Raw genomic sequence first — 49,033 nt, 5'->3', positions numbered from 1 at the left:
ACTGAAAGCTATGGCAAAATACAAATGGTACTTATCAAATCTGGTCGCTTTTATAAGACTCAACCTTTTTGTTAAGGTAGACCTCCAAAAATGGCTCGACCACCCTTTTCAAGACCATCCGCCGCCTAAACAAAATATCGTACAGGGGGTTCTATTCTGAAAAAAACCAAAACGGTAGCTTTAGGTCAATGAAAACAGTAAAGTTATTCATTCTTGAAAACGTTTAGGACAGGATTGGTTATAAATAAAGCATAGCACGTAACCGATTGCAGTTATAGAACCGGTAGATAAGTTAGTAAACCTTTTAACCGGACAGTATTTACACTAATAATGAATTAAAATCTAAAATTACACTCGGAACAACCCCGTTTACTATATTTATTTATCACCATTTCTCTTGTCGTGTGATGTTGCTAACGCTATCACTCTACCTTCCGAACCCACAGCATTATAAAAGTGATAAACAACTCCATCCCACTTTATTACCCAAGGTTTGTGAGCATAAGTTTTATCATACTCTTCTGAAGGAGCCACAAGGTCCTCTCCTGTCCAATCTGTCCAGTTTATTAAATCATAAGAAGTAGCAAATCGTTCAAAACCGCCTGGTTTCCAAAATGCACCAAAATAAAACATAACATAAACATCACCAATCTTTGTGATTTGTGCATCTCCGCAAATACCGTTCTCTCTAGTAATAACAGGGTTTTTTCCGTAACGTTTCCAAACTTTCATATCGTTGGAGACGGCCATTCCAATACTTTCGTAATCACCTTCCCCTTTCGCATTATAGTACATAATAAATGGATATCCAGTATGTTTTTCGGTATCACGAAAAACCAAACTTTTGTATATTGTTTTATTTTCAAAGCTTCTTACATCTTTATCTTCTGGAGATAAGAGAGGTGTATTCTTTGTATTCCATTCATGTACTTTAGTTAAAGTAGTGGTATTGGCCAAACCTATTTTTAAAGTCCCGGCCTCATATCCTATTGTGCTTCCACCTAGATAGGTCATCCAATAGTTACCTTGGTATTTCTCTACTGAATAATCACCTCCCCAATCTATGTCTACGAGTGCAACATATCCTGCTTTTTGATTAGCGTCCCACGTGTTTTCTGTGAACGACAATATTTTACCTTTTGATTCCCAATTAAGCAGGTCTGCACTTAGAGCTAGCCAAGTTTCATACCCTTGGCCATCATAGATAATGTAAGTCATAAACCAAGTATCATTCTCTCGAAAAATGGTTGGCGAGTCTATCATTTTAGTAGTGTCCGGGTGCTGAAATACAATACCATATTTATATGGTGTTTTAATCTCTTCATAAATTTTCTGCATTACCTCATCAGAAACAGTTTTGTCTAATTTTTCCTTTGTAACCCCGCAAGACATTAATGATAGCATTAGAACTGTAATGAAGAAAAAACCCTTGAGCATCGTGTGAATATTTAAATAATGTTTCATTTTAAAATAATTTTAATCATTTATTTAAATTTTTGAATATTTACTTCAATGATGAAGCCTTCCTTTTCCAACACAATGGAAACAACAAACAAAACGGGGAAACCAAAATCTTGAATTTTCTCAACAGATGACTGTCACGAACTAATCAATCATATAGTACCCTTCAAGAACAAAAAGAAATTCATTAAACCGCGCTTTAATTTTCATTATAAACCTCAAAATCAAGCAAGCCCTTTGAAAAAATAGAACGGTACAAGAATTCCACTAGTTTGATTAAATTTTTAATTTAATCAACTCAATCCCATTTGAGGTATGAATCTGCTTACCGTTGTAAATAATCTGAAAACCAATACCCCTATTGTATTTTGTTCCATTCTTATCCCATATAATTGTCAGCTCTTTTCCATGATAATTTATCCTATCTAAACAAAACCAATCCCAGCTATCTGGTACTAAGGGTTTGATTACAATACTTCCGTCCATTTGGGGTTTGAAGCCAATTAAGTCGTTTATGACTAAATCACAAAAGCCCGAATGATTATAGTCCTTACCCCTTTCTTCTCCACCTTTTTCTTCAGACCATGTGCCATTTTCCCATGTTTTTAAACGGGTGCGCGAAATCCAATCGCCTGAAAACGGATTTATATTCTCATCAATCCACATTTGCGTATCGCCGTTCTCCCAAGTTATTTGATGCGCTGCAGCATACTGTTTCAGTAGTTGGAAATAATCGTTTTTTGAAAGACTGCCATTGAACTTATAGTTGTTCAAAAAGTTGGAAAAACTTTTTAAGGTCTGAGTAGTTGCAAAAGGCCATGACGGACCGTTCCATTGGCATTCATGCCCTTCATACTTTATTTGAAAATACGGATGTGACCGCTCAACCGTTGTAAGGCCATAAGGGGCTGCAAATGCATTAGTATCCAACACTTTTTCCCATGCTTTGACATATTTGGAATCATCTTCCGGTAAATTAAAATACCAAGGAGTGTATCCAATCAGTTCGCGTATATTTATAGGCTTATCCTTATCGGAGTAATCTCGGGGAAGAATGGTAAAAAAATTCAACGAATCGTTCCAAAGCCTGTTTTCTACTAGTTCCTTAATTTGCTTCGCCTTGTCCTGATATGTCTGAGTCAAACTTGAATAATCAAAAAAAGTGGCTAACTCTGCAATAGCCTTAGCATCAGCATACATATAACTGTTGATTGTGGGCCTTGCCGCCAAGGAAGAAAATTTTTCTTCACCATTATTAATAATCCTACCTCCAGAGCTTAGTTCCATCCCGTCCATATTATCATTTTGCCAAAATAAACGATTAGAGCCATCGCGGCGTTCTTTCTCCCAAGCACTGTAGTTATCAATAAGTAAGGGAAATTGTTTTTTTAAAAAAGCAGTATCATTATGCACCTTGCCAAACGCCCAAGTGGCATTGGAGACCCAAAAACTATATTTACGCACATTATCAGCCTCATTGAGCCAATAATTGATATAGTCTTTTATATAAATATCATCTCTTAACCAACGGCCTTCAAAAATATGATATGCTGCGGGGCAATTGATGGTATTGTACTTTCCAGACCAAGGCACCTCAGGAAGAAACTCCGTAATCACAAACCCGTTCGGGGTCTGTTTAATGTGCTTTCTGAAGGTCCACCACCTGAAATAATAGGTTTTTTGGATGATGCTATCGGGAATATCCAATAAAGGAATGTTCTTTTCCAAAAATGGAATAACTTCGGCGTTTGTTACGTACTGTTTGTAAAGCTCATCATCCTTTTCATTGAATTGTGAAAAATAATGGGCATAATCTTGAAAAGATAGAACCGGTGATTCCACCTCATCTCTATCATCACATGCAATTATACTCAACGTTATACACATTATAGCGACTGCTTTGGGATATTTCAACATTACTTTTAAATTTTTATTTGAACTTTTGTAAAGACATTAGATTGGTAAATTAACTCATCTCCATAAAGGATTTGAAATCCTCTCCCTCATTTATATTTTAAATCTACTGTGTCCCATAATCAAGTTAATTCTTTGTCATGATACTTTATCTTTTCCAAGTAAAACCAAAACCAAACATCGGAGACCAATGGCACTAACTTTACACTTCAATAGAATTAAGGTTTAAAATCAATGGGACCATTGATCACTAAATCTATAAATGTGAATGGTTATATGCTTTTATGGTTTTTTTATGTCTTTTGGAAACCAAACAATCATTGATGAATCACCGCGATTGTTCCACGCATAATAGGGAATCAAGGTCATTTTTTCTTCCATCACCATATTTCCTTCATTTGACTTTACGGGCAAGGATATTTCAGTGATATTATTCATTAATCCATCGGACATGGTCTCAGTCTGCATGCTTTGGGAGGTTGGTAGTTGATCAATAAAAAAACGTTGTACACTTCCTGAGTTATCAACCCCTTCGGCACAATACACCAAAGGTCCCCTTGTGACCGCTATTCGATTTCGGTCGGCTTGGACCTGCTCTATGGCCTGGTTGAACTTTACAGGCATGGGAAGTTTAAGTTCTACCAAATCCTTTGGTGCCCACGTTCTATTAATAGTAGCAAAGCCCTTCTCCATGATTATGGGTTCGGATTTCCCATTTACCTTAAGGGAAAATCCCTGTTTGTTCGGTTCGGTATAGCTGTATAGCAATCCAGGAACAAATTTGTCTTGGGCCCAAGTTGGAATTCGTAACCTCAGCGTGAATTCTTGCTTCTTTTCTGGGTTCAATTCCAGCGTGACATTACCCTCAAAGGGATAATTTGATGTTTGATGCAAGTTGACCTTACCATCCTTTAACGCAATTTCCGTATGATTGCTAGCATACAAGGTCACATAAATATCATCGTCAGTGTGGGCATACATCATACCACTGACCTGTGGTAATAATCTAGCGAGATTAGATGGACAGCAGGCCGTGCCGAACCATGGGGCGCGTCCTGCTTTTCCTTGGTTAAAAGGAGTTGTACCATCGGATTCCAAGGGATTTACATAAAAGAAACGATTGCCGTTCAGGTTCATTCCTGCCAAGGAATTATTGAACAGGGCCACCTCCGCCACATCCATATATTTGGCATCTCTATGTTCCAAGAACATTCTATGATTGAAAAGTACGTTACCCACAGCGGCGCATGTTTCATTATAGGCTTCCTTGTTGGGCAGCTCATATTCCGCACCAAAACCTTCGATACCATGAATGGCGCCCAAACCTCCTGTAATATGCATTCTGGTATCCACAATGTTCTGCCATATACTATTTAGTGCGTGGTCATACTCCTTATTATTGGTCAAAGCCCCTACATCAGCCATTGCTGCGTACATATATGCGGCCCTTACGGCATGCCCGACCGCTGTTGTCTGCTCAGATACCGGTAAATGCTGTTGGGCGTAGGTCGGTGCCATTACACCTTCGCCTTCCGGAATAAAGGTTTTGCCACGAATATCCAAAAACTTTTTTGCCATGTCCAAATACAACTGTTTACCTGTAGCATGATTAAGTTTTACTAAGGCAATTTCTAATTCTTGGTGCCCTGGTGCTTGATTAACAGGTTTACCATCATTATAGTTGGAATCTCCTAAGAAAAAAACCTTGTTGATATGCTGTGCATTTTTCTCGGCAATTTTTAACCACGTATCTTTTCCAGTTGACCGGTAATATGCAATTGCCGCTTCGTACATGTGCCCCATATTGTAAAGTTCGTGACTGTGAAGCACATAGGAGTACGGTTTGTCCCCCATCCCGCCTCCGCCCCAATGGTCATGGTCTTTTGAAACCCCGGTAATGTGGGCCTCGTATAAGTAGCCATCTTCTTGCTGCGCATTCCCTATGATATCTATAATCCCATCCAGACGTTTTTCCAATTCTTTATTTGGATTTTCCATTAAGGATAGTGCGGCCCCTTCCATCACTTTATAAAGGTCCGAAGCAATATAACGATGTGGAAAAGGTAAATCCGTAGTATCTCCTTTTAAAAATTTAGCTGTCTTTTCTAAATTTTCAACGGCTGGCATTGTCTTGTCCAATGCAAAAGGTACCAGGGTATCCGCCTGAATCTTTAACCTTGGTTTCCAAAATTTATCCTCCAAGCTTACCTCATTGAACAGTACCGCCTCAAGATGTTCTTCCGTAACTTGGTGCAGTACTTCTGCAGATTTGGAAGATTTCTCGCCACAGTTGAGAAAAAATAGACAAAATGCCAATAATCCCGCAGTCTTCCTCCTTTTTCTAAAATCCATATTTATGGTTAATTAATTGATAGTATACGTTGGAAACTGGGAAATCCTTAATGTGGTGCAACCATAAGGAACCAAGCTGATTTCTTGAATGTTGCCCGTGGTATCTCCTGAATATTTGCCCCAAAAACTCGGGAAATAAGGAATTCCGCTCACCGCTTTCCATTCGGGCACTTTCAAACCTTTCATTTTTAAGGTAATGGGGGCATTTTCTAGATTCCAAGGATAGCTGCCATCCCATGAATTTTCCACAACCTCTACAGAATTCGGAATATTATCCAATTCCTTTTGTATCAATCCAAAATTCCAAGGCTCTTTTGGGAACACCTCTGTAAATTCTTTATACCCATCGCCTCTATCCTTTGATTTTTCCTCAGCTACAACTTTTAGGGCATATACTAATGGTCCTCTTTCTACGGCCGTCGATAACTCATACCATTTTGAAGTAATAATTTCCATAGGAAGGTTTAAAACGATGTTATCACCATTTTCCCATTCTCTATACAATATGGCCACTTGGTCTTTGATATTAGTTTCCGCTTTTTCTCCGTTGATGGTAATGAACGCTCCTTTTGCCCAAGATGGAATACGTAAATGAAATGGAAAACTTGTGTTTTCTTTTAGTCCAAACTCAAAATTCACGGTTTCCCTAAATGGAAACCCAGTGGTTTCCTTAATTTGTAATTCGATGTTATCCGCAACCTTCAGTGTAACAGAGCTTGGAGCATATTGCAGAGCAGCCACACCACCATCGGGAGTAGCATAAAACAAGTTCTGAACAAACTTTGGCCATGATTGGTGCATATTGGTAGTGCAACAAGGATAGCCCGAGACCGTGCCGAAGACGAAATCAGTGCCTTTATGCCCATTGCTCTGAAAAGAGACATCCATACGGTCACTAATCTCTATTTGATTTGCTGCCTGGAAATACTGTCTAGAACTATAATCATCGGACGCCTGCGTCGGCAATGCGTTATAGGTAATCTTCTCCAATAAATCAGCAAACTCCATGTCCCCCGTAATTTTTATCATGGTCTCCAAGGAAAACATCTCTTCAGATATTGAACAAAACTCCACTCCCTGTATCGGGTTCGCCCCGTGAAGAGGTTCGTCTCCACCATACATTCCTTGCGCTTGACCGTGATACTTTTTAATATCTTTAAGCGCTTTTTTAACAGCAACTAAATGTTTTGGATCTTGATCTTTTTGGTAAGCCACTATTGGTTCTTTAAGACCTTGTGCGAAATTAACAGTATGAAGACCACCAATTTTTGAGACTGTAAGATTATTTATTTCGGTAGAATCAAAGGGATAGCTCTTCAATTTATCATAATACCATACCTCGGTTGGATCATAATAATTTTCTTCATTAGAAAAAATAGTGGTCCATGGAAATGTCTGCTCTTGAATTATATCCCCCAAATCTAACAGGAACTCATCGCCTGTAATATTATACAGCCAATATACCACTTGCAAGTTGTCTCCGCCCCTTCTATTTGCCCAGAGGGTCAATTTATCCAAGGGTGTGGTTGGAAGTTCCTGTAATTGATATTTAAAATATTTGGTCAGTGTTTCAATTACACGTTGGTCACCTGTAGCGTTATAATATTGCTTTAATATTTTCAACATGACCATTTTGGGCCACCAATCAGTTCGCTGGCCCCTCTGAAGCCCTTGTTCATAGTCTGGTTCCTCTTCGAAAGGAATTGGTCCAATATAACCGTCTTCGGTTTGATTGTTTATAGTCCAGTTTACCCACATTTGTGCTTTTGCCTTTAATTCGGAATCATCCAATATATAGGCAAGTGGCAAAAGTCCATCAATCCAATAGGGTCCCCGCTCCCAACCGTCACCATCGCCGCCAAGCCAACCATTACGAGGTCCTACCACCTCCGGATAAATTTCATCCAAATTACCCGTCATTCCGTCGGCCATCCTCCGTAATTGCTCTTTTAACCATCCGTCTGGTTTGATAGTGCCCAAAGGCAATTCCAAATAAGATGATTCTTTTAACGGAGCCTTACTTGTTACATAATTAGAAGTTATCTTACTAGACTCGCTATCTGCTATATTATCGCCTGTTTCTTGTTGTTTACAGGAAAATAATATACCGCAAACCATAAATAAAATTTGAAATTTTCTCATGTGACATTTATTAAACTTATTTACCGATATTTTGATCCATTTACTATTTTGAATTTATCCAAACGGCCATTTCTCCCATTTTACGATGTGCCCAAGCGAAATAAGGAATGGCAGTAAAGCTCCCTTTAATATTACCTTTCAAGGTTTCACCTTTAATCTCTCCAATTCCGTTTAGTAAGGATTGATTGAATGTGTAATCCAAAGTGGTTTCTTTCGGAACCAAAAGGGAAAGTACCCCGCTAGGATTGTCCACCTCTTCTGCACAATATACCAATGGACCCCTTTCAAAGGCTATTTTACCGGTATTGGCCTCTACTTTTTCATTGCTTACCACTTTTCTTGCTTCCATGTCAAAATGGATCTCAATAGAATCTCCCTTTTTCCATAGTCTTTTGTTCAAATCAATGTAGCCGTTAGAAATGGCTATGTTTTGTTCCTTTCCGTTCACCGTCAGTTTTACACCGAGTTCCTTTTTGTCTAAATAGCTATATAAATCTCCTGGCAATACTTCTCCCCGAACCCAACCTGGTACTCTTATTTTAAATTGTGCATCAACCCCCTTGTTATTATTAAAGGAAAATGCAACATCCCCGTCCCAAGGGTAATTTGTCTTTTGATTGATCAACAATTTTTTTCCGTTTACATCCAATTCGGCCTCATTTCCGATAAATAGGTTAATATATACTTCCTCTCCCTTGGCTGCATAAATATAACCTGGTAAAGATGGTAATAATCGCACTACATTAACAGGACAGCAAGACGTGTTAAACCATGGTGAACGGCCACATACCCCTTGATTAAATTTATAAATGCCATCTGATTCTAATGGATTGGGGTAAAAGAATGTATCTCCCTGAAAAGATACCCCAGCGAGAAAACCGTTATATAAGGTTCTTTCAAATACATCCATGTACTTCACATCTCCTTCCAAAAGAAAAAGTCTATGGTTCCAAAACATCATGGAGATAGCAGCACAAGTTTCTGTGTAAGCGGTGGCATTGGGTAGTTCATAATCAGGTCCAAAACCTTCATGTTGTCGTTCTGCACCAATACCTCCTGTTAAATAGGTTTTGGTGTGAACAATATTATCCCATATATCATGTAATGGCTCTTTGTACTCATCAGTACCTAAAATAGCAGCAATATCAGTAGCTCCGGCATAAAAATAGCCCGCTCTTACGGAATGCCCTACGGCCTTATTCTGTTCTACAAAGGGTGCATGGTCCTGAGAATAGGTGCCAAATAACTCATGACTTTCTTTATTTCCGCGTTGGTCAATAAAAAATTTCGCTAAATCTAGGTATTTATTGTCTTTGGTAACACGGTACAGTTTAATTAATCCTATTTCAATTTCCTGATGTCCCGGAACTCCCATATTTTTTCCTGAACCGAAAACACTTGCTACTAAATCGGCATTCTTTATTGCAACATCTAATAAATTGCGTTTCCCAGTTGCTTCATAGTGTGCAACAGCACCTTCGTACAAATGACCAACATTATACAGTTCATGATAAGTTTCCAGGTTGGTCCATCGCTCTTTTCCTCCTTCATCGGCTGCTTTCGTAGGATCAATAGTTCTGTTCGTATACAAATAGCCATCATCTTCTTGCGCAGCCGCAATTTTAAAAATTAAATCATCCAAAAACTGTTCTAGCTTTTCATCAGGATTAGCTTGTAATGAATAACTGGCCCCTTCAATAATTTTGAATACATCAGAATCGTTAAAAAAAGTACCTTCAAATTCTCCTTCTGTAATTCCACCTGCCTTCTCAAAATTACTTATTCTCCCCGTTTCCTCGCTTTTTTTAAATGTGAACGGAACGGTAACTTCCCGATTCGTTTCCAAACGCTGCTGCCAAAAGTTATCGACTATTTTAACACTTGTAAAGGGTATCGGTTTAATGGGGTAATCCTGTTTAGTATTCTGTGCATGTGTTTGAAATGAAAGAAACATTACAATAATTAATCCCGACAAAAGATTATATGATTGGTAGATTTGCCTAGAATTTTTTTGAGCTAACGCACCGTATTCTTTATATAACATATATATCTTCCATTTAATAACAACACTTTTAAAATTTATACTTTTCATAATACTAGGTTTAAATTTACACTTCTTTTAGTTACTACTTAAATTACCGTCTTTCCAGTGAAAAAATAAGATTAATTCTTTCAATCAATAGAAAAATTCATTAGTCCTAATTCTTAGTTTTCTGTGAAATAAGTAAATAGTTTTACCCCTTCATTATTTCTGCTCACCAGAATAAAATTTTCTCCTTTTGGGCCCTTAATTACTTTTATATCCCTTACTTCACCTTGTATATAAAACCCTGAATCTCTTGGTTCTTTGTTTTTGAATTGAAGCTTTCCGTTTCCGGAAAGAAAATGTCCAAAAGAAGCGTCTAGCTTTCCAATATTAACCTGATTACTATAAAAATTTCCACCTGTCAGTATATCCATTGCTCCATCTTCGTTAAAATCACCTGTAGCAAAACTGTATAGTGGTGCCACTTGAAGTTGCCATGGTAATTCCTTTGCAATAAATCTACCTGCATTATTATTCTCAAAATAGTAGGATGCAAATGTAAACGCTTGTAGACGTCCCGCTCCTTTTAGTTCGTCTTTAGGAAATAAGTCTGAGAAACTGCTATTGGCATATAGCTCATAAGAAGGATAGACCTTCTTCATGGCAATTAATTGCTTGGACATTTCTTCCAAACCATAAAAAGGGTATTCAATACCGTTCTTATAGTAGCTCATTATTGGGTCAATGCTTTGATTATTATCGAAGTCTTTTATGTATAAATTCACAGGATAATCAACAGATGCACTTAAATTTGTGTTATGTCCCAAGTTACCCAAAACCAGATCTAAATCCCCGTCGTTGTCCAAGTCGGCGGCATGAATAGTATTCCACCAACCCGAGCTGTTTTCTATTTTATTTTCTTCCAACGGAAGATTTTTGAAATCAAGAATGGTCACCGGCATCCAATCTCCAACTATAATTAATTCCCGACTTTTTGGTAACCAAGCAGCATCTGTGACCATCCCCAGATTAATATATTTTCCAAAAATACGTGCCGTTAAATCAATAAGGTTTCCTTTGCCATCCCCAAGAAGTATTCTGCTTCTGGTATAAGTACCATAGGAACCGGGGATAGAACGTGCACCAATGAAAATATCTGCGAAACCGTCCTCATTGAAATCACCACTTACTGCACATGATCCGTTAAAGGCCAATTGTGGGTGGGTAGTTGTTTTTGTGAAATTACCCTTTCCATCGTTTAAATAAAGTCTATCGACTTTTGTGAAATCCTGAAAGGGTTCTCCGCCTCCACTTACGACATATAAATCTAAATCCCCATCATTATCGACATCTAAAAAAACCGAACCTACATCCTCACTTGCCCTGTCTTTAAAAAAATCATTCGATCTGATTTTTTTAAAGAATTTTTCATTATTGTCTTGTTGTATATATAATTCGCCTTCCTGATTCTTTGCCCCGCCAATATAAAAATCGTCTAAACCATCATTGTTCAAATCGCCAATAGCAATTTTGGGTCCTTCTCTGGAAACCATTCTGGGAATTAAAGTTTCATATTTAAAATCATTAAAATTATTTTCTGCATGTTTAAAGTCAATACCACTTTTATTACTTACATCATAAAAAACTTTATTCCTTTTTGCTATTGGAGCTTTCGTTTCTGGAACAACTGCTTCCGCATAATCTAAAGTAATTGTTTGATTGGATTTCAAGTTATCTATAATTTGTTCTTTACCATCATTCCAGAATACCTTTAGTTTTACACCCGTTTTGTACTCCCCCAAACCAAAAATTAAATTATAGTCCATAGAAGATAGCCAGCCTCTAGTTGGATTTAATTCTTGCATCTGCAAGATTCCTGCAACCTCTAGGGTTACTTTGGCGCCAATACCTTTGGTGTTTTTAGATGGTCCCCTAAATTCTATTTTTAAATAATTATAAGGCTGTCTCTCGGAAATTGTATTTTCATAAAGGTTTGCGACTTCATTTAAGTTATTGACCACCAAATCCAAATCGCCATCGTTATCAAGATCGGCGTAGGCAACTCCATTAGAAAACCCTTCCTGATTCAATCCCCAATCTTCTGAAACATCCTCAAACTTGACACCCAAATTTTTAAAGGCTACATTCCTTGCTTTTCCATGAGGAATAGAGGAAATAAGGTCCAAAGAACTAAGCTCTTTTTGATTCGTATTGGAAGTATAATTTATAAAGTCTAAATCATTGGGTCTGTGGGGAATTCCATTGGAAACAAATAAGTCCTTTTTTCCGTCCAAATCAAAGTCAGCAAACAACGCAGACCAACTCCAATCTGTACTTGTTACACCGCTGTATTCACCGATTTCACTAAAACTGGTAATCGTATCATACAAATTACCATTATTTAACTGAAGCATATTTCTGGGGTATTGAAAGTGATACCCGTAGTTAAGTTTTAATTGATAGATATCATAGGGATCAACAGATACCAACGTTTTAAGAATTTTTTCATCATTAGGTTTCATATCCAAGGTAATTACATCCTGCCAACCATCATTATTGAAGTCACCAATATCATTTCCCATTGCAAAAGTGGAGTTATGGCCCATGGAAAGGGTATTGGCCTCTATAAATGTTCCATCACCCTGATTGTAGTACAAATAATCATTTTCATGAAAGTCATTTGATATATATATATCCGAATAGCCGTCATTGTTAATGTCTGAAATCCCCACAGCCAAACCATAGCCCATAGAGCCTCCAAAAATTCCTGCTTCATCGCTCACATCAACAAATTCACCCTCTCTATTTTGATATAAACGATCGCCCGTCATTGTGTCCCTAACCTTTCTAAGTGCTGCATTCTTATAAGAATCAGGCGTGTGAACAGCAAGATTAAGCAGGTACATATCCAAATCTCCATCATTATCATAGTCAAGAAATGCAGCATGCTGGGCATAACTATTAGCCTGTAATCCGTAGACAGCAGCACTTTCGGTAAAGGTTCCATTTTGATTGTTGATGTAGAGTTTATTATTTCCGGTAAGCCCTTTATAGCCATATATCTGACATACATAAATATCTAGCCAACCATCATTATTGACATCTACCATAACCGTTCCTGTAGTCCAATTTTGATTTCCAGATTTTCCACCTACTCCTGCTTTTTCTGTAATTTCTTCAAATTTAAAATTTCCTTTGTTAAGGTATAATCGATTTATCTGCTGATTTGCAGTTAAATATATATCGGGAAGTCCGTCATTATTTATGTCACCAATTGAAACCCCACCTCCGTTATACATATACAGGTATTCCAGAATATTAAACTCTTTTGTTTCAACAATATCATTCCTAAACGAAATTCCTGTTTGGTTTGGAGTGCGCATTTTGAATAACTTTGTGTTATCCAAATTACCATCACAAGACAATTGAAATACTAATCCAATTGCTAGAAAAGCTATTTTTATTATGTAATGAACTCTTTTCATATCATCGACTCTCTACTTAAAATTTAAAAAACTGCATCGCCCTATTGTTTCTGGCTACCAATAGTATTTTTTGCCCGACAATTTCGATTAATTGAAAATCCCTTATTTCGCCCTCCAAGAACAATCCGCTTTCCTTTGTAGGTATAACTTTAAACTTGCCTTTCCCAAGACCTTTTAAAACTGTTCCGTGGCTTGCATCATACCTACCAACCTCTGGTTTTACGTTGTATAAATTTCCACCCAACACCATATCTTTGAGTCCATCATTGTCTATATCCTCAATCAAAAGAGCATATACGGGTGAAAGTTGAGCCTCATTGGGCAAAGCCTCTATTTTAAACGCCCCATTGCCCATGTTCCATAAAATCACACTTTCAAGCATTGTAACTTCCTCAATAAGAGCATCTTCCAGCTCTTCTTTTGTGAAAATGTCGTCAATAGTCTGGCCTTTGTACGATTCATATTTTAAATACTTCTTTTTAAGGCTCGGCAATTGCATAACCAAATCATGCCTTAAGACTAAAGGGTATGATTTGTCCCCATTATAACTTGATATAATCTGTTCTACAGATCCATTTTGATCAAAATCATTAGTGTAACGGGTTAATGGTTTTTCTAAACTGGCCCTAAATCGAGAATTCAATCCATGATTTCCCGCCACGTAGTCCATATCACCATCACCATCTAAATCCGCCGCTTCGATGCGGTTCCACCACCCATGCGTATCAGTAAGGCCCACGTTCGATGTCACTTCTTTGAACATACCATTAGCATTATTGAATACCCTAATTGCCATCCATTCTCCTACAATAATCAAATCATCATCCCCATCGGAATCATAATCACTCCAAACGGCATCGGTTATCATGCCTATATTCATTAGCTCTGGAGCTATGGTCCCAGTACTATTGGTGAAATTTCCATTACCGTCATTTTTCAGGATATACCCATTTTGAGGAACACCTAACTCGCCAGATTTTAAACGGATGCCTACAAAAAGATCTAGATGTCCATCCGAATCAATATCGGCACTAATAACTGTTGAGGAACTTTCAGGAGTGCCGCCCGGCAAGAGCTGACCCGATTTGGAGAAATTTCCAAAACCATCATTTAAATAGAGTCGGTCTACTAAAGCAAAAGCTCCTGAGGAAAACTCATTACCACCGCTGGTAACATATAAATCCTGATCCCCGTCCCCATCTGCATCAAAAAATAAACATTGTAAATCTTCACTTCCTTTATCTTTTTCTAATAGACTTTCATTAGTACTTTTAAAGCTTCCTTCATGAGTTTGAATAAAAAGCGCTCCCGGACTATCTTTTGCGCCTCCAATATAAAAATCTTCCAAACCATCACCATTTACATCAGTGATGCTCATTCTTGGTCCCTCTGTAGATTTCATATGATAGAGGAGTCTATCCCGATCGAAATCGCTGTATACATTTTCTTTATGAGCGTACCCAATACCTTGTAATTGAGACACTTCATTAAAAATTCTATTTACTGTATTATTTTTGCACCCCGTGGGTGCGGTGGTGGCTTCGATTTCTCGAAGTACAAGAGTCTGATTAGCTGCCACATCGGTAAGAATGGTTTGCTTGCCGTAATACCAGTCAACAATTAAGCTGTCAATAATCTCCAAACCTCCTAATCCGAAATTAAGCCTATTGTCTACTGAAGATTGAAATCCACGGTTGGGACTCTGTTCTTGATAAAATAACTTACCTTCATCCTTAAGGGTCACTTTGGCTCCTATAGCAGTTGTATTGCCATCATTTCCCTTCAGAACTACTTTTAAAAAATTATTCTTACTACTTGCTATATCGGTTTGATTCTGGTAAACAAAAAGAGGCATATTGACATTATTTACCACCAAATCAAGGTCGCCATCGTTATCAAGATCACCATATGCGGCCCCATTGGAATGACTTGGAGTGTCAAGACCCCATTCTTTGGTCTTATCATTAAAGATTAAATCAGGGGTCCCCGAGTACACGTAATTTGGAATTCTATTGGTGGGGATAATATCAATTAATTGCTTAAAATCTACTCCTCTGTCTCTTGTGACTGCACGTACAACTTCTTCATTGGCCACATAATTCAGATAATCTTGATTTAAAATATCTTGGGCAATTCCATTGGTAATATATATATCCTTAAATCCATCATTGTCCAAATCGGTTAATAAGGCACCCCAACTCCAATCGGTAGCCTCCACCTTCGCCAACCTGCCTACTTCACTAAACGTAACCCCCTTATCGGGAATAGGGCCATTGTGTATGTGTAGCATATTACGGGTAAACTGATGATAATACCCGTTCTCTAAATTGTATTGGTATTTGTCCCAATTCTCAAAAGTCATTGTGGTTTTGAACCGCTCGTCTCCTTCCGGAAGCATTTCTGTAACAAACACGTCTGGATAGCCATCACCTGAAATATCAGCAATGTCAGATCCCATGGAAGCTACACTTATCGAACGCATCTGCTTTTCCAATTCCTCACGAAAAGTACCATCCCCGTTATTCATATAAATATAATCACGTTCAAAAAAATCATTGGATATATACAAATCCATCCATCCATCCTTATCCAAATCACTCACAGAAACACCAAGACCAAAACCTATAACACTGCCATAAATACCTGCCTGTTCACTTACATCAATGAACCGGCCTCCATCATTACGTAATAACTTATCTCCTCCAAGCTTATCTCTAATCGGTCGTTCATTTTTTCTTAAGTTAAAACTACCTATTGATTGATACGAGTTATTTAAAAGATACACATCCAAATCACCATCTTTGTCATAATCAAAAAAGGCTGCATGCGTAGAGAACCCACGATTTGCAAGTCCCATTTCTTCTGCCTTTTCACTAAAAGTACCATCACCATTATTAATAAAAAATTCATTTTGTTTATTGTCCCCTTTAACATCACCTGAGTTGCACACATAAATATCCAACCAACTATCTCCATTGATATCTACCATAGACACTCCGGTAGACCAAGCTCTCTTTCCTGCAATTTGTGCCTGATTTGTGATATCGTCAAACACAAAATCACCCTTATTAAGGTAGAGCTTATTTGGCACCATATTGCCCGTTAGATATATATCTAAAAGGCCGTCATTGTTTATGTCTCCCAAACCAACTCCCCCCCCGTTATAAAAATTTCTATATTTATAAATATTGAACTCGTTGGTCGATGTCAAAGTATTCTGAAAATCAATGTGGGTCTGGTCTGGTCCCAAAGCAATAAACAAGGGTTCCTTTTCATTTTTTTCGGAAAAAGTACATGAGGATATTATGGAGAAAGCCAAAGTCAACAATACTAATATTTGACATCTCAAATAGACAATGTTACAACTTCTAATTTCCTTATACTTTATCATGTTTTTATATTCAAAAATATCATTCCTTTATACTATCCTTACCATTACTTAAGTCTTCAAATTCTATTTCTAATTCTTGCCCTTCAAAAGTTGGCTTAAGAAGTATTTTTCGATTACCGTCAATCTTTACATACATGAATTTTAATAATTTATTTTCATGTGGAATACTAAAAAATCTGTTGCCGCCGTATCCCTCTTCAAAATAGGTAATAGCTTGATTAACCAGAATTTCTATTTTATGTTTTTCCTCGTAATAGGAAAATTTTTTATATTTCAAAGAGGCATTTACCTTTCTTATAGGGCTTTTCCCTATTAAAACTGGAAAAAAGTTTAAATATACTGGGGTGCCGAACCCATTAGAAATCTCCAATCTGACATTTGTGCCACTTGGATTTGGCATAAATATTTTTTTTTGGTTCATTCCTGTACAATACCTTTGAAATTCTTCGCCGGTCATACCAAAATGCACACCATAAATTAAACTATCCTGCCGAATGTTTTTTTCCAATTCTTTCGTAACATACTCATCCAATGTGATTTTTCTGGAACAAGAAGAGAAAAACACTATTGATAATAGTGTACCTAAAAACAAAAATATTTTAAAAATTTTAATGGGTTTTGACTTCATATAATCTCAATTTATCGTTATTCACTGCTATTAAAAGATACTTTTTTCCCTTAATAGATATTGATTTAATATCCCTTATCTGTCCCTGAATATTAATTCCTGATTCCAAGCTGTTTAATGTTTCAAATTCCCTGTTTCCAACTGACATCAAAACAGTTCCAAAATTTGCTGCATAAATACCTGTCTGAGGTTTAGCATTAAACTGATTACCCCCTAGTAATAAATCTACTAGGCCATCATTGTCAAAATCATCCGCATAAATAGAGTAAACTGGAGCAAGTTGAGCAGATAGAGGTAATGGCTTTAAATCAAATACGCCGTTATTATTCCACAACACTACGGTCCGATTTTCATAAACATTGTAAAGAAGGGCGTTTTGTAGTTCTTCTTTTGAAAATATATCTTCTACCGTTTGCTCCTTATAATCTTCATGTTTCAAATACTTTTTAAGCAAATAGGGCATTTGAGCTGTTATTCCTTTTTTCATGGCAAAAGGATATGCCTTATCTTCCATATATCTAGTTATGACCTGTTCAATACTTCCATTTTGATCAAAATCATTTACATACATTTGAACAGGTCTAGAAGGTGAAGCCTTAAAAAATGTATTTTGACCTATATTTCCAATGACAAGATCATCCCAACCATTTCCATCTAAATCCTTTTTTTGAATTGAATTCCAAAAGCCATGGGTATTCTCCAAGCCAACTTCTGCGGTAACTTCTGCGAATTTCCCCTGATTGTTTCTAAAGACACGTATAGGCATATATTCGCCGACTAGCACCAAATCTTCGTCCATATCATTATCATAGTCAATCCAGACAGCATCTGTCACCATACCACTGTCCAATAACTCCTTTGCATACTGTTCTGTAACATCACGAAAAACACCACTGCCCTCATTCCTCATCAATTTACTGGAGACCGGTAACCCGTACTTCAAAGGAACTACCCTGCCCCCAAAAAACAAATCCTGATATCCATCCCCATCAAAATCGGAATGGACAATCACAGAAGTGCTGGATAGACTTCCGCTAAAAAAGGTTTGAGGTGAACGGGAAAAATTCCCCGAGCCATCATTCAAATACAGTCTATCTGTAAGAGCGTAGGCGCTCGCAGAAAATTCATATCCTCCGCTGCTTACCATCAAATCCAGATCATTATCATTATCGACATCCACAAAAATGCTTCTGATATCTTCCGACGACCCTTCCTGCTTAAAAACAGTACTATTGGTAGATTTAAATCCCTGATTAGTTTGCACATACAAGGTGCCAGGTTGATTTTTTGATCCCCCAATATAAAAGTCATCTTTTCTATCTCCATTGATATCGCCAACAGCTATTTTGGGACCCTCATTGGAAATCATTTGGTAGAGCAGTCTATCTTTATCAAAATCTACAAAATCGTTTTCCTGATGCGCATGATGTATGTTGAATACATCTGTGGCTTCTGAAAAAAGGGGTTTATGTGCTTGAATCTCATCAACAAGTGATGGGTTATGGACTTCCTGCTGTTTGAAAGTTAAAAAGGTATCAACAGGGATATTTCTTTCCAGCAAGCGACTCCCATCAGGCCATATTAACTCTAAAGAATCTATTTTGGTGTTAGTCCCCAAACCAAAATTCATACGCTCATCAACTACCGACATGACCCCTCTCATAGGAAAGAGTTCCTGATAATAATGGTTACCATTAACACTAAGAGTGGCTTTTGCACCAATGGCGGTATTACCTTGTTTATTCTTTACATGAAGTGTGACAAAATGATTGTCTTTATTTTTTGCGGTATTTTTATAAATAAATGGAGACCCATTAATATTACTTACCACCAAATCCAAATCCCCGTCATTATCAATATCGCCGTAAGCTGCACCACTTGAAAAACCATCCTGGTCTATACCCCATTGGGAAGCAACATTGCCAAAGATTAAATTATTATCCTGCTTAAACATAAAATTGGCTATAGGTTCTGATGGTATCAGATCTATTAATTCTTTAATAACTACCCCTTTTTCCTTTAAAATACTGCTAATTCTGGATGGATTTGCATAGAAGTCGATATAATCCTGATCTAATAAATCCTTCACAATTCCATTAGTGACAAATATCTCTTTGGTACCATCTAAATCAAAATCTACTATTTGAACTCCCCAACTCCAATCCGTTGCCGCTACTCCTGAATATCTTGAAATTTCGCTGAAAGAAATATTCCCATGTTCATTTACGGGACCGTTATTCAGCTGTAGCGTATTTCTAGGAAATTGCCTGTGATAACCATTTTTGACTTTTAATGAGTATTTATCCCATGTATCGAACAGGGTCTTGGTCTTTAATCTTGACTCATTGGCCGGAAGCATTTCAGTAACAAATATCTCCGGATAACCATCATTATTCAAATCGGCGATATCTACACCCATGGATCCCAAACTAAGTTCAGAGGTAAAACTATCTATAGATTCTGTAAACGTTCCATCCTTGTTATTCAAATAGAAATAATCTTTCTCAAAAAAATCGTTGGCTACATAGATATCGGGCCATCCGTCAAGGTTTACATCACCAACGGCAATACCCAAACCAAACCCTATTTCACTACTGTATATTCCGGCTTCATCGGTAACATCAATAAAAAAATTATCATCATTTCTAAACAATTTATCCCCTCCACCAGGATCTTTTAAATTACGAATTCCATTTTTGGCATCCATTATCAAATCTGTAGGATTAATTGAATTATTAGATATATACATATCTAAGTCGCCGTCCTTGTCATAATCAAAAAAAACAGCATGAATGGAAAAAGCAAGAACATCAATTCCATACGCCGCAGCAGATTCCTTAAATAAAGGTACCCCGTTCGCATCGGTGCCCATATTTATAAACAGTTCATTTCGTCTATTTAAATCATTTGGATTTCCGCTTTTACAAATATAAATATCCAGCCAGCCATCTTGATTTATGTCAACTATACTTACTCCAGTAGACCAGGCATTCGGACTTCCCACACCTGCTATTTGAGTAACATCCTTAAAATTAAAAGCACCGTCACCAAGATACATAGCGTTGTCTTCCATATTACCGCAAAAAAACAAATCCAGAAAGCCGTCATTATTTAAATCGGCCAATGCCGTTCCTGCTCCATTATAAAAACCTCGGTATAGATAGATATTGAATTCTTCCGTGTACAAAAGGTTGTTTTCAAAACGAACCCCTAAAGACTTAGCATCTAGATTAACAAATAATGCTCCGGCCTCCGTCATATAGTTATCCTTACAAGAAAAAACTAAAAGCAGGGTAAAGCAAAGCAAACTATACTTTATATCAATCATAAATTCTATTCTACAGCATTATATTTAAAGTATATTGTATTCTTCACCTCAAAACATCCTCCTCAATAGCCAGTGTCTTATCCAAATAGAAACCTTACGTATATAATTTTAAAACAGAAGGAGGGTTTAAATGAAATACTAAAATAGTCCACTTAAACCCTCCCAACTAAACTAACTAAACAAACTAATATCCAGGGTTCTGCTGCAAATTAGAATTGGCTTGAAGTTGGCTTTGAGGTAAAGGGTAAATCCTCCTAAACTCTTCTTTATTTCCATCCCTAAGAAACCAATTGTCTTCCCAATGACCAAATCTTATGGTAATTTCTCTGGCATGGTTTTCCATTGCTAATTCTTTTTTAGCTTCCCAGTAAATATCATCTTCCAAAAGAGTGATTAACGGATCTACATCGGCTCTCTCCCTTACAAGGTTTACTAGCATCAATGCTTCACTATTCCCATTGTCAAGGCGCCAAAGGGCCTCTGCTCGCATTAGCATTACACCAGCATATCTATAAATTGGGAAATCAGTGCTGATGTCAAATGCCTCCCCTATCTGATACTCGTACTTGCCATATCTGGCTCCATTTCTGTATAAATAGCGCCCACCTACTTCCTGATAATCTGGGGTTATCAATATATTACAGCCTTCTTCAAGTTGTGCCTGTAAAGAAGGGTCTGTTCCGTAGTTATCCCAGTCTTCTATACAATTGGTCAATTTTAATTCTTCGCTTGGATTAGTATAGAAAAATCCTAGTTCATCAGAATATGAGGGTCCCGCGGCTACAGTATACTGTTGTCCAACAATGAACATTCCTTTCCGCTTATCATTATCTTCAAATGAATTATAAAAATCCTCCTGTATACTAAATCCGCCCCAAGGTGTTGGAGAAAAATCGAATGTTCCAGCAGCCGACTGATGTAATGACGACATTTTTACCCCAAAACCTCCTGCAATATTTCTTTCATAGGGTACCACAAATATATTTTCTCTTGAACCTTCATTTTTAGTTTTAAAATTTGCGAAGTAGCCCGATTCCAAATCATATGCACCACTATTGATTACAACATTTGCTGCATCGGATGCTTCCTCCCAATGGGGAAGGCCGGTTATCCGCTCTGCATTTAAATATAATTGTGTTAAAATGGTATAACCCACCCACTTATTTACTTTGGCATAGGTGTTATTTTTGTCTTCACTCAATTGATTAATTGAGGCCAAAAGTTCGGCCTCAATAAAATCAAAAGCTACTTGAGGTTCAACCTGTGATGGAGAAGGATTAGCTTCAGCAAAACTCGTTTCAATAGGAATATTGCCAAAATTACTCAGTAAAATATAAAAATAAAATGCCCTAAGTGTTCTTAACTCGTAAACTACAGGAGATTCAGGTCCAACACTTTCTGTGAAAATTTCAATCAAGCGGTTACACGCACTTATGCCTCCTGATGACAAATTCCAGGGACCATCTACAAAATCATTCTGGTTAAAATCATGTTCTATGAGCCTTGGCCACAATCCGCCATCATCCCAACCATTATTAGAACGAACAGGAACCGTTGACTGGTCTGTAGGAAGGTCAGATAGCTCATGAAGACCCCAATACCCGTATAAAGGAGTATAAGCCGCTGATGCTGCAGATGCTATTTGTAGGTCATTTTGAAAAAATTCATCTGGCGTAATTTCCGAAAACACCTCTGCCTCTACATCACAGGATTGGATTAGTGAAAAACCAAGTAAAATAAAGACCCAAACAAAAATTATATTATATTTTCTCATAACAAGTAAGTTTATAGTTTAAAGTTTACACCTAAAAGTAGCGTGCGTGTGGGAAAATAGGTAACCCTACGATCAATACCGGGAACTAAAATATCCCCTCCGAACGCAGCACCAGTATTTCCTTCAGTAATGGGTCCAGGGTCAGAAAAACGTACTTCAGGATCAGACCCTGTATACTTTGTAATCGTAAATAGGTTGTTTCCAGATATATAAAACCTAATATCTTTCAGAACATTGTTATCCGGCATTTTTAAAGTGTACCCAAGCGTAGCATTATCCAATCGTAGAAAATCTGCCTTTTCAACATAACCAGAGTGATAGGCATCCTGTTCCAAATCATTTGGATTAAAATTTTCAGTTATTACAATATTTTGTCTTCCTGCTACACCAGGATGCTCCCAATACGCTCGAGGAATATTAACCAAAGAATGACCAAATGCCCCACGTAACAAGAAATTTAAATCAAAATCCTTGTACCGAAAACTATTGTTTATTCCCAAAGTAAAATCCGGCAATCCATTCCCGACAACGACCCCATCCCTATCTAAATTTCTTTCAGTGGTAGGGTTTCCATTTTCATCCAGAACTAGAGTAAGACCCTCGTCATTATAACCAGCAAAAACAGCTGCGCGAATCTGGCCAATAGGTTCTCCTTCTGCCACTCGTACTACTAATGTGTTGTTTAATCCTGGAGCTCCTAAGTTGCCTCTAAATTGCACTGAATTCTCCGTATTATTTAATTTCACTAATACAGATTCGAATGTAGAAATATTACCTCCAAAATCCCATTGAAAATTCTCATTTTTCACAACAGAGTAATTGATTTGAGCTTCGAATCCTTTTGTTTCCAATTCTCCAAGGTTCAACAAAGTTTGGTTAAAAAGATTTGGTGGACTTGGAACGGGTACAACGTTTAACAAATCTGAAGTATTCCTTATAAAATAATCAATAGAACCGGAAAGCCGAGAATCAAAAAAGGCAAAATCCAGACCAATATTAAGTTCTGCTTTTTCTTCCCACTTTAAATCAGGATTAGGGTTTGAAACAGGAGCAATAGACGGAATAAATTCTCCATTAACAAAACCGGAACCCACCCTTCCTAATCGCTCGAGAAATGAATATCGTTGACCCGGTTCATTCCCGGTAACACCATATCCAACACGGAACTTTAATTGATTTACTTTTGGCAATTCAAACATGGATGCTAAATTAAATCCACCACTAACTGCCCAAAAAGTACCCCACCTATTATTAGCCCCAAATCTGGAAGAAGCCTCTCTCCGTATGCTAGTTGACAAAAATGTATTATTATTGAAATTCAGGTTAAGTCTACCAAAATAAGCTTCCAAATTAGCTTCTTCCCGGAAGGAAGAAAGACCTGCTTGGTTATTTAGAATCCCCAAACCGAGTCCCAAATTATCAAAACCTACGCCGTTTGTAATGAAATCAGTATTAAAGGCAGAAAAACCTTCAAAGCCAAAAGACTGAGATGAGTACCCTCCGAGTACATTATATTTAATATTATTCCATTCCCCATTATAGGTAGTTGTAAATTCAAAAAGTCCAGAGGTATTTGCGGCATTGGTACGACTGGCGCTTCCACCTAAACCAATTCCTCCCAAAAGAGCATCATTTGCGAGAAATACCCCGCTATTTGTGTTATCTACTTGCGAGGAATAATTTATCCCCAATTTCAAACCCTTAAGCACCTCCCATTCAGCACTAAAATTAGCCAAAAAATTATAGTCTTTAGCAAGGTTTGAATTTTGAGCGTTTGTGGCAACTGGATTGAAAACATCCTGCACCCCCGTTTCAAAATAGCCTCCATATAAATTTGGACTTCTTCCTAATTCTCCTGCCGATCTATTCTCAAAAACAGGAGCAGTAGGATTAAAAGTAAGCGCATATCGTAACGATTGCGCAAAACCAATATTGGATTCTCGATTCGTAATCGAAGCAATACCGGTAAGTTTTAATTTATCATTTAGTAAGCGCTGTGTAACATTTATTCTAGCATTTGTTTGTTTAAATCCTGTACCATCAATAACTCCATCAACATCTCTGTAATTTAAAGAGGCTCTGTAACTAAGACCTCCCGGCGCAGAATTAGTAAATGCAAAATTGTGAACAGTACTTATGGCATCCCGAGACGCTTCATCTATCCAGTTGGTATCGGAGCCGTAATCTATACCGCCGTATTGCAAAAACTCATCGCGAGAAGCTACGCTGATAGTATTGGAAATACTTTCTACCGCGGCATACCCTGAATATTCGAAAGATGGAATACTTTCACCAGTTCCGGATTTCGTCGTTACGATAATCACACCAGTACTACCCCTAGTACCATAAATAGCACCAGCAGCGGCATCCTTTAACACATCTATACTTTGAATATCATTGGGGTCAATGTTGTTAAGAGAACCGCCAATAACCCCATCTATAATTACCAAGGGTTCAGAATTTGCTCCGAAAGTAGAAAGCCCGCGTAATCGTACTGAAAATGGTTGATTAGGATTTCCTCCTGCCTTCGCAATAGTTAAACCGGCAACCTTTCCTTGTAAAAGCTGTTGCGGATCATTTATAAAGCCCTTATTAAAATCCTCAACAGATACACGGGTAATAGAACTTGTGATTTCTTCTTTAGATTGGGTCCCATAACCTACCACCACAACTTCATCCAATTGAGATACATCTTCCTCCAGAGTAACATTAATTGTTCTCTGTGTGCCTATTACAACTTCCTTTTTAAGAAAGCCAATATAGGAATATACCAAAACGCTTGAAGGAGAGGCGTTGATTGTGAAGTTGCCATCAAAATCCGTAGCCACTCCAGTGGAGGTTCCTTTAATCACGACGCTAACCCCGGGTATAGGTTGTCCCTGAGAATCACTTACGGCACCTGTAACCGATACGTTCTGCCCAAATGCATTTATAGCACCTAAACACGTAAGAGCCAATAGAATAACTTTCTTGGAAGACCAACAAAAAGAAATTTTCAATAAATTCTTCATAAATAAATAGTTTTGATTAGTTAGTCAATTGATTTTAAATGTATGAATAATAAATGTTGTTTATACATTTATTAAACGAATGTAATTAATTTTTACGGAATATCAATTTTTATATTAAAAAAATTGATATTCCGTAAAATAAAGTGTTAAATACTAATAAACGCTTAATAAACAAGTCTACAATAGAGTTCAGGATTATATCATAGGAAAGCCAACAAAATTGAACTTAGAACCCTAAATAAGTGATGATCTTGGTTTAGATTTATACTGTAAGCCTATGAATAATTATTCATAATTAGATTTACTCATGGAACTAACTGTTCAGATAATAAGAAACTTACTAAAAAAAACTAAAACTTATAATAATTCTATATTTGCAAAAAAATCATGCTTAAAATTGCTAATCACCCATAAATTTTAACACCTACAACAAAACTGATAAAGATTTACTTGCAGTTGACTCTATCATTTTTAGATTTGATAATGGGGACCTGAAAGTCTTACTAGTTTAAAGAAGCTAATAGTATTAGTGGCTGCAATTTATAATAATCTAGAAATCAAATATTACTAAATTGGATATCAATACTTTAAAACCCCATCTTGGATTTAAATTACTCGATTTTTTTTACGTAGGAATCATGGTATACTTTACCCCATTGATTTCCAGTTCTCTCCAAAGCCAAAATTTCTTTATCCTTTAAACGAACCACTAGGTATTCCCCTTTACCCGTCTCGTATTGCGTTGTGCCTACACACCATACCGGTATGTTTCGCTATTTATAATAATCAAACCCATAAGTATGGCCGTGAAAAATTGCGGTAATATTATATTCTTCTATCACTTCGTAGAAGGCCTCTTGTTCTCGAAGCGACCACCATTTATTTCCCCAGTCATCAAAACCATAATGAAAGAATAGAATAACAGGACGGCCACTAGTTCCAACAGATTTCTCTAAATCCTCTTCTAAAAAGTCTAAACTATTTGAGGGCTCACGAAAACCATCCTCAAAATAATGACACCACTCACAAGATGAATCCCAATCATTTCCAGGATAACTATTTAAATTAACAAAATGGAATCCGTTCAAATCCCATGAATAATGCAGGCTGTCAGCAGATATTCGGGTAAGGCCATCTCGTTTCATGTTTCTAAACTTAATTCCTTCTCTTACCGGACTTCTTTTGGATTCCTTAATTGGTCCATCATGGTTGCCAAAACCCTCATAAACCGGAATAGCAAAATTACCTATACCATTTATTCCATACATAGATTCAAAGTCCTTCCATTGGTTCAGTTTTCCGCTATCGGTAAGATCCCCGGTAAACACAACGAATTCTGGTTTAATAATATCTTTAACAAAGGAATCTGGAAATTGTGCGCCTATTATAGAAGCCATATCCTTAGCAGTAGCTCTATTTCGAACAACAGTGCTATCACTATGGCCAAAATGAAGGTCTGAGCCCACAATAAATGTAAGTCCTTGCTCTATTTTTTTTTATCTGGAGATTTTGGTATTCTACAACCAATACACAAAACTAGTAAGAGTGAGATTCCTAATAAAGATAATAAAGTTTGTTTGCTAGTCGATAAAACCGATTGTCGTTTTGACTCTAATAATTGCTTCATTTAATCCTGATTTAGATTTCATTTCAATCCTTCCCGAGTAAGGTTCACTTTAAAATCACAATGAATTTTAAGTCTCTATGTGACCGTTTTTGGATGCCAATAGGATGTCTTCCGCTTTACTTTAATTATCTTAGAATTTATATCAATTAGTAAAATAACAACCGATAAGCAATTCTATATTATCCCACATTAGAATATTTCTTCTTAAAATTGTTAAATAATGGTCACTTGACAATTAAATTTTTCCAAACCTAAATACTGCAATACGATCTATTAATTAAACATTTTTAATCCTAAACTGAAGTAAAACTCTAATGAAAAGAGTTTCTCGCGTCACGGCTTAGAATACATTTCATTTTTCCAACAGGGAACAGCCAAAGAAGTTTCTAACAGGAAAACGGATTTTTCACTTCTTAAATATCTTTTAAAAGTTGGAGTGTTAATTTATTCGATTTTTAGTATCCCAAATCATTACTTCTGACAATCCCGTAAATGCAGGTAAACTATGTTCAAAAACTATTCTTATTTTATCCGTCATAACCGGCTTAATTAGAACTGTGTTAACCGCCATTCCGGTTGGAGTCTTAGGGTTTATAGAGTCAATCTCAGTTTTCACCCATTTACCATTTAACCAATATTCAATTTCGTATGATTTGGGAGTTTTTATACCGCGACCATCGTCATATAAATATAAGTCTAACTTGTCTATATTCATTTTCGTGCCAAAATCTATTACTACCCAATCTTCATTATTGGGTGAGTTATATGTTGTCCAACGATTGTTGGAACGGGTGACTAATTCACATTTCATATCGTTGAGTTCTGCGAGTTGATCGTACTCAGACGTATAGGATGCCGATAATTTAGGGTACTCTGCACCATCCTCATTATAAGCGAGATTGGGCGATTTGGACGTAGCTTTCTTGAGCGGCAAATCTTCATTTCCCCAAGCTTCAATTTCAGTGATTCCCACATAGGCGTTTGGTTTAGACTGCATGCCAACTTTTATTTTCGTAGTAGTCAACGAACTGAACTCAATTACATTTTGGCGGTTTCCATTTGGGAAGTTAAAGTTTCGTTTTTGATTTGGTATTTCCTTCCATTGGCCATTCTCCCAATAATTTACGACATAATCCATCGGTGGTTCAACGCCACTACCATCATTTAGAAAGTACAACGATACTTTATTAATAGTTCTTTCTATACCAAAATCAAGTTGTAAAGACACTTCTTCGCTCGTATCCCCCTCATTTGTCCATCTATTTCCGGGGGTTTTATGATACCAATAATTACCATCCTGTGCGTAAAATTCTGGATATTTTGGATTCGCAAACGATGCGGTTAATCGCGGAAAATAGTCAGTACTGTTATTAACGGCAAAATTATGTTCATTTACAATATCTTCGTCTGGAGGAGAAGATGGGATTTTTATTTCCCTATGACCTATCACTTCAGTTGAATCAATTTTATCGCCATTCAAAAAAATCATTAAACCCTTTCCTTTATTGTATTTCTCTCCATCCTCATCCCATAAAATGGAAAGTTTATGACCGTGATAGTTTACATCGTCAAGGGCAAAGTAATTCCAGTTATCAGGAATAAGAGGATTTATTTCTATAAAGTCATCTGATCTAGGACGCAGTCCAACTAAACCAGTAATTATTAAATTTATATATTGTGAATGAAAATAATGTTCGCTATGGTAATAGTGGTTTGAACCGTCCCAAGAACCCGTAAATGGGTTTGCACTTTCTGCAATGTATGGGCGGCCATTCAGCTGCTGAGTCTTACTGTAGGTTCTAAGTACTTTCAAATAATCTTGTTTATTTATAAAATCCTGCTCATAATTATTAAGAACATTGGCCATTGCTTCTAATGTTTGAGAAGTGGCAAAGGGCCATGACTTACCGCTCCAGACACAGCAATTTTTGGTAATGTGAAATAGAGGGTCGCCTTGTTCGGTTGTTGTGGGACCATATTCTGACCAAAAATAATTTTCATCCATTAAATATTGCCAAGCAATATTGTGATTTTCATCAGGAATATTGAATTGCCAAGGAACGTATCCCATAAGTTCCCTTCCGTGTAAACTTCCCTTATAAAGTCCTGTTTCATATGTTAAGGAATATTTTTTAATACTATCCTTGGCACTTGGCTGCCACTCATGAAAAGTGCCAGCCTTTACAAGGCCTGCTTCTTTATCCACCGACCATTGATGGAAGAAAAAGTTTCTTTTTGTATCCCATAACTCTTCTTTAATCCGTTTTTTTAGATGTTCAGCATTTTGCTGATATCCCTCGGCCTCGGTCTTATAACCTAGTAATTCTGATGCTTTTGATAATGCAACTAAGTCCCCATATAGATAACTGTTTAGTGTTGGACGATAACCTTCTGCACCAGCAAACCAATTTTCAGTTTGACGTCCGTTAATATTGCTTTCCATGCCGTCATGCATCCCATCCCATTTAAACATTTCATGTTCGCTATCGTATCGATCTGTAATCCAACCTTCGTATTGTTGTTTCATATGGGGATACACCATTTCAATAAACTCTTTGTCCTGCCAAACTTTGTAAACATCCCACATTGAATCTCCATACCAATTACTATAACTTCTAGGCTCAGCTCCTGGAACATTAAACCAATAATTGGAAAAATCATGGACTACTCTACGATTCTTCAACCACCGCACTTCCGAAAACTGAAAACCGAGCGGACAACTTATAGCACCAAACGTACCAGACCAGCCAGGACGATCCATAAATTCTGTAAACGTATACCCAGCTTCTGGTGAGCCATATATTAAATGTTTTGTAAGTACCTCCCATCGGTAGTAATAGGTTGCGTTTAGCAATGTCTCCGGAGAATCAAAAAACGGAATATTTTCCTTATACCATTCCCAATCCATGTTGTCCCACCATGATTGACGATCTAACATCTCTTGCTTATCTAATAAGCTTAAGCTCTTGGTTTTTTCGACTTTCTGCGCAGTCATCGTAAAAGCAAATAGCGCTAAAAACACTACAGCTACGAAATTGTTTTTTTTACCTAACATAACTTTTGAAAATAATTTTAACTCTTTACTCTAACCTTATCCTCTTATTCGAATTGAAAGGTTTTCGCTACTTTTCGAAATTCCTATCTATTCTTTAATTCTAATGTCCTTTATTTTCTTGAAATGAATTAGCATCTTATTCCTTACACCCAGTATGTGAATACCAAATTCTTTGCCGATCTACCAATAATTTAAGACAAATAAATATATAGCCCTATAACTATAATAACTACTGCATAACCAAACGGCTTTAAATATTTCCATGGTGTAATATCTACTTGTTTGGTATACTCCTGAATATAGTCTGTTGCTCTAGGTGAAAATTGACTGACAACAAACATGATTAGTATGGTCAGTACAAATAAAATTCCCATAAGATGTAAGAAACTGATATCTGGTTTGATTACGTATAGTGTGATGAGATAAGTAACTACACTAAATAAAATAGCAATATTAGCAGCTTTTCCAGAAACACGTTTAGAAAAAATCCCCACAATAACGATGGCTAAAATAGGTACACTATGTGTACCATTCAATTCTTGAAGATATGTAAAAATCCCACCTTCAATACCATAAAGTAAAGGGGCTATCCCCAATGAAAATAAAGCTAAAACAGCTCCAAATATTTTACCCGCCTTAACAACTTTTCCTTCCGATGCGTTTTTATTAATATATTCTTTATAGAAATCCAGACCGAACAAGGTTACCGAACTATTTAATGCACTATTGAAAGAACTTAAAATAGCACCGAACAGTACCGCTGCAAAGAATCCAATAAAAGAGACCGGAAGTACTGCTTTGACAACCATAGGATACGCTTCGTCCGCATTTGACAAATCGCCATTAAAAAGATAAAAAGCGATTATACCCGGCAGCACAACAATAAAAGGACCCAATATCTTAATAAATGCTGCTAATAAAAGACCTTTTTGACCTTCCCGTAAATTTTTTGCACCAAGTGCTCTTTGGATGATGGCTTGATTGGTTCCCCAATAGTAAAAATTAACAATTATCATCCCAGTAAAGAGCGTCCAAAATGGTACATCGGACTCTGGTCCACCGATAATGTTAAATTTCTCTGGAAGCGCAGTAGTTAAGGTCTTAAAACCTCTAAAAAAATTACCGTCGCCTATTTTCATTAACCCAAAAATCGGTATTAAAGACCCCCCAATAATTAAACCTATAGCATTAATAGAATCTGAGACAGCAACGGCTTTTAAACCTCCGAAAATGGCATAAATACTACCAAAGACACCAATTGCCCAAACCGTAACCCAAAGTGCCTGCTCAGGACCCATGCCTATCGCCTGAGGAATATCAAACATAGTATTTATAGCTAATGCTCCGGAATACAAAACAGTTGGCAACATAGAAATTGCATATCCTAAAAGAAAAAGTAACGAGACAATAGTTTTTGTCGATTTACCAAACCTTTTTTCTAAAAACTGTGGGATGGTCGCAATACCACTTTTTAGGTATTTAGGCAGTAAAACAAATGCGGTAAAAACCATCGCAATTGCGGCAATCACTTCATACGCCATGATTGGGATTCCATCTCTAAAAGAAACCCCATTCATACCTACAATCTGTTCGGTGGAGAGGTTAGTAAGCAATAGTGAGCCGGCAATCACTGGCCCTGTTAAACTTCTTCCGCCCAAAAAATAACCATCAGAAGATTTTTCATCCGTTTTCCTTGTGGACCACCAAGCTATAATAGCCACTAGTAATGTAAAAGACACAAACGATATCATCCTGTACGAATTAGTTGGTTAAGTTATTTTTAAAATATTTTGTAGTAATCAAGGTTTATGACAGGCTATTTTGCCGTAAATCTAAGCGAAGTTCGTGTTTCGTATTTTTCTCCAGGATTTAAGGTTGTTGACGGAAAGCTAGCTTGGTTTGGAGAATCAGGATAATGTTGAGTTTCTAAACAAAAACCTGTTCTTTGTGCATACGTACCTCCTTGTTTAGTTGGCAACGTATTATCTAAAAAGTTTCCAGAGTAAAACTGTATTCCAGGCTGGTCCGTAAAAATCTCCAACATCCTTCCAGATTCAGGCTCATATGCCGATGCGGCTAACCTAACACCTTCATTCTGGTTGTTCAATACCCAGCAATGGTCATAACCCAACCCTTTTTCTAGCTGATCATTTGCCTCCTCAATCTCTTTTCCAATCGCTTTTGCCTCCCTAAAATCAAAGGGAGTTCCTGTTACGTTTTTTAAGTCACCATTAGGTATTAGCGTGGCATCAACCGGAAGAAATGAATCGGCATAAATGGTAACCTCGTGTTTCAAAATATCGTTTGAAAAATTAGCCGATAAATTAAAGTAAGAATGTTGTGTAAGATTTACCACCGTTTTTATATCAGTAGTCGCTTCGTAAAGAATATCCAAAGTATTGTCATTGCTCAAGGAATAGGTAACAGTTGTATTCAGATTTCCTGGATAACCCTCCTCCATATTCCTACTTAAATAGTTCAATTTTAAAGCAGCCGTCCTATCATTTTGTTCGATAGCAGCATCCCACACTACCTTATCTAAACCTTTCTCACCTCCATGTAAATGGTTTTGTCCATCATTAGTCGATAAACTGTAAGAAGTGCCATCTAAACTAAATTTACCTTTCGCAATTCTATTTCCATATCTGCCAATTATGGCTCCAAAATAGGGGCTGCCGCTGATGTATTGAGAGAGGGAATCGTAACCTAAAATAATATCGTCATAACCATTATTTCTATCTGGAGCCTTTAACGATGTTATAATCCCACCATAAGTGATTATCTTAACCTCCATCCCTTTTTGATTTTTCAAGGTATAGATTTCAACACATTTATTATCCGAAGTTGTGCCATAATCAGCTTTTTGAATTGTAACCATTGTGGTTTTCAAAAGGCTATCCTTTAAACTCCTTTTTTCGTTTTTTTGCTCTTCTTTACATTGAACATGTATTAAAACAAAAATCAAAAAGATAACTGTGTAAATAAAAGAGGTGGATTTATGCATCGTTTTATATTTGAATCGGTTAATTATAATCCATGTTGGTAAAGTTGATAATATGCTTCATTAGCATTCATTCTATCTTTAAAATCGCGTATTCTGGTGTTTTCATCAATTACCAATAATTCAATCCCTGCAATATCTGCAAAATCCTCCATATATTCTGTTGTGATTGCCTGGCTATATACAGTATGATGAGCGCCTCCCGCCAACATCCAAGTCGTAGCTGCGACCTCTAAATTTGGTTTTGGATCCCATAAAACTCGCGCAACGGGTAATTTTGGCAAATCTTCGGTAGGCTTTACCGCTTCTACTTCATTTACGACAAGCCTAAACCTATTGCCTATATCAATCAATGATATATTAACTGAATTTCCTTCCGATGCGGTAAAGACAAGTCTCACAGGATCTTCCTTACCTCCGATTCCTAAGGGATGAACTTCGCAAGTTGCCTTAGAATTCGTGATAGAGGGGCAAATTTCTAGCATATGAGAGCCCAGAACGTATGATTTTTGTGGGGCAAAATGGCACGTGTAATCCTCCATAAATGAAGTGCCTCCTTCTAAACCTATATTCATCACCTTTACTGCTCTTAACATAGCTGCAGTTTTCCAGTCGCCTTCGGCTCCAAAACCATACCCATCTGCCATAAGTCTTTGTACCGCAAGTCCTGGAAGTTGTTTGAGTTCTCCTAAACTTTCAAAAGTAGTTGTAAACGCATTAAATCCTCCTTTTTCCAAAAAGGACCTCAGGCCCAACTCAATCTTTGCGGCATCTATCAAGGAATTTCTCCTGTCCCCATCTTTTTTAAGTGATGGTGTGAGCACATAGACCTCTTCGTACTCCTTTAAAACTTGATCTAATTCATCATCAGTCACGTTGTTTATGTGTTCCTCCACATCGGACATATCATAACCATTGACCGAAAACCCAAAACGTATCTGCGCTTCTACTTTATCACCCTCAGTAACCGCAACTTCGCGCATGTTGTCGCCAATTCGGGCTACTTTCAAATTTTGCAATTCGTTCCATCCTAAGACTACTCGTGACCAAACGCCTAATTTCATTTGAACCCCATCCGTTTGCCAATGGCCGACAACGATTTTTCGCTTTTTTCGCATCCGGGACATTATAAATCCAAATTCTCTATCGCCATGTGCAGATTGGTTTAGATTCATAAAATCCATATCTATTGTTTTCCATGGAATTTCCGCGTTGAATTGGGTGTGAAGGTGGCAAATAGGTTTGTTTAAAATACGTAAGCCTGTAATCCACATTTTAGCTGGTGAAAACGTATGCATCCACGCAATAATTCCAATACAATCTTTACTGCTATTGGCCTCATTACAAATCGTAATGATTTCCTCGGATGACTTTAAGGTAGGTTTACAAACAATTTTTACAGGTAGATGTCTAGATTCACAAAATCCTATGGTAATTTCTTGCGAATTTTTTGCAACCTCCTTTAATATTTCATCACCATATAGATTTTGGCTACCAGTAATGAACCATATTTCCTTTTTTGATTGGTCTGTCATTCTGATTATCGTTTACTGTCCGTAGTAAGCATTCTTACCATGTTTACGTTCATAATGTTTTTTAATTAACGAATCTTTTAATTTCTGAGCATCAGGATTTATTTGTAAAGTAATAAATGCCATTTGAGCAATTACCTCAAGTACTTTACTATTATATACAGCTTTTGTAGCATCCTTTCCCCAAGCAAATGGGCCATGGCTTCCTATCAATATCATTTCTACTTCCGTATGCGATAGTTGTCTATTTTTAAAACACTCCAAGATTTGAGCGCCCGTATTGTGTTCGTAATTCCCTTTTATCAGCACATCTTTCATGGGTGGAGCACAAGGAATGTCCACTGTTAAGTGATCGGCGTGAGTAGTTCCCAAAATAGGAATATCCTTTTGAGCCTGTGCCCAAGCTACAGAATACGTTGCATGCGTATGGGCTATGCCTCCAATAGTTTCCCAGTTTTTATAAAGATAGGAATGTGTTTTAGTATCCGAGGATGGCCTCATTTTACCCTCAATAATAGTATTGTCATAGTCTACTATCACGATGTCTTTAGGCTTTAAATCAGAATAGGCGACTCCACTTGGCTTTATGGCAAAAACAGCATTTTTCCTATCCAATGCACTAACGTTGCCAAAGGTATGCACAACCAATCCTAATGCATTTAATTGCATATTAGCCTCGTAACATTCCCTTTTTAATGACGTGTATTTAGAAGTCATAAAAACTACTTTTTAGAATTGAGTTCAATAAAAGAACACAAAGAATTATATGCTTCTATTTCGGGTAATAGTTGCTCTACCTGTTCCTGTATAGGAACATACTCAGCCTCAAAATCGCTTCCCATTTTTTGAGCAGCGGTAATCACATCGGGATAAACACCTGCAGCTACAGCCGCATAAATAGCGGCACCTAATGCCGGAGTCTGGTCCGATGCGGAAATTTTGATTGGCATATTTAATACATTAGCCAAAGTTTGCATAATAAATGAAGATTTTCTGGCCACACCGCCTATTCCTATTACCTTATCAATTCTGACACCCTCTTCTTCAAGCCTGTCAACAATCTTTTTAGCTCCAAAGCAAATTGCATGAACCAATGCCTTAAAAATATGTGGAGCTTTGCTCCCTAACGATAAATTACTGATTGCACTTTTCAGTTCTTGATTTGCATCAGGCGTTCTTCTACCATTTATCCAATCTAAAGCTATTGGAATACTCTCTGTCAAAGGCAGATTTTCAGCTTCATTACTCAATTTCCGAATAAAGTTATCATCTATTTCTTTTTCTAATTTCATTTTTTGTTGGTCGTCGAGAATATTGGACGACAACACTAAAGTATCTATCGGCCATGACAAGACGTCTTTGAACCATGCCAAAACATCTCCAAATCCAGATTGGCCGGCCTCTAATCCCACTAGACCAGGAATGACCGATCCATTTACTTGCCCACATATACCCGAAATAGGGTTGGAACCGATGACATCTTTTGGGGATACCATAATATCGCACGTTGAAGTACCCATAACCCGCACCAGAGCATGTTCTTCAATTTTGGTCCCAACGGCACCAGCATGCGCATCAAATGTCCCTACGGCTATAATAGTGTCTGTGGTGAGTCCTAACCTTCCTGCCCAATCGGTACTTAAGTTACCTGCGACCTGATCGGAAGTAAAGGTTTGATTATATAATCTATTTCGAAGTTCGGCGAGATATGGATCTAACTGAGCTAAAAATTTCACAGATGGCAATCCATTCCAACTCTCATGCCACATTGCCTTATGGCCTGCTGCGCAACGACTACGCTTAAAGGATTTTAAATCCTTATTTCCAATCAATAGAAACGTCATAAAGTCGCAATGCTCCATCCATGTAAATGCCTGTTTTTTAACATCTATATCTGCACGAATTATGTGTAAGATTTTTGCCCAAAACCATTCTGAAGAATAAACACCTCCTTCATATTTAATAAAATCCGTACCATCCCAATTGGAAACTAATTCGTTGATTTCTTTGGCTTCTTTAATTGCTGTATGGTCTTTCCAAAGGACCATCATCGCATTGGCATTATTTTCAAAACCAACCTCAAAGGCCAAAGGAGTGCCTTTAGCAGTTACCGGAATTGGTGAAGAACCTGTAGTATCTATACAAATTCCTTTAATTGATTTAGGATTGATCTTACTATGAACAACTACTGACTTTATTGTGAGTTCTAGTCCTTCAATATGATCTAAAGGGTGCTGTCGGAATTGATTTATAGATGCATCACAAAATTCTTGATTTTTCCAGCGTGGATACCAAAACACTTCAGTTGCTATTTCCGAACCGTTATCCGAATCCACCAAAACCGCACGAACAGAATCTGTACCATAATCCAATCCGATAAAGTATCTTTTCATCTTTTTATCTCTTTTTTTAAAATTGGCATGATAACACAGGAATCAGTTATATATTGGCAGCTATTTAAATAGCTGCCTGTTTTATTATATTGCTTTTTACAGAAATTTTAATTACCGTATGAAAGATAATAAAATTAAATTAAAGTGTGCTACTTACACTTAAAAATTAGACTGATTTCTATTTCCACATTTATGGGCAAATCTGTATGCCGTAACTCATATTGTCTTTCCTTCGATTGAATTAGCCTAAATTTAATCTTTTCTTAGAACAAGTTTACAACCATAAACAGCTCCTGCAATATTATCTTTGTGCGCTTTAAACGTAACAGTAATAAATTCTTTACCCTTGGTTAAATCAAAAGGAATAGGATATTTGCAATCGATAAACTCTCTCGGTTTTTCAGCTTTCAAATGTTCGGTTGCTATCAACCGATCATCCACGAGAATGTCAAATTTTCGTTTCCCTCCATCGCTTCCATTATAAGTACTATACAAATCTAGAGATGCATTCGGATCACATTTTAATTCAAAAGAAAACCACCCACCATTAGGAGCATCCCTATATTTTCTACCTGTGCCTGCATATTCTCCTACGCCTGTACTTTCCCCCTGTAGATTATGGTCTCTTTCGGGCTGCATTTCCCCTAAACGCATTAAATCCACAGTACGTTTCTCAGTATCCTCAATTCTCATTAGTTCGGCTTCATAGGCATCCTTTTGGTTTCCCCATTTCTCTTTAGAGAAACTATCCCAATAAACTATCTGCTTTTGGTCGTACATACTATATAATGGGATTATTTTTAAATCTTTAGGTCTTCCAATTTTGTTAGTTTGAAAAGAAAAACTAGTGTCGCTAGTTCTCGTTATCCATTCGCTGACTGGTTTGTCTTCGGTAACCAGCACAGGAAGTGCAAGCGTGCTTAACTCTTCCTTTCCTAAGCCTCCGGACATTAATGTAGGCCCGTAAAATAATGCGAAACTATTTTCAGCTCCAGGCAATTTTTTAGTATAAACGTCCATTGGTATATTAATTTCTATCTTATCTCCTTTTTTCCAATTTCTATCAATTGTAATATAACTACTTGGCAGAGAATTATGTCTAAACAATGTGTTATTGACTTTTATCTGCATTCCTCCGGTTGCCCAACCAGGATGGCGAATATGAATCGGGAATTTAGAGTCACCTTTCTCAATAGTCAGCTCAATTTTTTCAGATTCTGGATATTTGGTTTCTTGTTTGATTATTATATTTTTTTGGTTCCAAGTTAAAACTGAAGGAACAAATAGATTGACATACAAACTGCCGTTATGTCCTTTATGATAAATACTTTTACCATATTTAGCATGATTTTCTATACCAGTCCCAACGCAACACCAAAAAGAATCGTAAGGTGTACTGAATTCTTTTTCGGTGCCCGATTGCAAAGTTAAATAATAGGAAAACATACCTGTTTCGGGGTTCTGCGATGCTAAAATATGGTTGTATAAAGCACTTTCATAATAGTCCATGTACTTGGCTGAAGGTGCCCATTCAAACAAGTACTCACTTAATTTTAGCATATTGTAAGTGTTACATGTTTCTGAAGTATTGGTACTTAGTTGATTAAAAAGTTTATCAGGTTGCGAAAAATACTCAAAATTACTATTACCGCCGTTTGCATATGAATGATGGTCTATAACTGTATCCCAGAAATAATGAGCAACGGCAGAGTCACGTTTGCTGTTTGTAAGTTCATAGAGTTTTGCATTACCTAAAATTTTAGGTATTTGAGTATTTGCATGTAATCCACCTAAATTATTTTGCTTATCAGCTAGCGGGTCAATTACTTTTTTATGCTCAAAACGGTAAGCAAGATTTAAGTATTTTTTATCTCCGGTTATTTCGTACACCTTTGCCAAAGACTCATTCATTCCACCAAACTCAGCTTCTAGCATAAGCTGGAAATTTTCTTCCGAAAGGTTTTTGAATTTGTCATAAGCCCAGTCCGACATTAGAACAACGATTCTTTTAGCTTTTTCATTATCACATAACAAATAGGCGTCTATTAAACCATCCCACGCTTTGTGGATCATATACCATGGAACCCATCCACCATTTAAATCAAATCCGGAAGATTTTATATTTCCTGAAGCTACCTCGTTCCAAATTCTATCTTCATCAGGTACACCACCAACATAACCTGTGCCCCTAGCTTCTTGACATGCAGCTAACTCATCCACAACATAATTTGTTTTATCCAAAAAAATTTGTTCTCCTGACGCAGCATACATTAATGCGCAGGCGGAAAGGTAATGCCCGAGCATATGTGATGAGTTTTGTTCCCATCCATCATAAAGAGGAGCTTTGGGTTCTAAACCAGAATTTTTTCTCCACCGATGAAGTAAACGGTCCGCATCTAAAGTCAGCAGATATTTCGCATTAAGCTCCATTGCATTATCAAATAAATTTCCCGATGAGATACGAACATCTTTCAAATCAAAAGGAAAAGCCTGAAGGTCTACTTTAGGCGGTATCACGTATTTACTATCAGTCTGGCTCATACATATCGCACATATCAAAATATTTAAGAGAAATACTAAATGACGTTTTGTCTTCATATTTTTGTATTTTATTTTATTTTAAAATCGGAAACTGAGCTTTATATTAAAACATATGTCGAGCTTAATTGTTAGTGTGAAAAACTTTCATTTCGGTAAAACACTCTTAATTTCCAAAACTTAAGCTGAACCGCGTTGCAACAAGATTAAAACTACATATATATAACTTTTTATATTTGTTAAACTGATTATGCTATGTTAGTCTTGTAAATAAAAGCAAAGACAACTAACTGGTTAGCTGTCCTTGCCTTTCAACTAACTCAAACAAAATTCTAATACCTGATTTTTTATATTCTCCTCCTAAATCTTTATATGAATCTTTTTATCACTCAAAGGAATTTCATAAGCTCCCCTTACTTTCTTAAAGGGTAACTCCGTATCAGTATCGATTCTTAAATACGCATTAGGTGTATACTTTGTTTTACCATCTAAAACAACTGTAACTTCGTCAGTTCTGGTATTGAATATAACTTTATCAAATTTTCCAGCATCCAATGTAAGCCATAATTTTTTCGAAGCAATATATACTTTAGACCTTGCTGCCGTAGTTATTTCTGCGGTTACCACACCTTCGCTCATAGTAAGGTTTCCACCAAAAGCAAGCCATCCAAAATCTTCATGCTCAAAAAGATAACTTCCGGAATTCACGGCATATCCATAAAATCCAGAGCCATAATCACCCGAAATTCCATCTATTTTCAGTGAGGATGGAAACGAGTGAAATGCGGCCGGGCCGAAACCGTCTTGGGTTATATTCGCAATACCTCCCAACAATCCACCATATCCCACTTGTAATAAATAAAAATCATCTGGATGCTCTCTGTAGTGCTGTAATACCGGTATGGCGTTCAACGAAGATCCGTAATGATGTATCTGACGTTCTACCCTTGATGTTTCCCCTGCTTTACCGGCATACAAAAAATCCCAATATCGACGGGCATTTCCATTATAAGCCCAATGTGGAATATTTGGCATATATGCTAAAATAGCCTTTAAGGTTACCAAAGCTTTTTCATCATAGCCAAAATAATCAGACCACATATAAACTTCTTCCTGACCAGTGGAATCCCAGGGCATTTCACTTCCAAATGGGTATTCTAATGCACGCCAATGGTCAGCTCTTTCTTTCATTCTCCTTTCAAGATCAGAAGCCATTTCGGTGTAATTTTCATTTTTAAGATCTTGTAAGATCAATAAAAATACAGAGCCTTCCATTTGCCCAAATTGCGCATAATAAGGAGCTTTTTCAACCATAGCTACGCTTGTGTGATACGCATTTTTTAAATACCATTCCCATGACCTAGAATCCACAAGATTCTTATAATATCTAGATAACCTATACATTACCATGTAAGCAGCTGCGACGTGCGGATAATTGTAAGACCTCCCGTATTCGTTGGCATTTTTATGATTCCAAGCCGCCCAAGTAGTAAAATTTATATCCTTATCATAAGTTCCTTTGGGCAAGGAATCCGGTTCGTAATAAAACAGGCTTTTTCTAACACCATACATATCTGGCCCTTCACTCTGTTGAAGCCCACCCCATAATGTTTCTTCTACGAACCGTTGTAACTTATCGATTTCGGCCTTTTCTGGTTGTATCAATTGTTTCATGATGGCACCCAGCCAACTTCCAGCCCCTCCTTCATCGCTAAGCCCGCCTATCCAAGCTCTTCCATCTTGCCTTACCTGTTCTTGCTTTTCGTAATCGTAGGTTATTACAGAAGGGCTTCTTCCAAAAATATCGGTAGCATCATCAAACCACTGTTCTGTAGTGAGGAAATGCCCAAAATCCTTGACAACTTCGGTTTCCGACTTTATGACTTTATAATGTATGCTTTGTTCTAGCCCATCTTCGTATATAATAGTAATCCTAGCATCTCCCCACTTTTTTCCTTGAACACTGTATTTTTTTAAATTTGTAGCAGTTTGACTGTTTTTCGTTACTATAAGGGCTCCTTTAGGTTCTACATTAATTTTATCTACATCAAAAAGATAGTTTAAAAAAAGCTGACCATTTACATCCATTGGTAGAATATAACCAGGAATTGCCGTAGCGACCGGGCGTTCTTCTTTAATTAAGGTTTTTGGGATATCCTTTATTCCGTCGCTGAGTACAATTTTCAAAGCAAAGTCCTTAGATTCATTCGGGGACAAAACCAATGAGCTAGGCTCGTTCCATTGGCTTATTCCTTTCCACTCCTGTTCCGAATACGCTTTGGAATAGACCATCCATTCGTGAAATCCTTCAAATACAGTACTTCTTGGCGTGAGCCCATCCAACAAGGGCCTGTATGCTTCAAAAGCCATATTTTCTTTAGGCAATACAAGAAGTGCAGGACCATTTCCGCTAAGTCGCTTTACTTCCAAATAGCCAGCATCTTTACCAATATAGGGGTCAAAAAAAACATTTTGTGCATGGGCTTCATCTAAGGAGTTCCCCTCTAAAATATTATTAAAAACCATCGGCACTCCTAATGCACCAATTTCTATAGATTGACTTTGAGTATTCGTAATTCTAAACCGCAAGACTAAATCTCCATCATCCAACTCATAATAACGCTGTAAATTAACTGGAATATCCTTCGGTAATGTATTTGATAGGTCGGCAGCCGCTAGTATGTTACCATAAGGTTGTAAGGGTATAACCTCCATTCTTTTATGGGCAGTGGAGTAACCCTTCCACTTACCATTTCCTTCCCTAATTCTTAAATTAATATCTCCAAGGTGGTAAAGGCTGTCCTTATCACGCTTTTCCAATCTATCCCCAGGAGTAAAATCAAAGTCAGGATTTGCATTGGGTCCTAAAGCTGCTACTGTTTGGGAGGCCCTAACCACTTTTAATTTAAAATCTTCGGTGTCAAATGTTTGGAATACTTCCGAGATACCTAAGGTAGATTCCTTAGTATTGATATTGTCCCAATATTTCTGCGCCTCTACGGAAGAGCTAAAAAACATCAAAACAAGTAGACAAACTAAATTATTTATTTTCATATCCTTACTTATCATATTTTTTAATAATGTACAAGCCTCAAAAAGGCAGTAATTCATTTCAGAGTCTAGGTTTAAGTAGCTTCTTAATATTTTATCAATTGATTAACCTAAATATATTTCCTAGGAATATTCGAAAAAACAAACTGGAATTCTAAGTGTTTGCTCTACAAAAAAATCAACAATTATTTTAAGGTAACATCGAGATAAACCGAATGCCGCCCGTAGGTTTCATAGAAAGGTTTAAAAACAACTCCGTCTATATTAAATACTAATTCCTTAGGATTACCTAAAATGGATTTACCAATATCGAAAGCATCTAGCGTTATCTTTCGCCAACCTTTCCGGGGTTCAGACTCCTGTGCCGCTAATAGGACGGGGCCGTAAAATAGACTGACAATATTTTGCTGATCCATCACCGGGTTTAAATGAAATTGAAATGGCATGCGAAGCTCAATGGTATCTCCGTCTTTCCATTTTCGACGCAATGTCAGGTAACTTCCCGGTCGTACCTGTACATTTTCCTTTTTACCATTTATCATTACGTAAAAACCTTCGGTTGCCCATTGAGGAACACGAACATTAATATCAAATTTTCCACTACCCTTAATCATTAAACGTGTATTGTCCTCATATGGGAATGCGGTTGTTTGCTCAATCACCACATTTCTTTCTGTCCATTTTAATGTTGAAGGAACATATAAGTTTATATACAAAGCACTATTATCGGCACTTCTAAAGTAAATAGAATTCTGAAGTTTGGTATTGCTTTCTATTGCAGTGCCGTTACAACAAGTAAAACCCTTCATATCGGGATTGCTGAACTGTTTGACAGAACCAGGTCTTAAAGATACATGATAGGTATTGGCAGAACTATCATCTGCAACGGATGCAAAGATGTGATTGTAAAGTCCGCGTTCATAATAATCCATCAATTCACCTCTCTGATCATATAGAAAAAGGTTTCTGGTTAGTTTTAACATATTATAAGTAGCGCAGGTTTCATTCTGTCCTCCAGAAGAGAATCCATTTTCGTAGAGCGTTGCAGGCTCACTGGTAAAGCATTCCGCATTGGTAGGATTACGTGCTCCGGCAACTCCGCCAATACTAAACATATAATCGTTTACGGCTTTGTTCCAAAAATTATCCGCAACCTGATAGTATTCTGGTATTTTGGAATCTCGGTATGTTTCGAGGGCCCCTATGATTTGAGGGATGTGCTGGTTTGCATGTAGTCCTCTAAAAGTGTCTACATTTTTAGCTAAGCCATGGGAATGTACTGAATCGCCAAAAAACATTTTGATATTATCGAACAACTTTGCCGTTTCCAAATAATGTGGCATGTTTGTTAACCGAGAAAGTCTTGCCATAGACTCATTCATTCCACCATATTCTCCAGCTATGTATGTATCCCACATACTAATGAATGTTTCAGTAGGCAATAGCTTCATACGCGCGTGCACCCAGCTCCCCATACCTTTGGCAACTTCTAGTGCCTTTTGATTACCACTAACTTCATAAATATCCATTAACCCAGCCAAAATCTTATGCAAGGTATAGTAGGGAGCCCATATTTGAGTGTTCTGCCCACCATAGGTTGCTCCCCTCTCTAACATGATAAATTGATCTGGAGGATAGGCACTGATATAACCTTCACCCCAATTCCAATAATCGGTACGGATACCTTTTTCGCTCAAATCCGAATCGAAGTCTTCTCTATCAGATCCCGACGATACGCTGGTTGGATCTGAAACAAAGGTTCCTCTTTGTAGCTGAGGCTTTCCGGACATCTGGGATAATTTGTATAGTGTATTTACCATAACCTCCATCTTATCTGCGAAATTAGCTTGTAGCGATTTATCATAATCGGTGCTAGCGTATGCCTGAGCTATTGCTGTTAAATAATGCCCTGTTGCATGCCCGCGCAATTTTGTTTCTTGAGAATCCCATACGCCTAGTGGTTCTGCTCCCTCAGGTTGTTCCTGACCATATGCATTACGAAACATATACAGGAAAGAATCCGGATTAGTCTTGGCAAGTGTAGATATAAACTTATCACGGTTTTCTATGAATTTTGTGTCCTGCCCATAGAAATCGGGGTTCAACAAAACCTCATGCAGATTGAAAACCTCCAATTTACGATTGGGTGTACTATACTTACTGTTATCTTTTACTTTTATAATTGCTCGAGGTTGTATATCTGTACCAGCAACACTCCCAGTTATTATAAACTTACCTGATTTAAGAACTTCGCCATTATCCGTAGGAGCTGGCCACAGCACCCTGACCATAGGACCTTCAAAACCATCTCTATATTCTCCTTGCAAGTAGCGTGGCAACTGAGGGAGATGGCCTAGCATAGTTTCCATCTCAATATCTAAAACATGGGTCAGGTATCGATTATACAACTGCGGGGTATTACTAGAAAATACAGGGAGATCATCCGCCGGTTTTTCCTTTTCCACCACAACTGTCTCTGCATCGTTTAAAACACTTTTATAAATGGTTGTAATTTGCTCCTTATTTAAAGGAACCCGGTAAATTCTAAAGTCATGCAACATACCGTTTAGATATGGCTGGTCTGGTAAAAATGACTTACCAATGTAAAAAGAATTCTTTTGACCTGTTCCATTGTAAAATAATTGCTCCAATTCTACATTCTGTGTATCGTTAACCACCGAGCCATTAACATATATGCTTACCGCTCTTGAAGAAACATCAACAACGAAAGCTACATGATTCCATTTACCTGCTTCTAAAGCTGGTGAATCAGCCCTATATACACTCCCAGATTGGGTAGTAATTTCTGCCTGAAATCGCATTATGTTAGCAGTGCCTAATGGTGCAACAAAAAAATGTGAATTTGGGCTATTTCTAAAATCGAAAAATAACTGTCCGCTTTGCTTGGAACGCATATTAATCCATCCTGAAATAGAAATGGATTCCTCTCCCGACAAGGTTTCAACTGGAATTGAAACATAAGCGTTTGCATCTTCAGGTAAAGAAAGCACTTTACCAAACTTAGGATCAACTAAATACTCCACTTTAGATTCATGGGTATTAGCGTGTAAATTATTACGTGACCAATCTTTTACATCTCCGTCAAACACATAACGAGCAATCAAATCGGTTTCACCAATTCCATCTAAAATTTGATCACCATCTTGAGCAGCTATACTGACAATTCCAAAGCAACAATAACAGAGGATTACATCAGTGAATAACTTATTTATTTTCATATTTAAATACTTAAAATACCAACAAACTACTCAGTTAAAATATTCTTCAACCATACTTTACAAAACCTTACAAACTAAAATTTATTAACAAGCAAATAGTTGCTTTTTAGCCGAAATTTTATTTTTATGATACAAAAAAAATTCATGTTTGTCTTGATTCAGACACCATAGATTTTGAACTTTATCAGGGTAAATCCCAACACTTTACGATTTACTAGATTTAATGGAATATTCTTCCTCTTATTATGATCTATTACTACACAAGTTATTTGACTTGGTCTACAGAAATTCAATGTCCCATTTTCATCATAAACAAATGTATTTAAACGCAAAATAAAATTAATCATTTTATAAGTGTATCTTACACACATACAAATATAACTAAAGATTTATATTTTTTAAAAAAGTTGTGTTAAAAACACAAAAACTCTTAGCATTGAAGTATTTCCTAATTAAATAGTATTTTTGTCGCCGACATTTAAATCTTAAATCAAATCAAAATTCTAACGTAATGAAGCCACTTATTAAATTAGCATCTAAAGAAGAAGATGCTAAGGAACTGCAATATTACTCAAAGGAAGATCAGGTCTTGTTAGCTGTTGATTGCATAATTTTTGGCTTTGACAAAAAGAATTTAAAAATTCTATTGGTTAAACGTGATATTGAACCTCAAAAAAACAGATGGTCTTTAATAGGCGGATTTTTAAAGAAAAGTGAAAATTTAGATACTGCTGCAATCCGTGTTTTACAGAGGCTCACGGGTCTACAACATGTTTATTTGGAACAACTAAACACATATAGCAAAATTGATAGGGATCCTGGACAAAGAACAATTTCCGTTGCATATTTTGCTCTAATAGATGTAGCTTCACATAGTTTTGATGGCATTCAAATAGATGCCGCGCAATGGTTTAATCTAAAAAAGTCGCCACAATTGGTTTTTGATCATAATGAAATGGTGGAAGATGCCATCAGAAGGCTAAAGCGCCGCGCATTAACCAAACCTATTGGTTTTGAGTTACTACCTGAAAAATTCACAATGCGACAACTTCAAAATTTGTATGAATCTATTTTAGATAAAAAACTAGACAAAAGAAACTTTATCAACAAAGTAAATACTCTTAATATCTTAGACAAATTATATGAAAAGGATATGTCTAGCTCCAGAAAAGGTTCATTTTTATATCAATTTGATGCAATAAAATATCAACAAAAATTAGATGAAGGTTTAATTTTCAAATTGTAAAAACAACCTAGTTGAGTTATTTTTTCTTGACCCAGTCCTAACTGTTCTTCAAAATAGTTCGGTAAGTCTCAAGATCGTGTGCACGCTCATCGTGCCCCAAGGTACTACCTACTATCTTTACTTTCGGGTGCTTTACCGTCCATATAACCGGAAATTCCTCACCTGATTCCAATCCTCGGCCTACTGCGAGCACCTCTACGTTAGCCATAGCATCCTTTTTCCACCTATAAAGTTCGTCAACTATACGGAATGGTGGGACGCCGTTCATTAATGGATGATCAGGCTTTACCACAGTTACCTCGAATTCCTGTAACTTTTCATGAGATTCTGATCCTCCCCCAACCAATTGTTGGTTGTATTGGGGCCAATCCTTCCAATTATACCAATTGCTGGGGTGGTTAATCAATAGGTTTAATTTACCAAAATTCACTTCCTCGAAAATGACATTTTTTAAATTATCATCCAAAGGCTTGTTATTGGACAACATCAACACGTCGACTACAGGTATCAGAGCACTCAATTCCTCTAGATCCTCAGTATAAATAACAGTGTTCCGACCATTACCATACAAAATTGCACCATCTATAATCCCAAAAAGATTTAAGAAATCATGGGAGGCTCCACCACCAACCATGATAGCTATTCTTGTGGCATTCTTTTTATTGGATATAAAATGGCCAAGAGCACTGTCTGTATTATCATTATTAGGTAGTTTTTGCACATTACATCCAAATACAACAGTCAGAACAGATAAAGCTAATAATGATTTTTTCATTTTACTAAGGTTTTAAATTAGATTATAGTTTTTTTGCAATCATATTATCACTTACCAATATCACTTAATTCAGGTTCTTTCACGGTAACAATAATTACTCCTTGCATAGTAAGTCCATTTAAATGTTTGTTAAATAAACGGAAAGTAAAACAGATAAATAAAATTTCCGCAAAAATCTAATAGTAATCTTAAATAAATATTTAGAGGTGTCTACATAAACACTTATCTTTAATTGGCAAACAAATAGATTTATGGAGTCATTTAAAAGTGAGAGTATTGTTGATTTTTTTAATGTATATACTACTGATTTAGATTGTTTGAAATATTTATCTAGAATCAAATGGCATGGTGGTTATAGTTGTGTAAAATGTAGCCATAAAAAGTTTATAGTTCGCAAAGCTAATTTCGCAAGAGATTGTAATAGGTGTCATCATATAGAAAGCCCAACGGCAAATACCTTATTCCACAGAGTTAGATTTGGATTGCGCAAAGCTTTTATCATAGTGTTTGAGATGAGTGTAGCTACCAAAAGTGTATCATCATCACAGATGGCAAGGCGCATATCTATCAGCAGACAAACGGCTTGGTTATTCATGCATAAAGTCCGCATAGCAATGAAGAGTAGTGAATCGCAACCTATGATGGGTCAAGTATTTGTAGATGAGTTTGTGTATGGAGGGAAAGAAGACCTTAAACAAGGAAGAAGCAATGATAGTAAAAAGAAGAAGATTGTTGTGGCAGTAGAAGTTGACAAAAAACGAGGCGTAAAACGGGCTTATTTCAAAAGGATAGAAAATTATTCATCAAAGGAATTGAACAAAATATTTATTTAGAGGTGTCAAGTTAGGTACTTATTTTAACTGTCAGTAAATATATACTATTATGGACATATTTAAAGGTCAAAATCTTCTAGAGTTCTCTGATCGCTTCAAAACGGATAATGATTGTAAGGAATATCTAGCTTCGACCAAGTCCAGAACAGCATTTAAATGTTCAAGATGTAATCATACGGCTTGTCAGACGCGGGATGATTTTTCCAGACAATGTAATATCTGCAGGCATAC

General features: G+C 36.9%; 23 protein-coding genes and 2 pseudogenes. 3 read left to right on the top strand and 22 right to left on the bottom strand.

The window, feature by feature from the left end; translation table 11 throughout:
- Window positions 1-378: 378 nt before the first annotated feature.
- The 21 genes from ES765_RS17030 to ES765_RS16925 all read right to left on the bottom strand — a co-directional run bounded on the left by ES765_RS17030 (window position 379) and on the right by ES765_RS16925 (window position 45,948).
- Entirely contained in the window at window positions 379-1,464 is a 1,086-nt protein-coding gene (locus ES765_RS17030) for a glycosylase (protein ID WP_249356559.1), read from the bottom strand.
- A 273-nt stretch (window positions 1,465-1,737) separates the two neighbouring features.
- On the bottom strand, window positions 1,738-3,378 hold the full coding sequence (locus tag ES765_RS17025) for an MGH1-like glycoside hydrolase domain-containing protein (protein WP_212744255.1): 1,641 nt from the start codon (window positions 3,376-3,378) through the stop codon (window positions 1,738-1,740).
- A 279-nt stretch (window positions 3,379-3,657) separates the two neighbouring features.
- Entirely contained in the window at window positions 3,658-5,727 is a 2,070-nt protein-coding gene (locus ES765_RS17020) for a glycoside hydrolase family 127 protein (protein ID WP_138115547.1), read from the bottom strand.
- A gap of 12 nt (window positions 5,728-5,739) precedes the next feature.
- Entirely contained in the window at window positions 5,740-7,869 is a 2,130-nt protein-coding gene (locus ES765_RS17015; RefSeq protein ID WP_212744254.1) for a beta-L-arabinofuranosidase domain-containing protein, read from the bottom strand.
- 43 nt (window positions 7,870-7,912) lie between these two features.
- A complete protein-coding gene (locus tag ES765_RS17010) occupies window positions 7,913-9,961 on the bottom strand; it encodes a glycoside hydrolase family 127 protein (RefSeq protein WP_138115546.1) in 2,049 nt (682 codons plus the stop codon).
- Between the two features lie 113 nt (window positions 9,962-10,074).
- Window positions 10,075-13,380: a VCBS repeat-containing protein gene (locus ES765_RS17005; protein WP_138115545.1), complete on the bottom strand. Its 3,306-nt coding sequence runs from the start codon at window positions 13,378-13,380 to the stop codon at window positions 10,075-10,077.
- 16 nt (window positions 13,381-13,396) lie between these two features.
- The gene (locus ES765_RS17000; RefSeq protein ID WP_171017343.1) at window positions 13,397-16,771 is read right to left on the bottom strand and encodes a VCBS repeat-containing protein; all 3,375 of its coding nucleotides are present in this window, start codon (window positions 16,769-16,771) and stop codon (window positions 13,397-13,399) included.
- A gap of 19 nt (window positions 16,772-16,790) precedes the next feature.
- The gene (locus ES765_RS16995) at window positions 16,791-17,399 is read right to left on the bottom strand and encodes a hypothetical protein (protein ID WP_138115544.1); all 609 of its coding nucleotides are present in this window, start codon (window positions 17,397-17,399) and stop codon (window positions 16,791-16,793) included.
- Window positions 17,380-20,727, bottom strand: a complete 3,348-nt coding sequence (locus ES765_RS16990) for a VCBS repeat-containing protein (RefSeq protein WP_138115543.1) — start codon at window positions 20,725-20,727, stop codon at window positions 17,380-17,382. Before ES765_RS16990 ends, ES765_RS16995 begins: the two co-directional genes overlap by 20 nt.
- 184 nt (window positions 20,728-20,911) lie before the next feature.
- Window positions 20,912-22,501 (bottom strand): RagB/SusD family nutrient uptake outer membrane protein, encoded by a 1,590-nt coding sequence (locus ES765_RS16985; protein ID WP_138115542.1) that lies wholly within the window; start codon window positions 22,499-22,501, stop codon window positions 20,912-20,914.
- An 11-nt stretch (window positions 22,502-22,512) separates the two neighbouring features.
- Entirely contained in the window at window positions 22,513-25,512 is a 3,000-nt protein-coding gene (locus tag ES765_RS16980; protein WP_138115541.1) for a SusC/RagA family TonB-linked outer membrane protein, read from the bottom strand.
- Window positions 25,513-26,285: 773 nt separating this feature from the next.
- Window positions 26,286-26,978 carry a metallophosphoesterase gene (locus ES765_RS16970; protein WP_171017342.1) on the bottom strand — a complete coding sequence of 231 codons (693 nt, stop codon included), beginning with the start codon at window positions 26,976-26,978 and terminating at the stop codon, window positions 26,286-26,288.
- Window positions 26,979-27,578: 600 nt separating this feature from the next.
- Window positions 27,579-30,194: an MGH1-like glycoside hydrolase domain-containing protein gene (locus tag ES765_RS16965; protein ID WP_138115539.1), complete on the bottom strand. Its 2,616-nt coding sequence runs from the start codon at window positions 30,192-30,194 to the stop codon at window positions 27,579-27,581.
- Window positions 30,195-30,385: 191 nt separating this feature from the next.
- Entirely contained in the window at window positions 30,386-31,945 is a 1,560-nt protein-coding gene (locus tag ES765_RS16960; RefSeq protein ID WP_138115538.1) for a solute:sodium symporter family transporter, read from the bottom strand.
- 65 nt (window positions 31,946-32,010) lie between these two features.
- Window positions 32,011-33,198, bottom strand: coding sequence for an aldose epimerase family protein (locus ES765_RS16955; protein ID WP_138115537.1), 1,188 nt, complete (start codon window positions 33,196-33,198; stop codon window positions 32,011-32,013).
- 23 nt (window positions 33,199-33,221) lie between these two features.
- A complete protein-coding gene (gene araA / locus ES765_RS16950) occupies window positions 33,222-34,730 on the bottom strand; it encodes an L-arabinose isomerase (protein ID WP_138115536.1) in 1,509 nt (502 codons plus the stop codon).
- Between the two features lie 12 nt (window positions 34,731-34,742).
- A complete protein-coding gene (locus ES765_RS16945; RefSeq protein WP_138115535.1) occupies window positions 34,743-35,444 on the bottom strand; it encodes an L-ribulose-5-phosphate 4-epimerase in 702 nt (233 codons plus the stop codon).
- Window positions 35,445-35,449: 5 nt separating this feature from the next.
- Window positions 35,450-37,120, bottom strand: a complete 1,671-nt coding sequence (locus ES765_RS16940; protein ID WP_138115534.1) for a ribulokinase — start codon at window positions 37,118-37,120, stop codon at window positions 35,450-35,452.
- A 252-nt stretch (window positions 37,121-37,372) separates the two neighbouring features.
- Complete coding sequence (locus tag ES765_RS16935) at window positions 37,373-39,718, bottom strand: glycoside hydrolase family 127 protein (protein WP_138115533.1); 2,346 nt, start codon at window positions 39,716-39,718, stop codon at window positions 37,373-37,375.
- A 300-nt stretch (window positions 39,719-40,018) separates the two neighbouring features.
- Window positions 40,019-42,727, bottom strand: a complete 2,709-nt coding sequence (locus tag ES765_RS16930) for a DUF5695 domain-containing protein (protein ID WP_138115532.1) — start codon at window positions 42,725-42,727, stop codon at window positions 40,019-40,021.
- 167 nt (window positions 42,728-42,894) lie between these two features.
- The gene (locus ES765_RS16925; protein WP_138115531.1) at window positions 42,895-45,948 is read right to left on the bottom strand and encodes a beta-L-arabinofuranosidase domain-containing protein; all 3,054 of its coding nucleotides are present in this window, start codon (window positions 45,946-45,948) and stop codon (window positions 42,895-42,897) included.
- 511 nt (window positions 45,949-46,459) lie between these two features.
- On the opposite strand from ES765_RS16925, the gene ES765_RS16920 reads away from it, so the two are divergent.
- Window positions 46,460-47,194, top strand: a complete 735-nt coding sequence (locus ES765_RS16920) for an NUDIX hydrolase (protein WP_138115530.1) — start codon at window positions 46,460-46,462, stop codon at window positions 47,192-47,194.
- 37 nt (window positions 47,195-47,231) lie between these two features.
- On the opposite strand, the gene ES765_RS16915 is transcribed toward ES765_RS16920, so the two are convergent.
- The gene (locus ES765_RS16915) at window positions 47,232-47,969 is read right to left on the bottom strand and encodes a ThuA domain-containing protein (RefSeq protein WP_138115529.1); all 738 of its coding nucleotides are present in this window, start codon (window positions 47,967-47,969) and stop codon (window positions 47,232-47,234) included.
- Window positions 47,970-48,220: 251 nt separating this feature from the next.
- Here ES765_RS16915 and ES765_RS16910 point away from each other — a divergent pair.
- Both ES765_RS16910 and ES765_RS16905 read left to right on the top strand, forming a co-directional pair.
- Window positions 48,221-48,796, top strand: a pseudogene (locus ES765_RS16910) (IS1595 family transposase); the annotation flags it as partial.
- A 55-nt stretch (window positions 48,797-48,851) separates the two neighbouring features.
- Window positions 48,852-49,033 (top strand): annotated as a pseudogene (locus tag ES765_RS16905) (IS1595 family transposase); the annotation flags it as partial.

Source organism: Maribacter sp. ACAM166 (assembly GCF_005771495.1).
Taxonomy (GTDB): domain Bacteria; phylum Bacteroidota; class Bacteroidia; order Flavobacteriales; family Flavobacteriaceae; genus Maribacter.
The sequence above is the reverse complement of the archived record's forward strand: the minus strand, read 5'-3'. Positions and strand labels throughout refer to the sequence as shown.

Bases quoted from the DNA above. Each gene is read 5' to 3' on its own strand.
- ES765_RS16945 (WP_138115535.1), bottom strand. From the start codon at position 35,444: ATGACTTCTAAATACACGTCATTAAAAAGGGAATGTTACGAGGCTAAT.
- ES765_RS16985 (WP_138115542.1), bottom strand. From the start codon at position 22,501: ATGAGAAAATATAATATAATTTTTGTTTGGGTCTTTATTTTACTTGGT.
- ES765_RS16990 (WP_138115543.1), bottom strand. From the start codon at position 20,727: ATGATTGATATAAAGTATAGTTTGCTTTGCTTTACCCTGCTTTTAGTT.
- ES765_RS16995 (WP_138115544.1), bottom strand. From the start codon at position 17,399: ATGAAGTCAAAACCCATTAAAATTTTTAAAATATTTTTGTTTTTAGGT.
- ES765_RS16935 (WP_138115533.1), bottom strand. From the start codon at position 39,718: ATGAAGACAAAACGTCATTTAGTATTTCTCTTAAATATTTTGATATGT.
- araA (WP_138115536.1), bottom strand. From the start codon at position 34,730: ATGACAGACCAATCAAAAAAGGAAATATGGTTCATTACTGGTAGCCAA.
- ES765_RS16940 (WP_138115534.1), bottom strand. From the start codon at position 37,120: ATGAAAAGATACTTTATCGGATTGGATTATGGTACAGATTCTGTTCGT.
- ES765_RS17010 (WP_138115546.1), bottom strand. From the start codon at position 9,961: ATGAAAAGTATAAATTTTAAAAGTGTTGTTATTAAATGGAAGATATAT.
- ES765_RS16980 (WP_138115541.1), bottom strand. From the start codon at position 25,512: ATGAAGAATTTATTGAAAATTTCTTTTTGTTGGTCTTCCAAGAAAGTT.
- ES765_RS17030 (WP_249356559.1), bottom strand. From the start codon at position 1,464: ATGAAACATTATTTAAATATTCACACGATGCTCAAGGGTTTTTTCTTC.
- ES765_RS16960 (WP_138115538.1), bottom strand. From the start codon at position 31,945: ATGATATCGTTTGTGTCTTTTACATTACTAGTGGCTATTATAGCTTGG.
- ES765_RS17025 (WP_212744255.1), bottom strand. From the start codon at position 3,378: ATGTTGAAATATCCCAAAGCAGTCGCTATAATGTGTATAACGTTGAGT.
- ES765_RS17000 (WP_171017343.1), bottom strand. From the start codon at position 16,771: ATGATAAAGTATAAGGAAATTAGAAGTTGTAACATTGTCTATTTGAGA.
- ES765_RS16920 (WP_138115530.1), top strand. From the start codon at position 46,460: ATGAAGCCACTTATTAAATTAGCATCTAAAGAAGAAGATGCTAAGGAA.
- ES765_RS16915 (WP_138115529.1), bottom strand. From the start codon at position 47,969: ATGAAAAAATCATTATTAGCTTTATCTGTTCTGACTGTTGTATTTGGA.
- ES765_RS17020 (WP_138115547.1), bottom strand. From the start codon at position 5,727: ATGGATTTTAGAAAAAGGAGGAAGACTGCGGGATTATTGGCATTTTGT.
- ES765_RS17015 (WP_212744254.1), bottom strand. From the start codon at position 7,869: ATGAGAAAATTTCAAATTTTATTTATGGTTTGCGGTATATTATTTTCC.
- ES765_RS16955 (WP_138115537.1), bottom strand. From the start codon at position 33,198: ATGCATAAATCCACCTCTTTTATTTACACAGTTATCTTTTTGATTTTT.
- ES765_RS16925 (WP_138115531.1), bottom strand. From the start codon at position 45,948: ATGAAAATAAATAAGTTATTCACTGATGTAATCCTCTGTTATTGTTGC.
- ES765_RS17005 (WP_138115545.1), bottom strand. From the start codon at position 13,380: ATGAAAAGAGTTCATTACATAATAAAAATAGCTTTTCTAGCAATTGGA.
- ES765_RS16930 (WP_138115532.1), bottom strand. From the start codon at position 42,727: ATGATAAGTAAGGATATGAAAATAAATAATTTAGTTTGTCTACTTGTT.
- ES765_RS16965 (WP_138115539.1), bottom strand. From the start codon at position 30,194: ATGTTAGGTAAAAAAAACAATTTCGTAGCTGTAGTGTTTTTAGCGCTA.